40 protein-coding genes and 3 pseudogenes are annotated in these 43379 nt (G+C 43.8%); 33 read left to right on the top strand and 10 right to left on the bottom strand.

The window, feature by feature from the left end; all coding sequences use genetic code 11:
• Window positions 1–54 precede the first annotated feature (54 nt).
• A pseudogene (locus AB6D07_RS16800) lies at window positions 55–267 on the bottom strand (sulfatase-like hydrolase/transferase); the annotation flags it as partial.
• Window positions 268–641: 374 nt separating this feature from the next.
• Here AB6D07_RS16800 and dmeF point away from each other — a divergent pair.
• From dmeF to AB6D07_RS16770, 6 genes are all read left to right on the top strand, one after another.
• Complete coding sequence (dmeF, locus tag AB6D07_RS16795) at window positions 642–1628, top strand: CDF family Co(II)/Ni(II) efflux transporter DmeF (protein WP_017104382.1); 987 nt, start codon at window positions 642–644, stop codon at window positions 1626–1628.
• Window positions 1606–2022, top strand: coding sequence for a MarR family winged helix-turn-helix transcriptional regulator (locus AB6D07_RS16790; RefSeq protein ID WP_017104381.1), 417 nt, complete (start codon window positions 1606–1608; stop codon window positions 2020–2022). Before dmeF ends, AB6D07_RS16790 begins: the two co-directional genes overlap by 23 nt.
• A gap of 613 nt (window positions 2023–2635) precedes the next feature.
• Window positions 2636–4360, top strand: coding sequence for a methyl-accepting chemotaxis protein (locus AB6D07_RS16785; protein ID WP_032500876.1), 1725 nt, complete (start codon window positions 2636–2638; stop codon window positions 4358–4360).
• Between the two features lie 259 nt (window positions 4361–4619).
• The gene (locus AB6D07_RS16780) at window positions 4620–5618 is read left to right on the top strand and encodes a hypothetical protein (protein ID WP_017104379.1); all 999 of its coding nucleotides are present in this window, start codon (window positions 4620–4622) and stop codon (window positions 5616–5618) included.
• 219 nt (window positions 5619–5837) lie between these two features.
• Window positions 5838–6758 (top strand): LysR family transcriptional regulator, encoded by a 921-nt coding sequence (locus tag AB6D07_RS16775; protein WP_029223191.1) that lies wholly within the window; start codon window positions 5838–5840, stop codon window positions 6756–6758.
• 181 nt (window positions 6759–6939) lie between these two features.
• Window positions 6940–8988, top strand: coding sequence for a TonB-dependent receptor domain-containing protein (locus AB6D07_RS16770; protein WP_017104377.1), 2049 nt, complete (start codon window positions 6940–6942; stop codon window positions 8986–8988).
• Between the two features lie 140 nt (window positions 8989–9128).
• Here AB6D07_RS16770 and AB6D07_RS16765 read toward each other — a convergent pair whose 3' ends face one another.
• The gene (locus tag AB6D07_RS16765; RefSeq protein ID WP_017099857.1) at window positions 9129–9872 is read right to left on the bottom strand and encodes a class I SAM-dependent methyltransferase; all 744 of its coding nucleotides are present in this window, start codon (window positions 9870–9872) and stop codon (window positions 9129–9131) included.
• Window positions 9873–9998: 126 nt separating this feature from the next.
• Complete coding sequence (locus AB6D07_RS16760) at window positions 9999–11324, bottom strand: sensor domain-containing diguanylate cyclase (protein WP_017104376.1); 1326 nt, start codon at window positions 11322–11324, stop codon at window positions 9999–10001.
• A 226-nt stretch (window positions 11325–11550) separates the two neighbouring features.
• Between AB6D07_RS16760 and AB6D07_RS16755 the strand changes: the two genes are divergently transcribed.
• The 7 genes from AB6D07_RS16755 (at window position 11551) to AB6D07_RS16725 (ending at window position 20128) form a co-directional block, all read left to right on the top strand.
• A complete protein-coding gene (locus tag AB6D07_RS16755; protein ID WP_012604063.1) occupies window positions 11551–12009 on the top strand; it encodes a GNAT family N-acetyltransferase in 459 nt (152 codons plus the stop codon).
• A gap of 14 nt (window positions 12010–12023) precedes the next feature.
• Window positions 12024–12620: a LysE/ArgO family amino acid transporter gene (locus AB6D07_RS16750; protein WP_017104375.1), complete on the top strand. Its 597-nt coding sequence runs from the start codon at window positions 12024–12026 to the stop codon at window positions 12618–12620.
• A 291-nt stretch (window positions 12621–12911) separates the two neighbouring features.
• Window positions 12912–13568: a glutathione S-transferase family protein gene (locus AB6D07_RS16745; RefSeq protein ID WP_017104374.1), complete on the top strand. Its 657-nt coding sequence runs from the start codon at window positions 12912–12914 to the stop codon at window positions 13566–13568.
• Between the two features lie 213 nt (window positions 13569–13781).
• Entirely contained in the window at window positions 13782–15053 is a 1272-nt protein-coding gene (sbcD, locus tag AB6D07_RS16740) for an exonuclease subunit SbcD (protein ID WP_017099861.1), read from the top strand.
• Between the two features lie 5 nt (window positions 15054–15058).
• The gene (locus AB6D07_RS16735; RefSeq protein WP_372091879.1) at window positions 15059–18775 is read left to right on the top strand and encodes an AAA family ATPase; all 3717 of its coding nucleotides are present in this window, start codon (window positions 15059–15061) and stop codon (window positions 18773–18775) included.
• 235 nt (window positions 18776–19010) lie between these two features.
• Window positions 19011–19154 (top strand): DUF2256 domain-containing protein, encoded by a 144-nt coding sequence (locus AB6D07_RS16730; RefSeq protein WP_017104371.1) that lies wholly within the window; start codon window positions 19011–19013, stop codon window positions 19152–19154.
• 89 nt (window positions 19155–19243) lie between these two features.
• Complete coding sequence (locus tag AB6D07_RS16725; RefSeq protein ID WP_081324630.1) at window positions 19244–20128, top strand: PA4780 family RIO1-like protein kinase; 885 nt, start codon at window positions 19244–19246, stop codon at window positions 20126–20128.
• A 146-nt stretch (window positions 20129–20274) separates the two neighbouring features.
• On the opposite strand, the gene AB6D07_RS16720 is transcribed toward AB6D07_RS16725, so the two are convergent.
• The 4 genes from AB6D07_RS16720 to AB6D07_RS16705 form a co-directional block, all read right to left on the bottom strand.
• Window positions 20275–21015 (bottom strand): SDR family oxidoreductase, encoded by a 741-nt coding sequence (locus tag AB6D07_RS16720; RefSeq protein ID WP_017104369.1) that lies wholly within the window; start codon window positions 21013–21015, stop codon window positions 20275–20277.
• Window positions 21015–22574 (bottom strand): cryptochrome/photolyase family protein, encoded by a 1560-nt coding sequence (locus AB6D07_RS16715; protein WP_017104368.1) that lies wholly within the window; start codon window positions 22572–22574, stop codon window positions 21015–21017. The genes AB6D07_RS16720 and AB6D07_RS16715 overlap by 1 nt, the downstream gene beginning before the upstream one ends.
• Window positions 22571–23965: a DASH family cryptochrome gene (locus AB6D07_RS16710; RefSeq protein WP_372140735.1), complete on the bottom strand. Its 1395-nt coding sequence runs from the start codon at window positions 23963–23965 to the stop codon at window positions 22571–22573. Before AB6D07_RS16710 ends, AB6D07_RS16715 begins: the two co-directional genes overlap by 4 nt.
• 181 nt (window positions 23966–24146) lie before the next feature.
• A complete protein-coding gene (locus AB6D07_RS16705; protein ID WP_012604051.1) occupies window positions 24147–24569 on the bottom strand; it encodes a universal stress protein in 423 nt (140 codons plus the stop codon).
• 235 nt (window positions 24570–24804) lie between these two features.
• On the opposite strand from AB6D07_RS16705, the gene AB6D07_RS16700 reads away from it, so the two are divergent.
• From AB6D07_RS16700 to AB6D07_RS16665, 8 genes are all read left to right on the top strand, one after another.
• Window positions 24805–25935: a PcfJ domain-containing protein gene (locus AB6D07_RS16700; protein WP_017104366.1), complete on the top strand. Its 1131-nt coding sequence runs from the start codon at window positions 24805–24807 to the stop codon at window positions 25933–25935.
• A 24-nt stretch (window positions 25936–25959) separates the two neighbouring features.
• The gene (locus AB6D07_RS16695) at window positions 25960–26094 is read left to right on the top strand and encodes a hypothetical protein (protein WP_017104365.1); all 135 of its coding nucleotides are present in this window, start codon (window positions 25960–25962) and stop codon (window positions 26092–26094) included.
• 67 nt (window positions 26095–26161) lie between these two features.
• The gene (locus tag AB6D07_RS16690) at window positions 26162–26614 is read left to right on the top strand and encodes a GNAT family N-acetyltransferase (protein WP_017104364.1); all 453 of its coding nucleotides are present in this window, start codon (window positions 26162–26164) and stop codon (window positions 26612–26614) included.
• 316 nt (window positions 26615–26930) lie between these two features.
• The gene (locus AB6D07_RS16685) at window positions 26931–27710 is read left to right on the top strand and encodes an ABC transporter ATP-binding protein (RefSeq protein WP_020477224.1); all 780 of its coding nucleotides are present in this window, start codon (window positions 26931–26933) and stop codon (window positions 27708–27710) included.
• Entirely contained in the window at window positions 27707–28645 is a 939-nt protein-coding gene (locus tag AB6D07_RS16680) for an ABC transporter substrate-binding protein (RefSeq protein ID WP_017104362.1), read from the top strand. The genes AB6D07_RS16685 and AB6D07_RS16680 overlap by 4 nt, the downstream gene beginning before the upstream one ends.
• Entirely contained in the window at window positions 28642–30618 is a 1977-nt protein-coding gene (fhuB, locus tag AB6D07_RS16675) for a Fe(3+)-hydroxamate ABC transporter permease FhuB (protein WP_017104361.1), read from the top strand. Before AB6D07_RS16680 ends, fhuB begins: the two co-directional genes overlap by 4 nt.
• Before the next feature lie 400 nt (window positions 30619–31018).
• Window positions 31019–33220, top strand: coding sequence for a TonB-dependent siderophore receptor (locus AB6D07_RS16670; RefSeq protein WP_017104360.1), 2202 nt, complete (start codon window positions 31019–31021; stop codon window positions 33218–33220).
• Between the two features lie 276 nt (window positions 33221–33496).
• The gene (locus AB6D07_RS16665; protein ID WP_029223190.1) at window positions 33497–33751 is read left to right on the top strand and encodes a DUF3297 family protein; all 255 of its coding nucleotides are present in this window, start codon (window positions 33497–33499) and stop codon (window positions 33749–33751) included.
• Between the two features lie 104 nt (window positions 33752–33855).
• Here the strand turns inward: AB6D07_RS16665 and AB6D07_RS16660 are convergent.
• Together AB6D07_RS16660 and AB6D07_RS16655 are read right to left on the bottom strand one after the other, a co-directional pair.
• Window positions 33856–34355: pseudogene (locus AB6D07_RS16660) on the bottom strand (hypothetical protein).
• 177 nt (window positions 34356–34532) lie between these two features.
• Window positions 34533–35248, bottom strand: a pseudogene (locus AB6D07_RS16655) (membrane lipoprotein lipid attachment site-containing protein).
• A gap of 510 nt (window positions 35249–35758) precedes the next feature.
• Between AB6D07_RS16655 and AB6D07_RS16650 the strand changes: the two are divergent.
• From AB6D07_RS16650 to AB6D07_RS16620, 7 genes are all read left to right on the top strand, one after another.
• Window positions 35759–36223 carry an ASCH domain-containing protein gene (locus AB6D07_RS16650; RefSeq protein WP_017104359.1) on the top strand — a complete coding sequence of 155 codons (465 nt, stop codon included), beginning with the start codon at window positions 35759–35761 and terminating at the stop codon, window positions 36221–36223.
• A 95-nt stretch (window positions 36224–36318) separates the two neighbouring features.
• Complete coding sequence (locus tag AB6D07_RS16645; RefSeq protein ID WP_372091873.1) at window positions 36319–37263, top strand: D-2-hydroxyacid dehydrogenase family protein; 945 nt, start codon at window positions 36319–36321, stop codon at window positions 37261–37263.
• Window positions 37264–37291: 28 nt separating this feature from the next.
• Window positions 37292–37798: an HAD family hydrolase gene (locus AB6D07_RS16640; protein WP_029223189.1), complete on the top strand. Its 507-nt coding sequence runs from the start codon at window positions 37292–37294 to the stop codon at window positions 37796–37798.
• Entirely contained in the window at window positions 37791–38387 is a 597-nt protein-coding gene (locus tag AB6D07_RS16635; protein ID WP_017104357.1) for a class I SAM-dependent methyltransferase, read from the top strand. The genes AB6D07_RS16640 and AB6D07_RS16635 overlap by 8 nt, the downstream gene beginning before the upstream one ends.
• Before the next feature lie 113 nt (window positions 38388–38500).
• Window positions 38501–38881 carry an STAS/SEC14 domain-containing protein gene (locus AB6D07_RS16630; protein WP_017099881.1) on the top strand — a complete coding sequence of 127 codons (381 nt, stop codon included), beginning with the start codon at window positions 38501–38503 and terminating at the stop codon, window positions 38879–38881.
• 165 nt (window positions 38882–39046) lie between these two features.
• Window positions 39047–39640 (top strand): hypothetical protein, encoded by a 594-nt coding sequence (locus tag AB6D07_RS16625; RefSeq protein WP_017104356.1) that lies wholly within the window; start codon window positions 39047–39049, stop codon window positions 39638–39640.
• A gap of 165 nt (window positions 39641–39805) precedes the next feature.
• Entirely contained in the window at window positions 39806–40207 is a 402-nt protein-coding gene (locus tag AB6D07_RS16620; protein ID WP_017097423.1) for an NUDIX domain-containing protein, read from the top strand.
• Between the two features lie 53 nt (window positions 40208–40260).
• Here AB6D07_RS16620 and AB6D07_RS16615 read toward each other — a convergent pair whose 3' ends face one another.
• A complete protein-coding gene (locus tag AB6D07_RS16615; protein ID WP_017065706.1) occupies window positions 40261–40662 on the bottom strand; it encodes a YkgJ family cysteine cluster protein in 402 nt (133 codons plus the stop codon).
• 209 nt (window positions 40663–40871) lie between these two features.
• Here AB6D07_RS16615 and AB6D07_RS16610 point away from each other — a divergent pair, with 209 nt between their 5' ends.
• The 5 genes from AB6D07_RS16610 to AB6D07_RS16590 all read left to right on the top strand — a co-directional run.
• Window positions 40872–41033 (top strand): hypothetical protein, encoded by a 162-nt coding sequence (locus tag AB6D07_RS16610; protein ID WP_017059212.1) that lies wholly within the window; start codon window positions 40872–40874, stop codon window positions 41031–41033.
• Window positions 41033–41731, top strand: coding sequence for a pseudouridine synthase (locus AB6D07_RS16605; protein ID WP_029223188.1), 699 nt, complete (start codon window positions 41033–41035; stop codon window positions 41729–41731). Before AB6D07_RS16610 ends, AB6D07_RS16605 begins: the two co-directional genes overlap by 1 nt.
• 78 nt (window positions 41732–41809) lie before the next feature.
• Entirely contained in the window at window positions 41810–42184 is a 375-nt protein-coding gene (locus AB6D07_RS16600; RefSeq protein ID WP_017104355.1) for a VOC family protein, read from the top strand.
• A gap of 306 nt (window positions 42185–42490) precedes the next feature.
• Entirely contained in the window at window positions 42491–42904 is a 414-nt protein-coding gene (locus tag AB6D07_RS16595) for a GFA family protein (RefSeq protein ID WP_017104354.1), read from the top strand.
• Window positions 42905–43132: 228 nt separating this feature from the next.
• Window positions 43133–43379 (top strand): hypothetical protein (locus AB6D07_RS16590; RefSeq protein WP_372140734.1); only part of this gene is annotated, 247 nt, incomplete at its 3' end.

The following is a 43379-nucleotide window of genomic DNA, read 5'->3' as shown; positions in this document are numbered from 1 at the left end:
TCATTAGTGATTGTACTCACTTAACTCAGTGTCCAAAACTGCTGGTGCGGATCACGAAGCACGGCCAGCCGTACAAGATTGTTGTGCGTACATATCCGTAAAAATAGCACCCTCGTTAGCAATACGGTCGATGTTAGGCGTTTCGTAGCCCATCATTCCACGGTTGTATGCACTAGTGTTGTAGTAACCAAGATCATCTGCCCAGATAGCAAGAATGTTCGGTTGGTCTGCCGCAGCGACGCCTTGAGCAACGCTGAGTGCGCTCATTGCTAACACGGTTTTGGTTAATTTAGTCAAGGTAATGTCCTTTCTTTAGTTTCTATTTGTTTAGAAAGAAAATACCAATTTTGTATTAACTCAGAGGACTACTGGGTATGAATTCTAGTTACTTAGAAGAATAGTGGAGCCGTGATCAGGGCTAGTGTTTTACTCAAAATCAGAGACCTGCCCCAGAGTTTATTTCTTGATTAAGTGAGCCTTACTCATTTACGTCCCATTTCGAAAATCAAATTCGCCGTTGACAAACTTTGATAATCAAACTAAATTTCAACTAATTACTTTGATTGTCAAATTACTTGTCAATCAAAGGGCTTTTATTAAAAGCGATAATCTAACCACAAACATCAGCTAAGGACGCCATTTTGAGTTTTCCAACACGTCACCAACACCACTTTTCTTCACATAACAGCCAAGGTGAGAAACGCACGTTCTATGTCCTGTTATTGACCGTCGTTACCATGGTTGTCGAAATCGTTGCGGGTACCATTTATGGTTCAATGGCATTGCTTGCCGATGGTTGGCACATGGGAACGCATGCTGCAGCGTTTGGTATCACCTTATTTGCATACCGATATGCGAAGAAACATGCCGAGAGTGAACGTTTCTCGTTTGGTACTGGCAAAGTCAGCGTGTTAGGGGGCTACACCAGTGCGATTGCATTGGGTATTGTGTCATTATTGATGCTGGTGGAATCAGTGCATCGTTTATTTAACCCACAAGCGATTCAGTTCAATGAAGCGATCATCGTTGCCTGTATTGGTTTAACTGTGAATGTGGTGAGTATGTTTTTACTCGGCGATCACCATCATGATCACGGACACGAGCATGGCCACGATCATAGTAAGAATCACGGTCATTCACATAGCCATGATCACGACAGCGACCAAAATCATAAGCATGGTGAGCACCATCATGACCATAACCTACGCGCAGCCTACATGCATGTGTTGGCGGATACGTTGACTTCACTGTTGGCCATTGTTGCGCTGCTGTTTGGTAAGTTTTACGGTTGGAACTGGTTAGATGCAGCAATGGGAATGGTTGGCGCATTTGTGATTGCTAAGTGGACGATGAACCTTATGAAACAAACCAGTCCAATCCTGCTTGATGAGAATATCCACCAAGATTATCGCGACTCAGTGACCGAAACCTTAACGCCTTATGCGTCGGTCACCGATTTCCATATGTGGAAGGTGAGTGGGCATCACTATTCAGCAGCAATTACTCTTGAATCAAACAGTGATAAAACGGTGTCTGAATATAAACAAATGCTCTCCAAGTTTGATAAGATTAATCATCTTACTCTTGAAGTGCATTCAAACGACCATGCGAAATATAGAACAGCTTAACCAAATACTGACTGAGTTCTACGATAAAATGTCTTCGTGGGAGCAGTCTGTTGTCAAAGAGACGGGTTACTCCCTGGCTCAAGTACACACCATTGAAGTACTTGGTATGCATGGCGCGTTAAGAATGAAAGAGCTCGCTGAAAAGTTGTGCATCACCACGGGTACACTTACTGTTCAAATAGAAAAGCTGGTTAAAGCTGAATTGATTGAGCGCCATGAACACCCAACGGATCGTCGTGCGATTGTGGTTGCCTTGACGGATGAAGGGCAGAAGATACACGTTCACCACAATCAGCTTCACTTGAATTTGGTTAGTGGACTAACACAAGACATCGAAGAAGATGAGAAAGCGGTGTTATTGAAGTGCCTAACCAAGATGGTAAAAGCGTTTTAGTCAGTCTTGAGTTCGCACCCTAACTCTTTAGCTGCAAAGCGATTTACTAGACAATCAAAAAATGGACCTGACTCGAATTGAGTAGGTCCATTTTTTTCGCCGTTTACGCTTTACTGTACAATCATCAATAGACGGATTCACTGTTTAAAAACCAAGTCAAAACCTCCAATGTTGCGCTTCGCTCGTGCTCTTCTGGAGAGCCAAAAAAATGTCACTCACAGCCGTTAGAACAATAATTGCCCAAACTGTTTTAATTTAAAGCCTTAATAGCAAGGCGTTCAGCTATTTATACTCCGTCAAATATCTGTCTCTCAGTTTTATAATTCTATTAATGTACATGTAGCGAAAATGTGTTATTGATTGCTTTGTCGTTAATGAGGTGGGTCTTCTTTGTTTGAATGTATTGATGAGGTCACTACTGGCGGGCAGGGCCGCTGCAAAAACTCAACCCCATTACTGATAAAAAATCATAACAATAACTCGATCGCACTAGCCGTATATCCATGCTTTGATGCGATCAATTAGACACTTATAGTTAATTTAGTAAAGACGAGCCATGTATATGAATATAAAGAAAAAGCTCTATTCGTTGGGGGTGTTCTCCATCTTCGGCATGATTTCATTGTTGTTTACCACCTCTCAATTTGCGGACACCACCGCTAAAATGAGCGAAGCCAAACAAATTACCAAAGAACTTGAAGTGCGACTGCTCAACCTTCGTCGTAACGAGAAAGATTTCTTACTTCGCAGTGATCTGAAATACCTCGACAAGTTCGACGTAAATTACAAAAAATTCTTAGCGTCTGAATCTGAGCTTAATGCTGTGCTGAATGATCTGGGTTTGGCCAACAGTACGCATTTGCGTGAAGATATCGAAACGTACCACACAAGCTTTGTTAACCTTGTTAAAGCCAGCCAAGTGTATGGACTAGCACGAGACAAAGGCTTGTTAGGGGAATTTCATGCTGTACTCGATAACATCAGTGCCACCGCGAGTGCTGAACAAAAAATTGAGCTGTATCTCTTCAATGATCTGATCGAGAAGGGTGAGTTCGACCCAAGTGTTCTGTCTATTACTTCTAATGCGGGTGGCTCAGCTGCTTTGATAGAAGCAGCTCGTCAAGTCGTAGATCAGAAACGAGTGATAGGGTTAAAACATAACGAAGGGTTACTAGGGCAAGCGCGCACAGGTTCGCACGTTATCGAGACTCAATTCAAAGAATTCTCGGCCGTGTTAGATCAACAGGCACAGCAAGAGATGGATAAACTATCGCTGATCAACAACACCCTTTGCGTCACACTGTTAGTGGCGATCATTCTATTCAGCTGGTTAATCGTACGTTCAATCATCGGTAAGATTGAATCTCTACTTACTGTGATCCGTAATATTGTCGACTCGAACGACGTGTCTATTCGTGCGACGGAGAATGGCAAAGACGAACTCGGTAAGCTAGGCGAATACTTCAATCAACTGCTAGACCAGCTTGAAGGGTTGATTGCGACGTCTCAATCTAAGTCACATCAGTTGACACAAAGTACGTCGAGCATGCATGACGAGTTAGAATCGGTCATCAAACAGTTCGAAGTTCAAGCAAACCACACCTCAACAATGACAACTTCAGTGCAAGAGATGGTACTGACTATTGGGGAAATATCAGAAAGTACATCGGTTGCCGCTGAAGGCGTTCATCAAGCGAAAGTGAATGCCGACAAAGGTCGTGAAGTGGTGGTTGATACCATCAATAACATTACCCAGTTGTCTGAACGCCTTTCAAGTAGCCAAGATTCGATTAGTTCTTTGAATCACCATGTCGATCAAATTGGTAGTGCCGTTAACATTATCCAAGGTATTGCGGAACAGACTAATTTATTGGCATTAAACGCAGCCATTGAAGCCGCTCGTGCTGGTGAGCAAGGTCGTGGCTTCGCAGTTGTTGCGGATGAAGTCCGAGCGTTAGCAAGCAGAACGCACCAATCAACCACTGAAATCACCAGTGTAGTCACTGCAATCCAGAGCCAAATGAATGCTTCTATGACAGAGATTGGCGAGTGTAACCAACAAGGCCAGCTGACACTTAAAGATTCAGAAGAATTGGATGCAAGCTTGCAACTGATTTTGAGTGATATGGAAAGCATTCAAGGCAACTCAGAACGTATTGCTTCAGCGATTGAAGAGCAGGGTGCCGTAATGACACAAGTGAGTGACTCAATTACTGAGTTGAATACCATCTCGAATGATAACAACGGTTCGGCGCAGCATTGCTTGGTCGAAGTGGATAAAGTAGCTGAGCAAGCGAACGATATGGATCAAGCGGTAGCGCAGTTCAAGACGTCATAAGATTTCTAGAGTAAGTTAGAAACCAAAGACGTGAGTTCATAGAAAACAAAGGCGTGAATTATTCGCGCCTTTTTTGTGCCTGAAGGATAGGCAAGTTTCTGAATCGATAGAAATAAGAATAAGGCATTACAAAATAGACTTAAGTATCTGTGGAATAAAACTAAAATAATGACAGACTAACGATGAACGAACGCGTTGACGTGAGCCATGTCTTTGGCGCGTTTCGAATAAACGTTAAATCTTACGGAAGAGGAACAGCATGCACTACGACGTATTCAATGGAGACGCAGACGGTATCATCGCGTTGCTACAACTGCGATTAAGTGAACCGAGAAAAAGTGTGCTCGTCACCGGTGTAAAGCGTGATATTAAGTTGGTTTCTCAAGTTGTCAGTCAAATCATAGAGCCGGGCAATCCAAATGATGTCTCTTCCGTTACCGTTCTTGATGTGTCGATGGAGAAGAACCTGCCAGCATTGCACTCACTGTTAGATGCCAACATCGATGTGTTTTACTGCGATCACCATCGAACAGGGGACATGCCAACCTCTGAGTATTTAAACACTCTGATAGACACCTCGCCAGAGAGCTGCACGAGTTTACTGATTAACCAGAAGCTAAATGGTGCACACGTAGCTTGGGCAATCGCGGCGGCCTTTGGTGATAATTTAAAAGTAGTGGCCGCACAGTTAGCTGATGAAAATGGATTCGAACAATCACAAATTGAGTTCTTAGAAGAGCTAGGTACCTTGGTTAATTACAACGGCTACGGCACATCATTGAGCGATTTGCACTTCACGCCAGCTGAACTCTACCAAACCCTTTATCAATATCCGAATCCGTTTGATCTTTTGGATGACACAGACTCGGTGTTTTATCGACTACGAGCTGCTTACCAAAATGACCGCCAGCAACTATCAAACCTTGCCCCTGTTTATGAAAGTAAAGTCGCACGTGTGTTTGAACTGCCCGGTGAGACTTGGGCAAGACGTATCAGCGGTGTATTTGGCAATGAGATCGTGAATCAAGATCCAAACCGAGCGCAAGCAGTATTAACGAAAAACCAAGATGGCGAATCTTATACTGTTAGCCTAAGAGCACCACTATCCAATAGAACAGGCGCAGATGAAATTTGCTCTAGCTTTGTAACTGGCGGAGGAAGAAAAGCAGCGGCTGGCATTAATCAACTTAGCGAACTTGATAGAGGGAATTTCATTTCACTGTTGGACGCTTATTATTCGCCGAGTGTTGAGCGCTAACGAAAATAGTAGCGAGAGTGAATAGGGTAAAGAGAGGCCATTTGGCTTCTTTTTTTGTGTCTAAAGTCACCCAAATAAGCCTTTCAAAAACTTAGTTAGCATCAAATTCGGCACTTCACATTGTATGACATCAAAGTAAGAGTGATTATCAATTGTATTAATTCTGGGGAAATAGCACTATACGCATATTGAATCTTCAGTATTTTGAATATCCTTATAATGAATCTTGCCCAGGTCGACCTTAACCTACTCGTTATTCTTAAACACCTTCTTGAAGAGAAGCACGTATCAAACACAGCCTTGGCGTTGGACATGAGCCAACCGACGGTGAGTCGTTCACTACAAAAACTACGAACGGTATTCAACGATGACTTGTTAGTCCGCGCAGCCTATGGTTATGAGCTAACCCCGAAAGCAGAAGTCATCAAGCAAGACCTCAATTCTGTGCTCACACGCCTTGAGAAATTGGTCCATGGAGACGTATTTGAACCGGAGACGAGTAATAGTAACGTTCGGTTCTTTGGCTTGGTTCCTCAGGTTTCACACCTTTTGCCAAAAGTCGTGGCACAAATCCGCCAACAAGCGCCGAATATGGTTGTCGATATCGACTCGATTCCTAAACGACACTTTGAACCTCTGTTATCAGGTGATGCGCACTTTGTATTGTCGACGCATGAACCATTAAGTTCTGAACAAAACCTGTATCGAATGTTCGTAATCAGTCGCGATTATCGGTTACTAATGAGCAAAGACCACCCTCTGGCGGATAAAGAGATCACCGTTGATGATTTATTGAGTAGCCAACTCGGCCAGATCTCACTGCAAGGGGATAAGAAGCTCTCGATTGAAAGTCGTTTCAAAGATTTGGGCTTGATCGATAAGCAGCGTCAGCTATCGATACCGATTCAACTGTCTAACTTTAACGTCGCTCCAGATATGGCTGAAGCGACCGATATCATCTTTCACCTGCCGACACCTTTTGCTCAACAAGCAGCAAAACAGAGAAACCTTGTTTGTAAACGCGTACCCAAAGCGATCAGGAGCCCATCAGAAGACGTATATCTCTACTGGCATAAACGTTTCCACAATGACCCTATGTGCCGTTGGATTCGTGAACTATTTAAAGAGACATACTCCTAAATTATCTGGCACATGAATGTTACTGGCTTAATGCTAATGAATTGAATATATGTTGCCTGCATTATTTGATAGGTGAATAATCATAATGAATTTTCAGCATGAAACTTTCGTTGATTGGAGTGATAACTGGCTGTTTAATGCAAACCATTATCATTACTAATTACATATAAGAATAAATATCATGTCTGAGAAATCTCTTTTGATTCGCAAGCCTCTTTTAGTTCGCAAACCTCTTATGATTCGTAAACCCCTTTCGGTCGCAGTAGCTATTATTTGCACCTCACTATCGGCTAACGTGTTAGCGCAAAAAGAAGCGCAAGCAACAGATGAGCAAATGGTTGTTACGGCAACTCGTACTGAAATGGCTCTAAAACAAGCGCCAGCTTCAATGTCGGTTATCACCGCTCAAGACATCGAAGACAGCCCTGGAATCACTTTGGCTGACATCGTTGCAGAATCAACGAGTGTGGAATCTGATTTTGATAGCACACGTGCTGGCCGTCAGATGATCTCTATTCGTGGTATGGATTCAGACTATACGCTTATCATGGTGAATGGCCGTCGCTTAAGCTCTGCAAGTGCCATCATTCGTGGTAACGATTTCGATCTCTCGACTATTCCAGCTGAGTCAATCGAACGTGTTGAAATCATCCGCGGCCCAATGTCTGCACTTTACGGTTCAGATGGTATGGGTGGCACAATCAACATCATCACCAAAGCTCCAGAAAACGATTGGAGTTCTACATTAAGTATGGACACTTCATCTCCATTAGACGGAGATGGTGGCGAAGAATATTCTGTTGGTTTTACTACGTCCGGTGCATTGATTGATGATGAGTTGTTTGCGCGTTTTTCTTTAAATCAAACCTCGCGTGACGCATGGCAACCATATACAGGTAATGGTCGTGAAAATATTACCGCTCTAGAGGAACGCGACACTTTAAGTTTGCTTGCCAACCTGACATGGAATATGACAGACAATCAGACGATTGATTTAGACCTTGGCTATAGTGACGATAAACGTGATGGTTTAGCAGAACACGCTACAGGTTCGAACCTAGTGGATAGTAATGTTGTACGTAACAGTCAAGCGATTACACACAGCGGTTTTTGGAACTGGGGTGACACACAAGTTCGTTACTCTCGTGAAAACGTGACAGACAACGATGCCGCTGATCTAGGTAACAATTACAGTAGCGATGTAGAAGAGCTAACTCAAATAGTAGAAGCGTCAGCAACGACTTATCTCGGTGATAGTCACACCGTAACTTTTGGTATGGACTACCAGTTGAGCGAATTAACCAACAAAGAAAACTTGATCAACGGTACATCAGAAGCGTATCAAGGTGCTTTGTTTGTTCAAGACCAGTGGTTGATGACTGAACAACTCACCGCAACCATTGGTGGACGTTTAGATAAGCACGAATTGTACGGTGAAGAATTCAGCCCGCGTGTGTACTTGGTTCACCAAACGACTAATGACCTCATCATCAAAGGCGGCGTGGGTAAGGCGTTTAAAGCGCCTTCGTTAACTCAAAACCAAGCTGACTACACTGTTAATAGCTGTAAGGGAGCGTGCGATTTATATGGCAACGAAAACCTGAAGCCTGAAACGAGCTTGAACTATGAAATTGCAGCAATATACAACCAACCACGTTGGAATGTTGAAGGTGCCTTGTTCCGCAACGAAATCAATGACCTTATTGATCGCGATGAAACGTACTGCGAGAACGGCGGAGTGTTTGAATCGGGTAAAGGGTGCGCGGACAGTTCTAGCTCTACTGGCTATGTAAAGGGGAAGCGTACTTATACCAATGTATCTGAGGCGGTGGTTCAAGGTGCTGAACTTACGGGTCAGTACCAGATTACAGATGAGTGGGGCGTGTCAGGTAACTACACGTTCTTAGACACAGAAGATAAGTCAACGGGTCAAGAGTTGCTAGAGCGTTACAAGCATTCAGGCTTAGTTAAACTGAGCTGGAGCCCGACTTTCGATCTGAATACCTTTATTAGTGCGCGTTACCGTGGTGAGCGTAATATCGAAACTGATTTGACTCAAGATGCATACACTACTTTAAACATTGGTGGCGTATACAACATTAATGATTCAGTTAGAGTACGTGCAGGCATTACTAACTTGACTGATGAAGCTGTATCACAAGAGCTAGAGAGTATGGGTTATGTTGAAGATCCACGTACTTACTACGTAGGTATGACAGCGGACTTCTAATCAATCTGTGTTTGATTTGGTAGGAAGATACATATAGAAACGAAGAACCCACATTGGCTCGATACTCTATAAAGAGAACGGCGAGTGTGGGTTCTTTTTTGTGTGCTTGTATCGGTTTAATTCGTTTGGAATTAGCTTACCTAGATTTTTACACAAGTGACCAAAGCATTACCTGATTTGGTATCCCAAGGCAGCAGCTTGTCATAATCGTGCTCAAAAATATGAACCTCAAAGTAGGGCTTCAATATCTCGATCAATTCCTTAAACGAGAATGCCACCATAGGGTGTTCGTCATTCCATACTTGAGTTTCACCGGCAGTCGTTTTTTCGATGCTTAGCTTTAACGTTTGCTTGCTACCTTCGCCGGAGTAATACCAACCTGAGCGAAAGGTAAAGTCATCATGTTCTTTGTTGGCTGTATGTCGAACAAACAAGTCATTGCTTATCTTCTCTTTATCAACCACGTTGAAGCAGAAGACACCTTCGTGTTTCAAAGCTCGGTGCACGCTTGCAATGCACTCTTTTAGTCTCTCAATACCGTCGTTGTAATGGATGGAATACAAGAAACAAGTGATAAGATCGAGCGGTTCTGAGACCTCAAAGTTACTCATGTTTTGTACTGAAAAGTTAGCTTCAGGGCAACGAACTTGAGCAATGTCGAGCATTGGTTTATTCAGATCAAGGCCACTACTTTGATAGCCGTAATCAATAAAATGGCGAACGTGTGGTCCAGTGCCACATCCAAGGTCGAGGTGTGTTTTTCCTTCATTTCCAAAAATCTGATGTAACCTACGAACGCAGTCACTCTGCGCTTGGTAGTCAATATCGACACACATTAAGTCATAGTAACCGGATAGGTCGGTATAGAGTGCGTTGGCGGACATGTTTGCCTGCAGCATTTGCTGAAAAAATTGGGGTGGCGCATAGTAAACTAGAACTTAAAAATAACAAGAAAATCTTGGGTCAACTTATAGGCTTAAATGACCTTTTCTTGATGCTTAGCAATTGTTTCACGAGCCACACTCTATACATGCACCTTCGTGGTTTACTGAGACTCTATTTTTTCCGTCGGATTTAGCACGATAGAGCGCGTCGTCTGTAACTCGAATCAACGTATCTAGGGAGTTGTTGGTACGAACGATGCAACTGTCGGTAATGCCAATACTGACGCTTGATTGAAACTTGGTGCGATTAAATCCCAAGAATTGATGGGTTCGAAATTCTTCGCAAATACGTTGACCCACAATTTTTGCTTGTGAGTATGCCGTGTTGAGAATGGTTCCATGACTCGTTCGGTTTTTTGGAAAGAAGACGATAAACTCTTCACCTCCCCAGCGGCCAACCACGCCGTTCAAGCCTTTGACGTGCTTCTTAATGGTATTCGCGAGAGTGCGAATCACATCGTCACCAACACTGTGTCCAAATTGGTCATTAATCTTTTTGAAGTCATCAATATCCAACAGTAAACAAGACATCTCAGTTTGTTCTTTTAACGGCTTTTTTAACCAATCGTAAATGGCACTGCGGCTGAATACTTGTGTTAGGTCGTCGTGAAGTGCGCGATGCAAGAGTTCTTGTTCTAATTTCACCTTGTCGGAAACGTCTTCTACCACCACTTGGATCGCTTTTTCGCCTTCCCAATTGATGATGTTGTCGTAGATGTTGAAGTGTTTTTTATTCCCATCAAAGCATTGGTTTTCAACCACAGAACTGAAGCTTGGTGTATCACCGGCAAGAATACTTTGGCTGCGTCTCATGGCATTGATACGATTGTCCGGCGGGATAATTGAAATGATTGAGTCCATGGCGAGCACTTCTTCTATCGATTTGGCGCCTTGCATTTCAACCCAGGCTTGATTAACCATTAGAGGCTTGAAATTTTGGTGGACGAGCACGCCCTGTTTCGAACTATTGAGTAAAGTCCGGTACATACGATCTTTTTCTTGATGTTTACGCTCTGAAGCAACAACTGAGGTAATATCTATGATCATTACACGAAGAGCGGGGCGGTCGTTGACTCTGACCGCTTGAGCAAGGCTAAACAGCGAGAGAAGGCGGTTATTCACCGGAATATCTTTATAGAGCTTTCCCTTTCTCAGTTGGCCTTTAATCGCAGAAAGGTAACGTTCACGGACAGAGCCGTGATAATCTTTGGGTATTAATGAGTAGACAAAATCGACGTTGTTGAGAAGTGCTTCACGGCAACTGTAACCGAAGATTTTTGCAATGTTTTCGTCGACATCGATGACACGGTGGTCTTGCAGCGTAATATAGCCCTGTGCAGAGTCGAAATTCTGCCTAGGGGTGGCTGTGGTTAAATCTAGTTGGATGCTCATATAGATCTGACTACATATCCTCTCACCAAAAACAGGTGCTTTAAATAAATGGTGGTGTCGTAAATAAATTGTGACTGCTGTATATCGACAAAGCTATCAGATACCTAACACGGCAAGCGTCACGAGACTATGTGATTAAAGTGTGCCGTACGCAACTTTTTGAGGGTAGCGTAATTTTACTGTATCTAAAACGGATAAAAAAATTATTAAGGATAATTAAAGAGTTATGGAAATAAAAATTGATGATTTGTCGGGTGGAGAGGTTATTGAGCTACTCGAAGAGCATTTAGCTGATATGTATGCGACATCGCCAGTCGAAAGCGTTCATGCACTGGATCTAGATGGGCTCAAGTCGCCAGAGATTACTTTTTTCAGTGCTTGGAAAGACAGCCAACTGCTTGGGTGTGTCGCCATTAAAGAGCTTGATACACAACACGCTGAACTGAAGTCAATGAGAACCTCGCAGTTTGCAAGAAAGTCCGGTGTCGCAAGCAAGCTATTGCAGCACGTTTTGGATACGGCAACCGCTCGCCAATATCGACGTATTAGCCTAGAAACGGGATCGGAAGACTACTTTAAGCCAGCGCGTAATTTGTATCAAAAATTTGGCTTTGGTTACTGTGAACCTTTTGCTAATTATGTGTTAGACCCGCACAGTCATTTCATGAGTATTGAGTTACGTTAAGAGGCTAGCTTTAGATGACGACTTACTTAGCAGGTTTCTCCCTTGGCCTTTCGTTGATTCTTGCGATTGGCTCTCAAAATGCGTTTGTTTTAAAGCAAGGGCTTAAGAACCAACACGTATTGGCAGTTTGCGCTGTATGTGCCATTTCTGACGCCTTACTCATTAGCTTTGGTGTGACGGGGTTTGGCGCGATCGTTGAGCAGTTCCCTCAAGTTGAGCAGTTTGCTCGTTACGGTGGGGCTATCTTTTTAGGCGTTTACTCATTCTTGAGCTTTCGCTCAGCATTTACCGAAAATCATGCCTTAGAAGCCAGTGTCGAAACCAAAAGCTCTTTAACCAAAGCAGTCACCATGTGTTTAGCGTTTACTTGGCTTAATCCGCATGTGTATCTGGATACTGTGGTATTGCTTGGTTCTATCTCTACACAATATCAACCAAATCAAATGTTGTTTGGTGCAGGTGCAGTATCGGCTTCATTCGTGTTCTTTTTTTTACTTGGCTATGGTGCACGATTCTTAGCTCCAATGTTTAAGAACCCGAAATCATGGAAGATGTTGGAGTTTGTTGTAGGAGTGATCATGGCATCTATTGCACTATCTTTGGTTGTTTAGTTTTACTCTGCTTTCGTTAACTTCTCCTCATCAGTTGAACGCTGGTGGGGAAAGTACGGCTTGTTAGCTTGCTAGCTCGTTAATTAGTAATTAGTACTGTATCCCTCTGTCTTGCCTCCCTAGCTATTAATTATTCTTTGCAAAGATTTCGCATTTCTCTGTTGGTTTTAAACGTCTTGATAACAACAAATTAAATTATTTCGTGAAATAACGAATTATTCTTCGTCTTTTGGATTTTGGGTTCGTCTTAGGGGTGTAACAAGAAATTATTAACCCGATTCGGAGCCAAAAATGATTAAATTGATTAGCTTTAAAAACTGCCCATTTGTTCAACGTGTAATGGGTTCACTAGTAATGAAAAACGTCCCGTTTGAAATTGAGTACATTGAGCTGAATAACAAACCACAGTGGTTTTTGGATATCTCACCGAACGGGCAGGTTCCTGTATTGATTACAGAAAATGACACCGTCCTTTTTGAATCTGATGCAATTGTTGAATATCTAGACGATAAATATACGCCTATTGAAGAGGTTTCACCCGAGCAGAAAGCACTCGACCGTGCTTGGTCTTATCAAGCGAGCAAACATTACATGCCACAGTGCGGCACCATGGCGAGTAAAGACAAAGAGACATTTGAAACACGCTTAGCCAATTTACAAAAGGCGTTCCTAAAGGCAGAGAAAAAACTGGGTGATACTGAGTTCTTTAAAGGGGACTACATCTCTAACGTCGACATCGCTTGGTTACCACTGTTACACCGAGCATTTGTAATTAAAGAGCGTTCAGGCTTCGATATGCTAGAAAGCTTCCCGAAAGTACAGAGGTGGCAAGCGGCTCTGATTGAATCTGGATTGACCGATAAAACCGTTCCAGCGGACTTTATTGACAAGTTCAGCGGCTTTTATTTAACGAATAACTACCTGGCAAGCCTAGCAGAAGCTCGCTAAAAAAAGATTAAGTATTTTATGGCGTTTAGGCCACAGACAACTAAAACCGCTCTAACGTTGAGCGGCTTTTTAATGTCAAAAATAACGATTGGTCACGCTATGGCCAGAGTTGGTCTAGAGTCTGAAATTAGTTGGTTTTCACAAGCTTATAAAAGGGAATTATGTCGACTATTTTGGTAGATTAAAGGGATTACAGACTTCCAGTGAGCAGCAATGAAGATTCTTCACACGTCCGATTGGCATCTTGGCCAAAACTTCTACAATAAAAGCCGTAAGAATGAACATGAACGGTTTTTACAATGGTTACTTGAGCAAGTTACTGAGCACAACATCGACGCGATCATTGTTGCTGGCGATATTTTTGATACCAGCACACCGCCGAGTTACGCTCGTGAGATGTATAACAAGTTTGTGGTCGACTCGAGCAAGATCGGCTGCCAATTGGTGTTGTTAGGTGGAAATCACGATTCGGTGTCTGTGCTTAAAGAGACACAACAGCTGCTCAAATACATGGGTGCCGATGTGATTCCTAATACCAATGAAGATCATGCGACTCAGGTTGTCGAACTAAAAGGCAAGAACGGCGATGTAGAAGCGCTGGTTTGTGCCATTCCCTTTATTCGCCCTCGCGATGTGTTGACCAGCCAGGCGGGTGTTACTGGTGTAGAGCGTCAGAAGCAACTCGGCGATGCAATCAAACAGCACTACCAAAGTGTTTATGATGCCGCTTTAGAAAAACGTGCGACGTTTGAAAACAGCGAGCACATGCCGATTATCGCTACTGGTCATTTAACAGCGATGGGTGTCCAACAATCGGATTCGGTGCGTGATATCTATGTTGGCAACCTTGATGGTTTCGCCGCTGATGGCTTCCCAGATGCAGACTATATCGCACTTGGTCATATCCATCGCCCACAAGTGGTGGCAAAGCGTGAATACATTCGTTATTCAGGCTCTCCAATCCCACTAAGCTTTGATGAACTTAAATCTCAGAAACAAGTGTGTGTTGTTGAGTTTGTTGAAGGTGAGCGCACCATTTCTCAATTGCCTGTTCCTACATTCCAACCTCTAGCTGAAATCAAAGGCGACTTGAGCGAAATCGAATCTCAGCTGAACCAATACATAGGTTTAGATAGCGAACAAAGCGTGTGGTTATCGATAGAAGTGCAAGCGCAAGATTACTTGTCGGATCTACAAGAACGTATGCGTTCATTGACTGACGGTTTGAATGTGGAAGTACTTCAACTGCGCAGAGCAAGAGAGCGTCGCAATCAAGCATTAGAGCAAGAGTCGGCAGAAACCTTATCTGAACTGAGCCCGATGGACGTGTTTACGAAGCGTATTGCCTTAGAAGAGTTTGAAACCGATTCTGAAAAAGCGCGTTTAGAGCGCATGACGGTGAAGTTTAAACAAGTGATGGTTGAAGTCTCTTACGGTGCGGATAGCCAAGAAGAAATAGAAGCGCAAAAAGGGACAGGTGAGTAACGAATATGAAGATTTTAAGCCTAGAATTTGAAAACCTGAACTCTCTGAAAGGTCGTTGGAAGCTCGACTTTACTCAGTCACCGTTTGCAGAAAATGGTCTGTTTGCGATCACCGGCCCAACGGGTGCGGGTAAGACAACGATTCTTGATGCGATTTGTTTGGCACTGTTCCACCGAACACCACGTTTGAAAAGTATCGCTAAAGGCACCAACGAGCTAATGACGCGCGGTACCGGTGAGTGTTTCGCTGAGATTGAATTTGAAGTGAAGGGTAAAACTTACCGTTCTAATTTTCATCATAAGAGAGCGCGCGGAAAACACGACGGTGCGCTGCAGACACCAACCTGTGAATTTGCGGATGCTGATAGTGATGCTGTATTAGAAACGCAGCTCACTAAGAAAATTAAGATGGTTGAGACCGTGACCGGTTTGGACTTTTCACGATTTACTAAATCTATCATGCTGTCGCAAGGTGAGTTTGCTGCTTTCTTGAATGCCAACGCTAACGACCGTGCCGAGTTATTGGAAGAGCTTACGGGTACCGAAATTTATAGCCTGATTTCAGAGCGTATATACGACCACTTCAAATCGAGCGAAGAATCACTCAACCACCTAAAAGCGAAAGCTGAAGGGGTTAGCTTACTGTCTGAAGAGCAAATCCAAGAGCTAACCGCAGAGCGTGAAACGTTAGAAACCGAACAGAAGCGATTAGCTGAGCAGTTAAAAGAGTGGCAAGCGCATCTAAGCTGGTGGAAAGACGTGACCAAAGCTCAGCAAACTATTGCAACCAGTGAGCACGATTGTAAAACCGCTCAAGATGAACTAGGCCGTAACCAACCTTCATTAGAGCGCTTGGCAAACAGTGAGCCGGCTGAAAAGCTGCGCCCAATGCACAAAGATTTAAAGCGTTGCGAACAAGAGGTGAACACTACTCAAGCTCACTTAGATAACAGCACCAAGTTACTTGCCCTTCGTGATGTAGAGAAGCAAGACGCGCAAACTCAACTGACTCAAAGCAGTGCAATTGTCGAACAGGTTAAAGCCGAGCAACAAGATCAAGAGAAGATCATCGATCTCGTACGTCCGCTAGACAACCAAATTACCGTACTCAAAGATAAGCAAACTGCGGCCGTTAATGCAGCAAATACGCTAAACGAGCAACACACGCAACAGCGTAATCAACAGATTGTTTTAGTCCAAAAAATTGATGCACTGAAGCAACAAGATCAACTCAGCACTGAGTACTTAAATACACATCAAGCTGACCAACATCTGGAAAAATACTTAGGTCAGTGGCAAGCCAAAGTTGAGCAAGTTCGTACGCTAGAGCGTCAACATGCAGAACAGTTAAACTCGGCTAAGCAAGCTTTGTCGGCTCTTGATGCTCAGCAAGCGGTTATCAAAAGTGCGCAACAAGCCAAAGCAACGCAAGACAAAACTTTAAGTGAATTGGTTGTGTTAGAGAGTAGTGCAAAGCAACAGTGGGAAGCATTGCAAGGCAACACCAGCGAACAAGTATTGAATGCGCAAAAAGATCTGTTGGAGTTTTGGAATCGCAATACGCACTCATTACTCGAGATCAATCGTGGTTTCCTAAATGCCCAACAACAGCTGCACGCAAAAACACAGGCACATCAGACCAACACCCAATTGGTCGACAAGCTTTCGAAAGAACGTGAAGTGTTAGTCGAGCGATACCAAGAAAAAAAGACCTCACTTGAACGTTTAATTCGCTTAATTGATCAAGAAGGTGACCTTGCGAAATACCGAGCGTCATTGAAGCCAGGTATGGATTGTCCATTGTGTGGTTCAACAGACCATGCGATCGAACAATCACAAAGTTCGAAGGATTTGAATGCCCAGAAAGAGCTTGAGGAACAACAATTAGCAGCGATTCAGAAAGAAGGCCAAGAGCATCGTCAGCAATTAGATTCTCTTGCCCCTATGGTTGCAGCGCTTAACGATGACATTCAACGTGCGCAAGCGGATATTCAACAAGCTCAACTGAATTGGCAAGGCGTTGTCGGCAAGCTTCAACAGAGCTTATCGGATTTCGTTGGCACTGCTCCTGAATTGGCGTTGCTAACGATTAACGATTTAGGCTATGAAGCTATAGTCGCGACCTTTGCTCAGCAGTGTGAAGTTCAACTAAGTCAGAGCTCACAGCAACTCAAAGCGTTGGCTGATGCGAAAGCACACTATGCCGAAGCTGAGAAACAACGCTTGTCTGCAAGTGTTATGGCTGACAAGGCGCAGTCTAATCTCGAGTTGGCCGAGCAACGCTTAGCGGATCTGAATAAGCAAAATCACAGCACGAACGAACAAGTGGCTCAGATAGCTCAAACAAAAGAACAGCAATGGAACGCTCTGAAAGAGAGCATTGTTCAAACGGCTATCGAAGCGCCTGAACTTGAACATATTGATGATTGGTTTACTGCGAAATCGCAAGCATCAAGCACATGGCAGCAAACCAAACAGCAACAGGCCGATATTGAAAAGCAGCTGATTACTCAAAATGCCGAACTGAAAACCTTAGATGACAAGCTAAGCAGTGTTGAGAAAGAGCTCGCGACACTCACGCAACAGAGTGAGTCTCTAGTGTTAGAGTTGACTCGTATTAGTGCTGAAAGAACAGAGTTGTTTGGTGACAAAGACATTCAAGCCACCAGCAATGCGATGAAGAAAAAAGTCACCGAAGCGGTAAATGCATTTGATGCCGCGCAGTTGGTGCTTAACCGCTCCGAGCTGGAACATCGAACTGAGCAAACCAAACACATTAGCTTCTCTGAAGAGTTGACTAGCAAGCAGTCAAGTTACACACAAGCGTCGAATGCTTGGTTAGAAGCACTGAAAACGAGCCCATTCGAAGATGAGGTAAATTTTGAAGCGGCGTTGTTGGATGAGGAGGTTAGAACTCAACTTCAAAGCCTGAAGAAGTCTTTAGACGAAGCGATTGTCAGTGCACAAGCAAGGTTGAATACCGCCAAAGCGACGCAAGTGGAACTACAAAACCACGTAAATGCGAAAGCATGGCAAGAGCAAGACCAACAGCAAGTTGAAGAAGCAACTACTGAATGCCAAAACGCACAACAAAGCCATGCGACAAAGATCGGCGCAATTTCTGCCAATCTTGAAACGGATAGCCAGAACCGCAGTAATCAGCAAGATCTGTTCAAGCAGATCGACGAACAGCAGGTCGAGTTTGATGATATCTCACGTCTGAACTCACTTATCGGTTCTAAGAACGGCGATAAATTTCGTAAGTTTGCCCAAGGTTTAACTCTGGAAAACTTGGTGTATTTGGCGAACAAGCAGCTACAGCGTTTACATGGTCGTTATGAGCTAAAACGTAAAGCCGATGATGGCTTAGAACTTCAAGTGCTCGACACATGGCAGGGCGATGTGATGCGTGATACCAAGACGTTATCCGGTGGCGAAAGCTTCTTGGTGAGCTTGGCGTTGGCATTAGCGCTTTCTGATCTTGTGAGCTACAAAACCAGTATTGATTCTCTGTTCTTGGATGAAGGTTTCGGCACGCTGGATAGCGACACATTGGACATTGCCCTAAACGCGCTCGATAACCTGAATGCGTCAGGCAAGATGATTGGCGTCATCAGTCACGTTGAAGCACTGAAAGAGCGAGTGCCTGTTCAGCTTAAAGTAACAAAACACTCTGGCTTAGGTGTCAGTGAGATGGAGAAGCAGTATAAGGTTGTGACTTAGATTTAGCTGTATTCATTATCGTCATTCCCTAAAGTGAGGTACGAACCCAATAGGGAATCTAGCTTTGCCATTGATACAGCAGATCCCCGACTCAGTCGTCCCTCCTTCTCGAGGATGACGAAGTCGGGAGTTGCCATAAATCACTTCGCCATCACTCCTTAAAGTCAGGAACGAGCGTAATAGGGAATCTCTCTTCAACGAATAGGTTAATGGATTCATCGACAAGGAAGCGGTCATGCACAAGAAACAACTTCTACCCACCAAGACATGTCCCGTTTGCCTCAAACCATTCTCATGGCGTAAAAAGTGGCAACGCTGTTGGGAAGAGGTGATTTATTGCTCTGAACGTTGTCGTCGCCATAAGACAAAACCCACATAATCTCCCTTCATTTAAGAATCTATTGAGAATAACCACTCATTTAACGAGTTAATATTTTATCTGTCAGGTAACTCATGTATAAAGACGACATGAAGATACCTAAAAGAATACAGCCTTTAGTTGACGATGGTTTAGTCGACGAGGTGAAAAGCCAACTCATGAGTGGCAAAGAAGCGTCAGTGTACATAGTACGCTGTGGTGATACGATCCGTTGTGCCAAGGTGTACAAGGAAATAAGCCAACGTAGCTTTAAAAAAGCAACGGCATATCGAGAAGGGCGAAAAGTCCGCAATAGCCGCCGCGCTAGAGCGATGGAAAAAGGCTCTGGTTTCGGTCGCGAGCAACAAGAAAAGGTTTGGCAAAGTGCTGAAGTGGATGCCTTATATAAATTGGCAGAAGCGGGCGTACGTGTGCCTGTCCCTTACGGTTGTTTTGATGGCGTGCTGCTTATGGAACTGGTCACTGACGATGATGGTTATGTTGCACCACGTTTGAACGATGTCGTCATGTCAGCAGAGCAGGCGATCGAAGACCACGCTGTGATGATGACTTACGTAGTTAAAATGTTGTGTGTCGGTTTGATCCATGGTGACTTGTCTGAGTTCAACGTATTGGTGGATGAATATGGCCCGGTGATTATCGATTTACCACAAGCGGTTGATGCTTCTGCGAACAACAACGCTGAGTGGATGCTGGCTCGTGACATCAATAACATCCGTGACTACTACGCTCAGTTTGCTCCTGAATTGGCGAAAACCGAGTATGCCAAGGAAATGTGGGCGCTGTACGAGAAAGGCGACTTGAAGCCAGACAGCAAACTGACGGGTGAGTTTACGGAAACCGACGACTTGGCTGATATCGAAGCCATCATGCAAGAGATAGACGCTGCGCGAATTGAAGAACAACATCGACGCGAGCGAGCGAAAGAAGAGAAAGAAGGTGTTGACGATACTAAGTTCAATTGGGCTGAGTAATCGAGATGATCAGTTTTGGTCTTTAGCTAGATATCAACCAAACGCCTTTTAAAACAGAGGCGTTCTTTCTAAATAAAAACCCAATGGAGCCTCAACTCTGTTGGGTTTTCTTTTTTTCACTAATGAAAGACGGCCACTCGTATTAACTACCAATTTAACTGCTCGCCATCGTAAGCGTGGAAGTGCCCACTTTTGTCCGGTGTCGCAGTGCGAATGATATCGACTAATTGATGGGCGACATAGCTAGACTCAAACAACTTGCCTTCAGGAACATTGGTCTGGAAAGGCTTCGACAGAGCCGTATCTGTTGTGCCCGGGTGCAGAGCCAACACGGTGCCTTTCTTAATGGTTCGTTGCCATTCGATCGACATGGTTTTGATGAACATGTTGAGGGCTGCTTTCGATGAACGATAGCTATACCAGCCGCCTAATCTGTTGTCTGAAATGCTACCTACCTTTGCGGATACCACAGCAAATTTTGGATTGTCACTCGTTCTAAGTATCGGCGTGAAGTGCTTTGCCAATAACAAGCTGGGTAGAGTATTTACAGAGATGTTTTTCAGAAAAAATTCAGGGTCGATGGACGACAAGTTCTTTTCCGGTCCAAGATCTGGAGTGTGGAGCATACCCACGCAGTTGATCAGCCAATCAAGTTGTTCAAACTCAGAACTCAAGCGCTTAATATCAGCTTCGTCGGTGGCATCGACTTTGTGCCAGCTCAAGCGATTGTTTTCTAGTTCCGGCTGTTGAGAGTGGTAAGTCGCGTCTACATGCACATCAAGAAAATCAAACCGAGAGAGCTCAGATAATAGGTGTTTAACCACAGCGAAACCAATACCGCCGCTCCCACCGACCACCAATATGTGTAATCTGAGTTGCTCCACCATTATAAGTTCTCCAAGTTTGTGATTCGTTGTTCAGCGGTATCGAGAATCGCTTGTTGTGACTGCTCGTCCATGTTGTCCCAAGAGCGATATAACATGCCCATGCGTGGGTTGCGGTTTAACGCATCGCGGTGCTGGTTCATAAAGCGCCAATACAAGCTATTGAAAGGGCAAGATTGTTCGCCGCTGCGTTCTTTTATCTTGTAGTGACAACCTTTGCAGTAGTCGCTCATGCGGTTGATATAGGAACCGCTGGCAGAGTATGGTTTGGTTCCGACGATCCCGCCATCCGCAAACAGTGCCATACCTCGCGTATTTGGCATTTCAACCCACTCAATTGCGTCGACGTAAATACCAAGGTACCAACTGTCGACTTGGTCAGGTTTTATGCCTGTGATTAAACAGAAGTTGCCAGTGATCATTAACCTTTGGATGTGGTGCGCGTAAGCAAACTCAAGAGACTGGTCAATCGCATGCTTCATGCAGTTCATCTTGGTTTGTCCGTCCCAAAAGTAATGGGGCAGGTTATTGTTTGCTGAGTAATGGTTTTTGCTGGCGTAAGCAGGCATATTCGCCCAATAGACGGCGCGTATGTACTCACGCCACCCCAGTATTTGGCGTACAAACCCTTCGACTTGTGCAATGTCGATAGTGGGTGTGTTTATCTTAGAAGAGGCTTGATAAGCCGACAGCGCAGCATCAATCACTTCTTGGGGGCTTAGCAGTTTACTGTTCACCGAAAAGGAGAGGCGGCTATGATACAAGCTCCATTTTGAATCGTGTTCTGTCGTCATCGCATCTTGAAACTGCCCAAATAACGGTAAGCAGACTTGGCAGAAATGAGCGAGCAGAGACAAGCTTTGTGCGCGGTTAACTGGCCATAATAATTGGTCGCCAACTTCACCAATGGTTTGAACTTGATGACGCTCGATGCGTTCTAAAATCGCGGAAATGTCGTTGGCAAACATCAGAGGTTGAGGCAGGCTTTCAATGTCTTGTTTCTTGAGTTTCTTTCGATTGCTCGCATCGTAATTCCATTTTCCACCAACGGGCTTTCCGTCTTCTAGCAAAATGTCGAAGCGCTTTCTCATTCGGCGATAGAAATGTTCCATCATGATGTGTTTGTTTTTCGGAAACTGTTGTTCTATCTCTTCGAATGGAAAGAGGAAGTGTTCCGTATCACAACAACCTTTGGTCGCATTAGTGAGCTTTAGCTTGTTCATCTGCTCTAAAAGGCGATATTCATCTGGCCTTTGATATTCGAATTTCTCAGCGCCGAATTCGTGGACATAGTGCTGCAATAGCGCATCGAGATTTTCAAATTGAGTCGTGTCATCAAGAGTTAAGTGGAGTACCTGATGACCTTGTTGTTTGAGTTCATCGGCAAAATAGCCCATTGCCAAGAAAAAAGCGGCCACCTTTTGGATGTGCGATGCAACGTAGTCAGTCTCTTGCTTGAGTTCAGCGATGATGTAAATGACCTCGTCATCAACCTGTTGAAACCAAGAGTGTTGGATATTGAGTTGGTCACCTAAGACAAGGCGCACGGTTTTGAAATTCATAACACATCCTGATTGTTGGTTAAGACAAGTTCTTTGCTGCTCGCATTCCACTTATTGATAAATATATGGTCTGGATCATACATATCGGTCTGCCTAGCCAAGTCGAAATGGTGTGATTTGGGTTGTGCTTGGTTGGCATTCTTTTGTTTGTTGGTTTGGGTGTTTACCTGAGAGTTCAGGGCTCCGGCTATGTAAGCCCAATTGCCCCAGTTTGATGCCACGTCATAGTCGATAAGTTGGCTCTCAAAATAGGCTGCGCCGTGACGCCAATCGATCCCTAGTTCATAGGTCAAACAGCTTGCGGCTAACTGCCTTCCGCGATTGGACATGTAGCCAGTCGCGTTAAGCTGGCGCATGCATGCATCGACAATCGGGTAGTTGGTGTTACCGCTCTTCCACTTGGAAAAATTAAGGCTTGCTGAATGAGTGCTATTTTCTGTTGTAACGGGGTTTGTGGATGAGCCTGTAAATAACGATCCCTTCAACGACATGCTCTTCCAATAAAAATACTCTCGCCACAACAGCTCGAAATAGATCCAGTAGGTTGAGTCATTGGAACCGTGATGAGACTCAAAGCGCGTTAGGTGTCGGCAGATTGTTTTTGGTGAAATGCAACCTAAAGCGAGCCACGGTGAAAACTTGGTCGAGTTCTCGATGCCGTCAAATGCGTTTCGAGTCTGCTTGTAGTTAAGGGCGTAATCATGTGAGAAGTAGTTATCTAAATGCGCTAGTCCTGCGTCTTCGCCACCCAAGTAATCGTTTGTTACTGCTCTTTCTACATTTGGAGAACTGAATATTGGGATAGCCGTTGTTTGTGCTGGTGTCAATGTTGGTGTCACTGGCGGTGGAAGGTGTGCAATACCCGTCTCACCGCCATTAACGTCCAAGTGTTCGACTAGCTTTCTAAATTTGGTAAACGAGCTCGGGACTTTTGATAATTCAAACGGCATCTCATGTGAGTCAAACAAGGTCGAGTGGTGTGGCAAACATGTTATTAAGTCAGGGTGACGACTTTGTATTGATCGAATCAATAGTCGCTCATCGTAACCGCAATGTGCATTGGCGAAAAAATGGGTGACGTGTTGTGTAGCAATGATTTGGCTGAGTGTTTGCTCAGCTGCGTCTGGTTCTAAATGATTACTGTGAATCACGACAAGTTGCTGACCAAACTTAACTAAATTCGATTCTAGGTGAGTTATCGATTGTGAAACAAAGGTCTGGCGATGCGCGCCATAACTTTGTTCTTTCGCGAAATCAGCAGAGAAACGAACCAAAGTGGGTTCGACAATCACAAAAATGAGTTTATCGACGCTCTGCGCAGCGCAATGGAGCAATTGATTGTCGTTGATTCTTAAGTCGTTTGTAAAAAGATAGAGACCAATCTTTTTCATTACTTACACTCGTAATTTTTTAATTATTAGACGCTTACGAGTTGATAAGCCGACAAGATCACAAATGAAATTAGCAAGTGGGTGATAGTTGGATTGGGGTAAATAAGAGGGGATGTAAGCCAACCAATAATACCGATAGAGGCTGGCAATGCAGGAAGTTTTAAAGTTCGAACGGTAGTATCTAATCCATTGGAACGATTAGAATGTCCACTGGAGATGTGTCGATGATCTGTTTCGAATGGGAAATAATTTTATGCCAAAAATCATGGTGATGACCACATAGCAGTAGGTCAACGCCATTTACCTCGATGGTATTTTTGAGCTTGTCATTCAAATCTCCCGTTCCCACGAATATGTGCTTGATTGGGTGTTTAGCGTAGGCCTCAAACTCTTTCAAATGTTTAACGGAATCTTCATTGATGGGTAGATCGCCTTCATTTCCCTGAATATCAACGAGTTCAGGGTAAATCTCTCCATGCGTGCCGTCGATATAAACAAACGAAATGCCAGCCTCTAGTTTGTTTGCGAAGAAGGTCGCTCGATCAATCAGAATCTTAGTGTCGTCGGACATTTCAACAGCGACCAGAATATGTCGGTATTCCATAATTAAAGCCTCGTGTTATCAGTTATATAACAAGCATAGTTTTTGTTAGCACAAATGATATCGAAGAGATCTCATATTGCATAAAATCATCATTCAATGTTCTTCTAAGCACTATCGTATTTATATCGCTTTGATTGATAAGAAATTTACAAAAGGTTGTTATAGTGGTTGAAGCGCTAGCTTATTCTGTTAGATAGGCTTTACGGTTTAATGCGCCAATAACGAAGAGGCATCAATGACAGCACTACTCACCATTCCCACTAGGACGTTAGGTTTCGACTACGATATTGAGATCCGAGATTGGTCACAAAAGCTCGTGGGCTTTCATGTGTTTGAAGATGGTCGACGCCCGCTCGATGGTGGTATTGGTTTAAGTCTCAACCTCGTTGAACAATTTGATGTAAATGGTCGTTGGTTAGATTCGTTACCTGCTCGTTATCGTGAAATCACTGATGATTTTCCCGAGTATCAATATCAAATGCTTTGGTTAGCTGCGAACACTTATGAGGCGGCTCAACTGCTCGAATTACGACCGGTTATCTTGGCGTTAATCTGCATGAAACACAGTGTCGATAACAAGAAAGCATTGGAACTGAGTCGCCTAGGACAAAAGAGAATCTTAGCCAAATTGGGCTTAGACAGTAGTAAAGCGACCCTTAAATTTATCGATAAGCTAGAGCTGCATTACGACATCGGTGATGAGCTTGACCACATTGTTCGCATTCTCGAGCCGCTGCAAAGACGTGTGCTCAAATTCAAACATTACTCTAAAGTAGGCTACACAGCGCTGCGTTTGGATCAGGTTCATCCGTTTTTAACCGGCAGTCGATTAGGTATTGCAATGATTGAAGAGGGAAGGCTCAATGCGCCTTCAAAGATGGCCATGTTCCAAGACGCGATTTTACTGGGTCAAGATTTGGAGATGGACGATCCATTGCGTACCATCACCAGTCAAAATTCCTTTGCTATGTTTGAGCAACTGCATGATAGATGGACAGAACAGCGTCAGTTACGCCGTCTAGAAGGGAATCGCCCTGTGGACATGGACATCCCTTATCCAATTCCTTTACTCGGTAATGACAATATTCATCCGCTTACTGATTATTACGACCTTGAAAAAGAAGGCATGGAACAAAAACATTGTATTGGCGTTTATCACAATCGAATCATGAGCGACCGCTATGTGGTATTTCGAATGCTTAAGCCTCAGCGCTTAACCATTGGCCTACGTCGTGTTACAAGCAAAGCCTTTCCGTTTGAAATTGACCAGATTTGTGGGAAACGAAATGCACCGCCATCGGAGTCGGCTCGCCAAGTCATCCATGACTGGTTAGAAGCGAGTAAGCAAAAGTATCCGAAGCAATAGCTGTGACGTAGAAGGAATAACAGAATGTTTCAACAAGGTGATTTATGCCCGCATTGTGGTTTGATTATTGTGATGCCTACCGATCTACAAGGTGAATGCCTAGGATGCGGCGAAGAAATCAATCAAGACCCAGCAGGCGATTACGACGAAGAAGAGTAGCTTTACCTACACTTAAATTAAAAAAGGCTAGGATAGCCGAATCACACCCTTTCAAAGGACGGAAAAAATGCAGAAAGTAATCTTTAGAAATTGCGATGAAAGTTCACCTTGTTGGAGTGAATTAGAAGGCTTATTTCAAAGCGAATGGTCTGATTTCAAGTTTAAAGATACGTATAAAGACAGCGTACAACTACCCCAAGTAATAACAGTACTTCGCGAGAATGTGGTCATTGGTGGCTTGGCATATTCCCATTTTCAGGAACCTCATCAAGTGCGGGATGTGGTGTGGATCAACGCCGTGTTTGTTGACCCTGTATGGCGCGGCCAAGGTATTGCGAGTGAATTGATTAAACGAGCTGTTGAACAAATGCCAGACTATTATCAATCCCAACCCTCGAAAGATTCAACGTCTAAGTTGTACGCCTACACCAATATTGCATCTTTGTACCTTTCTCTTGGTTGGTCAATCGTCGAGATTGAAACCGAACCCAATCATCACGTCGTGAGCGTTTCGTTTTAGGCTGAATATTCGGAAACAGCCTAACAGCCACGAAACTCTCTGCCTTCCTCATCTATCGATTTATGAGCACATTTTATAATTGCTTAAACTTCGTTGCGACAAGATCTTGAATCAACGTCAGATTACCTTCTCTAAATTAAGCTTCTAACTCTCTAAAATATAGGGATAAATTAGTACGACATTCAGTTTAATCTAAATGAAAATCGTTTGCGTTAGCGTTTTTGCAAGTGTATAAAAGCGTGTCTGTTAATGATTTTATGAATATGTTCGTATTTCATTAATTCTTTAGTGAATGATGTGTTTTAAGGTTGAAGATATGCTCGAAGCAAAGGGACTCGGTTTTAGCGTAGGGGATAAGCAATTGCTCAAGACATTTGATGTGTCGTTTGAGCAAGGAAAAATTTACGCTTTGGTTGGGCATAACGGCTCGGGGAAATCGACCTTATTAAAGTTGCTAGCGAAGCAACAGCACGCCACTTCAGGCGATATTTTCCTGAAAGATAAAGCGGTCGCTAAATGGTCTGATAAGGACTTCGCACAGCAAATTGCTTACTTACCTCAACATTTACCTGCAACCGACAGTTTATCCGGCAAAGACCTGGTGAGCTTTGGTCGCTACCCTTGGCACGGCTTATTAGGTCGACTTTCAAGTAAAGATAAGCAATACGTTGAAGAGGCGATGCAACTTACCGACACAACGCAATACGCTGATCGTTTGGTGGATACCTTATCGGGTGGTGAACGCCAGCGTGTGTGGCTTGCGATGCTGTTGGCTCAACGCACCAAATACCTTTTGTTGGATGAGCCTTTAGCAGCGCTCGATATTGGTCATCAGATTGAAATGCTGACATTGATTAAGCGCCTGAGTGAAACCTTAGAGATTGGCGTGATCATTGTTATTCACGACATCAACATGGCTGCACGTTTCTGCGATCATATTATTGCCTTACATAGTGGCGAGCTATTAGTTGAAGGCGAGGTTGATGAGGTGTTCAAAGAGTCGATATTGAAAGATATCTATGGTGTGCCTATGCACATTACTCAACACTCTGCGGGCTACCCAGTCGCGATGCCCGGTGATTTGGAGCCAGCATGATGTTCAAACAGTGTTTCCAATCAATATTACATCGCTCGCACGTCACACGTACTCTTATCTCAAGTGTTGTTATCTCTAGCTTACTGGTGTTTTCTCCATTTTCGTCAGCCAATCAAGATACGTCTGAGATGAATGATGACGATCGACCTCGATTGGTTTCTATCGATTGGACTCACACTGAAACGCTTTTGGCGTTGGGCGTTACTCCTATTGCGGTAGCGCAAATTCCCGATTACAACTCGTGGGTAAAGTCTCCTCACATCCCGTCAACTGTTGCGGATGTCGGCTTACGAACACAGCCAAACCTCGAACGCATTCATGAGCTCAAACCGGACAAGATATTACTCTCTCCAATGTTTTCAACGTTGGAGACTCAACTTAGCAAAATTGCCCCTGTCACGACCATTGGTTTGTACCGAAGTGGTGATGTTGATTGGTCAGCGCTAGAAACGGTTACTCGAAAGTTAGCAAAGGTCTCTGAAAAACAATCTCAAGCTGAAGTTTTGATTCAGAAAGCGAATGCTGAAATGGGTCGTTTAGGTACTCAGCTACCAAACAATGTGCCTGCAATGTTGATGGTGCAATTCATGGACACTAATCACGTTCGCGTTTTTGGGGATAACAGCCTATACAAAGCTTCAGCAAACAAGATTGGCCTTGAATCAGCATGGAAGGCGCAAACCAACGCTTGGGGTTACAGCTTGGTTGGTGTCGATCAGCTTATTGGCGTTAAAGGTCAAATCGTGATTATTTCGCCAATGCCAGCAGGGACTGAAGAGAGCCTTAAAGCAAATCAGTTTTGGCAATACATTGTGAAAGAGTCGGGCTACCCCGCGTTACAGGTTCCAGCGGTGTGGAGCTTCGGTGCGATACCTTCTGCAACAAGGTTTGCGCGCTTCATTGTCTCTGAATTGAACCAAGGAGAAGTGCTATGAGAGCTCTCTCGTTAGGTGTTTTGACTCTTTTAATGGTTTCTACATTGGTGTTAATAGAGCAACACTTATCTGTCTCTCATTTCGGATTGAGCCGACTTTCTAGCTTGTGGACCGCTGATTTCACTTCACCTGATTCAGTGAAACTGCATTTGGCTTGGTGGCCGAGGTTATTCACGACATTGTTATCTGGCGCAGCGTTGGCAGTGGCGGGTGTCTTGATGCAACAGGTGCTCAGAAACCCTTTGGCTTCACCGTCTACGTTAGGTGTCGCGAGTGGCTCAAGCTTTGCTCTGATGCTAGCGACGCTTTACGCACCATGGTTATTAGAGTGGTCTTATTCGCTAGTGGCGCTTGTTGGTGGCGTAACTACGATTGGTTTGGTGTTTGTTTTGTCTTGGCGACGTGCTTTATCTCCAACCGTCGTGATTGTCTCTGGCTTAGTCGTGAACCTCTATTTTGGCGCTGTGAGTACTGTCTTGTTAATGATGAACCAAGACAAACTGAATGGCTTAATGATTTGGGGCGCAGGTTCATTGGTTCAAACCGGGTGGGAAGATATTCAGTACTTGGCTCCACGCTTAGCGATTGCGACTCTCATGGCGTTTCTGTTCGTAAAACCACTGAGCTTGCTTCAGTTATCAGAACAGGGCGCTAAGAGCTTAGGTGTTTCGTTACCAAAATTAAGAGTCGCTTGTCTCGGTTTGGCGGTTTTGCTGACGGCTTGGGTTGTGAGTGCTGTTGGTGTTATTGGATTCGTTGGTTTAGCAGCTCCTGCGTTAGCACGCTTGATGGGTGTGCACCGTTTAGTGCCTAAGTTATTGGTATCTATGCTGTTAGGTGGCTTGTTGTTAAGCCTTACCGATCTGCTTATTCAACAGTTGCCGGGCATCATGTCTATGTTTGTCCCGACAGGGGCTGCAACGGCTGCGTTAGGTGCTCCACTGTTGTTGTGGTTGCTGCCCAAGTTGTCCATGAAAAGTCAGTCACAAACACAAACTGTATTAACGCGTCATAAGGAAGTAGCTTCTCGCTTAAACAAGCATTCAGTGGTATTGGCCAGCTTGTTTATTGCGATGTCGCTGGTCGTGTTTAGTTTGTTCTCTGTACAAACTGAAGGTTGGCGTTGGTTATTTCAAACTCAAGACTGGGCAATGCTCGAATGGCGTTTACCTCGATTAACGGCAGCGGCATTAGCGGGCAGCATGTTGGCAGTCGCTGGTACGATCGTTCAGCGTTTGAGTGGCAACCCAATGGCCAGCCCAGAAGTGATTGGTATCAGTTCTGGTACTGCATTAGGTTTGATCATCGCAATCTTTGCGGGCTTTGGAAGCAGCGTGGTTGGACTTTATGTCGGTGGCTTTATTGGCGCGGTCTGCACTTTGGGCATCATTGTCGTGCTTAATCAAAAGTCGGGCTTCCAACCGGAAAGAGTATTACTAACAGGCGTTGCGATAACGGCACTGATGAACGCTGTGCAAAGTTTTGTATTGGCAGGGGGCGACCCAAGAAGTTATCAAGTTCTGGCTTGGTTGGCAGGGTCAACGTATTACGTCACCGAGGCAACACTCGTTCCGTTACTGGTATCTTCAGTTGTATTTATCTCGTTAGGTTTCCTCTGTGCGCGATGGTTGGATGTGTTGCCATTAGGGCAGGCGAGTGCGCAATCTCTCGGTATCAATGTATCAAGATCTCGAATTCTATTGTTGGTGCTGGTGGCATGTTTAACCGTGAGCGCAACACTGGTGGTGGGTCCATTAAGCTTTATTGGTTTGATGGCTCCACATATGGCGAGACTGTTTGGTTATAGCCGTGCTAAAGAGCACCTGATCTGTTCTTCGTTAATTGGTATGGCACTGATGTTGTTCTCTGATTGGCTTGGTAGACAGTGGCTGTACCCGCAAGAGATCCCGGCAGGCTTGGTGGCTTCGATTATCGGTGGCATGTATCTGATGTGGGGTTTGAGAAAGCTATAGCTTAGTTACTTACAGCCATTAGCAATAGCTCATTAACGAGTATTAGCCGAATGAGTTTCTAGAGAATAGGCTCAAGAGTAAAACATAGTAATCAGGTTGCTGCGTTGGGTTTATACGGGATTATTTTACTCTTTTAGTGATAATAATAATCACAATAATAACTAGTTGGTTATTTCAACGAAGAAGTTGAACGTATTCTAAAAATGGATACCGGCAATCTTATTGAGTTGAGTAAAGGGAATTTGGCTCAAGCGCACCAAGCACTAGAAAGTGTTGTCGCTTGAGTTTTTAAGAGCCTAGTTAGGTTCAAGAACAAATGATTTAAAAGTAAAAATCATTTGTTCTTTTTTGCAATTGGTTCATAGCCGTATTGAAGGAGAAATATATGAATCGGCACTTTATGCGCACCCCAACAGCACTTGCGGTCGCTTTAGTTATATCGTCAGGATTGGTTCAGGCAAAAGAGGATGAAACCGTTGTTGTTATTGGACAGCAACTTGAAGACAGCTCAGTAGGTCCTGATTTTAGTTACGTAGGATCAAGCAGTCGAACAGCAACAAAAACAGATGTTGCGATAGGTGAGACACCACGTGCAATTTCGATTGTGACTCGCGAACAGATGGACGATCGAGCATCGATCAGTATTGCCGATGCATTACAGTACACGCCAAGTATTCAAGCGAACTACTTCGGTGAAGACAACAAGCAAGATTGGTTTGTTATCCGAGGCTTTAAGCAAGCTAACAGTGGCTTGTATCAAGACGGAACGCGTTTGTATTCATCTGGTTTTTACAGTTGGCAAATCGACCCGTTTGGCTTGGAGCGAGTAGAAATCTTGCGTGGTCCAGGATCAGCGCTATACGGCCAAACTCCTCCGGGTGGTGTTATTAACGTAATCAGTAAGCGTCCACAGTTTGATGGTGGCTCGGGTAAGTTTGCTATCGAATACGGTACTGATGATCGAAAGCAAATTAGCTTAGATGTGAACTCTGAAGTTAACGATAAAATGGCGTTTCGCCTGCAAGCGCTTGGTCGTAAAAATGGTAGCCGTGTCGATGGTGTAGAAGCTGAACGCATTTTTATCGCTCCTTCTCTGGCTTACAAATTTACAGACGACACAAAAATCACACTACTAACTAGCTACCAGAAAGATGATTCCGACCCGTACCTGCAGTTCCTACCAATGGAAGGAACGTTAACGTCCAATCCAAATGGCACTATTAGTGACAGCACAGCGTTAGGTAATACGGATTGGGAAACGTTTGAGCGTGAACAAATCTCAGTAGGTTACGAATTTGAACATCATTTCAATGATCGCACTTATTTCATGCAAAACACACGCTACAGCCAAATGGACATTAACTTACGTCAAATGTATTACTCGCAGTATGTTGGTGATACGGCTCTAGCACCTTACGATCCAACACGTTCTTCTATTATCCGCCAAGCATCAACTGAAGAAGGAACATCCGACGCATTTAACATCGATAATCGTTTGATCCATAAATTTACGACAGGTTCCGTCGAGCACACCTTGCTGACTGGTATTGATTACCAGATCATCGATATTGATAGTAAAGATTACGCTGCTGATCCAATCATTGGTGACGGAAACAGTCTTTTGCCTGTGCCGGGTGTAGGAAATATACCGAACCCAATCTTTAACGTGTTTGACCCGTCATACAGCACAAATGTAACTTTGTTGAATCCAACAACATTTGCGCCACTTGATGAATCAGATCGTCAAACCACTAAAACGAAAAATAATCAATTAGGCCTTTACTTACAAGACCAAATGATGATTGCGGATAAGTGGGCGGTACAAATCGGTGTTCGTTACGATGATTCCCAAAACAAGACACATAACACGACTACTGGTGCTAAAACGAAGGTCGATAACGAAGAGTGGACAACCAACTTCGGTGTTGCTTACCTGATGGATAGTGGTTTTACACCTTATGCGAGCTATGCTCAGTCGTTCAACCCAATCATTCAGCTTGATCAAAATGGTGACCCGGCGAAACCAGAACGTGGCGAGCAATACGAAGTGGGATTGAAATACCAACCGCGTAGTTTTGATGGCTACTTCAATATTGCCGCATTCGAAGTCTCGAAAGAAAACTTAGCGCGTCAAGTTGCAGGTCAACTAACACAAATTGGTGAAGTTCGTAACCGCGGCCTTGAGTTAGAAGCTGTCGCAAACGTAACCGAAGCATTAACCTTGATTGGTAACGTTTCATTCATCGATTCTGAAATAACTGAAGATGCGACAAGCAGCAATGTAGGCAATACGCCGTCACAAATTGCTGACCAATTGGCTTCAGCTTGGGCAAACTACCGTTTCCTAAATGGTCCACTAGATGGGTTAACTATTGGTGCGGGTGCTCGTTATGTTGGTGATTCTTACGCTGACAATACCGAGACAAACAAAGTGTCTTCTTACACGTTGTTTGACGCAACATTGAGCTACCGTATTGAAGATTATAAGTTCCAAGTTGCAGCGAAGAACTTAGCAGACAAAGAGTACGTTGCGACGTGTGATTACTACTGCTTTTACGGTGACCGCCGTAACGTAATTGCGAGCGTAACTTATGACTGGTAACGTAACTTTATAATCATTGATTACTCGTTTATGAGCACTCAGTCCAACGGGCTGGGTGCTTTTATTTTATATTAGGGTAATCATTCTTAACTTCGTTAGAAATGTTGAAATCTGTGAAAGTTTTGTGTTGAAACGCTGCAACGACCGCTGCTAAATCAAACAACTAGGCGCTGATTAAAACGATCTCTACGATTTATTGCACCAGTTGTTGAGCACCAAGCCTATATTGACTAGAATGACGCACTTTTTTTATTTACGTACATACAGGTAATGAACATGAGCGATACTAATTCAAGACCAGCTTTACCAGATCATCTTGCAGGTAACCCACGCAGCCCACACCACGTGGCTGAGTGTTTCGAATACCCAATCGGCATTCGTCTAAATGGTAAAGAGCGTACTGATGTTGAAGAATACTGCATCAGCGAAGGTTGGGTTAAGATCCCTTCTCCTAAAGCGCTAGACCGTTTTGGTCAGCCAATGCTTATTACTCTAAAAGGCACAGTAGAAGCTTTCTACATCGAAGATTAATCATTTCGTGTAACTCGATAATGTCGAGTACAAAACGCTGTTATATAGAAGGGTCTAGAGAAATCTAGGCCCTTTTTGTTTGCGTATGCTTCCTTAAGTCGACTTTACCATGCGATACCTGCACCAATCGAAAACTCGACGTCTTCACCTTCTGCTTTATCAAAACCTGCGGTTACAACAAAGCCACTGTCCATAATATAGGTTGCATCTAAGCCACCGACTTGTTTGGTTGAGCTATCAGAGAACTCGCGGCTATCTAAAGTGACGTCCGTGTGGGTACGCTTGATCCCGTAACCTGGGGTGATGTACAAGTTTTCGGTGATACCAATAGGGGCGTGAAACTGATATTCGTTGTCGCGTTGTTTGTATTCGTATGATTCTTCATCTCGTTATAAGCCGAGCGAGTAAACTCGATGCCATAACCGATGCTTCCCGGACCACGATATTTGATGTAAGAAGCAGACCAATCTCTCCACCCTCGTTCAGCTGATAGGCCAAATGTTATCGCAGTTTCTTCTTGGTTTTGTTCATTGGCTTGTGCGTTAGACATAGTGAACAGCAAGACAGCGGCTAATGTCAGAAGGGGGAACTTTTTGATGGTCATTGGATCTCTCGCTTATGTATACAAAATATCGGCGAATTCAAAGTACTGAATGCCAGTAAATTAGTAACCTAGTCCGGATCTTCCTTGAGCTTTTTAGTTATGTATTCTTGGTTGATGCTTGATCGGCATCCTCTTGGATTTGAGGATGCCTTTTTGATATGGGATTGGTGATAAGTATTACTTCAAAGTACGTAGCTTATTAACCTGCATTTTTGCTCGCACTTTGGTGGCTTGTGCTTGCGACGGCAAGTTGTCTTTAACCTTGTTTTTAATGTCTGCGACAGGGATGAAGTTCCACTGACCATCGTGATACTTAACCACAAATGTTTCACGGTTCATTTCTTCACGGAACACCCAAACACCATCGTCGAGACGCTTAAAGTCACCAACTACATTGCCGTTCGTACCTCGAATAGTCCAAAAGGTATGTTCAGTATCAAGATAAGACTTCTGCTCACCTGAGATCATCTTGTCTCCAGAGCTAACCTTGACATAGTTATCACGAATGATGATTTCACCAACACGTTTATCATCTACGTAGATGCTGTATAGCGTTTCGTGATCATCAGAACGTTGTTTTACGGCGCTTATATGAGCTTCAGTGTCTTTATTAAAAAATGATACATCACCGATATCTGGGATGTAGACGAAGCCTAGATCAGCTTGTTCAATGGTATCAGCAATGTTTTTTGAATCATCTTTGCCATATCCAGGGTCGATATTATCAAACCCATTGTCGACATCACTATCAGAGTCGCCGTTTCCAAAACCTGGGTCAATGTTTTCGAAACCATAGTCACCATCAAATTGAGGTTGTGCCGGTTCAGACCACTGCCAGATGAACAACCTGCTAAAACAGCAGTAAGAACGAGTGCGATAAGTGATTTGTTCATGATATTTCCTATCGTTATTTAATTTCGTAAAGGCAATGTGTGGCTAACCAATCCCACTAGTCGCTGGCCTAACGTACTTAACGCTGTAGGGCTGCTGCATTGCTTGAGGTTGTACGATACGTAAACATCGATGTTGGATAAATAAACTGAACAATAGATTTAATATCACGGTTGGTTATGTGTTGTGACTTCGAAAGAATGCTGGTGGGTATGGATAGTGGGCGAAAACTGAGCGTGTAATCGTCTTGCAATGTGGACTTGAGTGGCTTCAATAGTTCATTAACTGGACAACGTCATACTAATAAACAACAGAGGCTGGTATATCCTGCTTCTGTTTTATTTGGTATCTATTCACAAACATTCCCATGCATATTCTTCTTTCTCAGCCCACATTTTGATATTCACTCGGTTTACAGCAATAACCTGGCTTGATAGGTTACTCCCAATGCAGCCAGATGCTTAATCTATGAGTATTTATCGGCTCAACCTAATATTGAATTTGGAAAGATCATGGAAGAAAGAAGCAAAGCTTATCTCGATAGCTACCTCAACACATTGCCAGCAGAGGTTGCCTCGCAATACACCTCCTTTAGTGCCGACTATTACTGTGCTGATGAATACAACGCCAACCTCTGCGCGCAGTTGATTCTCAAGGGTGAAAAACAGGCGTCCTGCGGCCTTGAATACTGGTATACCCATGAAGGCGAGACGAGACCAGTAGTTGGTCACTTGCAAGTTGTCACCGATTGGGATGGCAAGCCCGTCTGCATTGTAGAGATTACCTCGGTGTCGTCGTGCAAATACAACGAAGTGACCGCTGAGTTTGCTGCTGCCGAAGGCGAGGGCGATAAAACACTCGAATGGTGGCGAGAAGCTCACTGGAACTTCTTCTCTCGCGAATGTGAAGAACTCAATATAAACCCAAGTGAAGACATGATGTTGGTACTTGAGCGTTTCAAAGTGGTTCATCAATAGTGAAGTCCCAGCGAGTGATGTGTTGATTCGTTAGGCATGGCACTTAGGCTACTTTTGACTAACGCCAGAAGATTAACATTCACAAGGATAGTGATGTGAAAATAGCGATATTGGATGACTACCAGAACGTCGTTAAAGACCTCGATTGCTTCAACAAACTCGAACAACACGATGTCACGGTATTTACCCAGACTTATTCAGAGCAAGAGCTCGCCATTAAGTTAGTCTCGTTTGAAGCAATTGTGCTCATTCGTGAAAGAACCGAGATCACCGAATCTTTGTTATCGCAGCTCCCAAACCTCAAGCTGATTAGCCAGACGGGCAAAGTAAGTAACCATATCGACCCGCAAATGTGCGAACGATTTGGTGTTACCGTGTTAGAAGGCCGAGGCTCGCCAGTCGCACCCTCTGAATTATGCTGGGCGTTGATTATGGCTGCATCGCGCCACATTCTTACTTACGCGTCAAACCTTAAGCAAAACCAGTGGCAAGATTCAGGCTCGTTAGGGTTAGGTCGAACTTTGAAGGGCTTGAAGCTTGGTATTTGGGGTTACGGAAAAATCGGAAAATGCATTGCACAATATGCCCAAGTATTTGGGATGTCTGTCGTAGTGTGGGGCAGCCAAGCTTCACGTGATCAAGCACAAGCGGATGGATTAGAAGCAGCAACAACCAAACAAGACTTCTTCCGAGAAGTTGATGTGCTTTCTTTGCATTTGCGTTTGAATGATGTGACCAGAGGATGTGTTACGGCACACGACCTCAGCTTGATGAAGCCGAACTCACTGCTTGTGAACATCAGCCGCGCGGAGTTAGTCGAACCGATGGCTCTGTATCATGAACTACGCGAGGTACCGACCAAAACAGCCGCTATTGATGTGTTTGATTGTGAGCCCGTAACAACAGACACCGAACCGCTACTGTCCTTAACAAACGTCACAGCGACTCCACATTTGGGCTATGTTGAACAAAATAGCTACGAACTCTACTTCGATATCGCTTTCGACAACATTCTGTCCTATCAAAGAGATGGCCTATAAAGGTGCGATGACTAATGCAGGAGGCAAGATGACAAAGCTAATCGAATTAACAGAAATAGTCTTATTCGACTGGGGCAATACGCTGATGGTCGATTTCCCAGACGCACAAGGGAAGATGTGTGACTGGGAAACCGTACAAGAAGTGAGTGGTGCTCGCGCATTACTTGCTGATCTATCGAAAACTCAACAAGTTTATGTTGCCACCAACGCTGGTGATTCCAGTAAAGACGACATCATTCGAGCCTTTGAGCGTGTTGGCCTTTCTCAATATATATTGGGTTACTTTTGTAAGGCGAGCATTGGCTTTTCTAAGTTCGATTCGGGCTTTTATCCTGCCATCATTTCCAAACTCGGTGTAGCACCACAAGATATCACCATGGTGGGTGACACCTTAGACAAAGACATTTACCCAGCACTTGAAGCGGGTTTGAAAGCGGTGTGGTTGAACACGGAGGGCGCTGATCTTAAGTCAGGGCATCCGAATGTCATGCAAGTTCAATCCCTAAGCGAACTGTTGGAGAAGTACCATGGATGATCACTCTGAGATCTGGCGTCAGTATTACCAAAAGGCACTAAGCAAACCTCATTTAAAGAGAACTGAGTACGCAATTAAACTGAATGAGTCAGGCTTAAATGTTGCGATTGATTGTGGTTGTGGAACAGGTAGTGACATCGCCTTTTTAGAACAGCAAGCGTATCAAGTGTATGGCTTCGACGTTAATCCTGATTCGATTGCACTATGTCGGGATCGTTTTGGTCGCAAATCTTTGGTCGAGATATCTGAAAGTGGATTTGAACACTATGATTACCCGAAATCTGGCGTAGTGATTGCCAATTCGAGTCTGTTTTTTGCTGAGCCAACCCGTTTTGACGAGGTTTGGCACAATATTGAAAACTGTCTTGAAGTGGGAGGCGTGTTCGCGGGCGATTTCATGGGCGTCGATGACAGTTGGGCACATGGCTATCGAACCCCAACAACGCCGTTAACAAAAGCCAAAGTACTTAGCTTATTCAACGACTTTGAGATAGTACGATTCCATGAGCGAGACGAACAAGCACTCACGTCGCTGGGTAGGATGAAGCATTGGCACACTTATTCGGTTGTTGCGATTAAGCGCTGTTAAAATATCAGTATTTAAAACTCGTTTGGATGCATGTCTGTTTTGACGCCAACCTCTCATCTCTTTGCTGTTTAATCTTCTAAGCTAACTCTAGTTTCTACTATGAGGGCTAGGTTATGAGTATCGAACGTCATGGAATATCGGTTGGCATTGAACGTGTTAGCGGTGAAACCATTGTTGTGTTTAAAGCGAAAGGCAAACTCACACACGATGACTATCAAGCGATGATGCCAATTCTAAATACCACGCTAGAAGAACTCGATTCATCTGAACTCAAGATGCTGGTCGACATCTCCACCTTAACGGGTTGGGAGTTGCGTGCTGCTTGGGATGATTTCAAACTTGGATTAGAGCTCAATTCTAAGATAGACAAAATCGCGATTTATGGTGATAAAAGCTGGCAAGAATTCGCTTCAAAAGTAGGGAGCTGGTTTGTGTCTGGTGAGATTAAGTCATTCGAAGACCATGACTCAGCGCTTAAGTGGCTAGTCGATTAGCGGTTTGATTATTACGAGTGATTAACGTGATGGTTGAGATGTTGTGGTTAACCGTCACGGTTCTATAGCTTATGATTGGCTATTTTAGTCGTAACGATACAAATATATTGTTTCAAAGCAACAGTTTACGTTTGTACTATGCGTTCTTTTTTTGAATAAATTAATATGAATAAAGTTGTTGTAGCTCTTATTGCTTTAGTTGCGTTGAATGCTTGTGTAACGCGAAAAATTCCTGTTATGAAAGAAGCCATGTCTGTCGGTCAGATATCTGAAATTGCTGTACATAACTTAAATTGTACAATGATCGATACTTATACACTTGAAGATTCCCATCCAAATAACGTGATTCCGGCTCTCAAAAACCAAGCATATATGTCCGGCGGAAATCGTTATCGAATAGCGGATGTGCTTGATACTCGCCGTGGACGACCAAGCAGTGTAGTTGCAGAATTTTATCTTTGTCCGACGACTTCATATCAAGTGAAGCCATCGGGAGTAGTTCAATTGTTGCCAGGCGCTCATGAAGTTAAGCCTATTGCTTTTGCTGAGATTGAAAACACAGTTTGTAACGTTATTGGCAGCCACGTAGTGCAAGAAACTAATCCTAAGTCAGTGTACACAGAGCTAGCCAATGAAGTATTTATGCGAGGTGGAAATCGCTACCATATTACGAATATTATAGCGACAGACGGGTCAAATCCGACTTCAATTTCCGCTGATGTCTACCGATGTAAGCATCGTTCAGTTGCATTTAACTAAGTTAGCGTTAAGCGACTAGTTGTGCCGTTTGGAATTCCACTTATAGCAACTTCAATCGGCACTTTTGTTTTCTTTGCTACTTGTTCACATTCGTTATTGTTTAACGGTTTAAAGTTCGTTAGTGTTCGGAAATAACAAATTGTTTAAATAACAAGGTCTAAGAACATGAATAAGGTAATTGATAAGCTGGCTTGGATATTCATCAAAGACGGCAAGTTGTTGATGGTGAGATCAAAAGGCAAAGAACTGTTCTACCTACCGGGTGGTAAGCGTGAAGCTGGCGAAAGTGACGAGCAAGCACTGGTTCGCGAAATAAAAGAAGAGATCTCCGTAGATTTAGTGCCTGATTCAATCAAATACGTTGAAACGTTTACAGGCCAAGCTGATGGCAAAGCGGAAGGCGTATCAGTGCAATTGACTTGTTACCTTGCTGATTATACTGGCGAACTGTCTCCAGATGCCGAAATCGAAGAGCTTAAGTTTGTTGATGGCAACGACAGAGCGGTATGTTCATTGGCAGCACTGGTTGCGCTTGATTGGTTAGAAGCGAACCAGTATTTGGCTTAAGGTTTTAGCGGCTATTGGCTAACGCTGAAGATTGATCTTCAAAAGATCATCGCTTACGAATAGCTTGAAGGGCGGCTGTCTTTCATCAACAGGTCGAGTTTCCTTTGAGCTTTCTTCGTGTCTTGTAAATCCACCACCTCAATCATTTCACACTCATCTCGTACCATCTCATTAATCAGGCTTGGATAGTGTCTGCAATCTTCTGGTCGGTCTAAGTAGATGCTGCATGTGTACTTGGCTTGAGCCTTGGTGTCTTTCGTCGGAACTAGCTCCAGAAAAGGGCAGCGAGTTAAACGTTCACCAGATTCAGGGTCGAACCAGATCTCGCTTCCTCGAACATACTCAAAGATGTCTGGGTTGAACAACTCCCACAAATCAATCTCTTCTTGCGTTGCGGCAAGGTCACCATCTCCGTATTTGATACAGCATTTTCCGCATTGATTACAATCTTTCATTATCGACTTCATAAGTTGGTGAGCTTTTATCATTTTACCACTGATAGGCGTGGCACGTTGATTTTGTTGTTCATGGTTAAGCCGTTACGGGGCGGGAACTTGGAATAGCGGTACTTAAAATCAATTTATCTATGAACCACCACTCCAATCCAAGATGTAAACAGTGATACAATTTGCGCCTCTCACGTTATTCAAGCAAAGGCATCAAAATGAGAACCGTATACACCACCGAAGGCAACATTAACGCAAAGAAACAAAAAGAGGCTTACCCAAAGCTCGCTTTATGTGACAAGTGCGTTGGTGACTATGTGGTTATCGAGCAAGGTGAACGAACTTACAAGCCTTGTGCTAAATGTGGTGCCGACGATTAATGCGCCTTGATAAATACCTATGTAAAAGCACTGACCTAACCAAGCCTGAAGCGATTGAACGCATCCACAATGGCGAGGTGAACGTAAACAGTGAAACAGTTACTGATGAGTCAGCCCAGGTTCATGAAAGCAACACCATCTTGTTAAATGGCACGCCGCTTAAGTTGCGTGAATTTCGTTACCTCCTAATGCACAAGCCTGCGGGTACTATCTGCTCTAATATCGATGAAGTTTATCCTTCATTGTTTAACTACATCGAGATAGAAAAAGCATCAGAACTGCACATCGCAGGGCGCTTAGATGCCGACACCACAGGTTTAGTCTTAATTACCGATGATGGGCGATGGTCATTCAACATCACGCTGCCAACCAAGTCATGTAAGAAGGTTTATCGCGTGACATTGTCACGAGGTATCAAAGAAGATGTCGCTGACAAGTTCAAAGCGGGCATTCAATTGCAGGGCGAGCAAAAACTGACGCGTCCGGCAGAGCTTGAAGTGATTACCAGTAAAGAAGTGCTGTTGACCATTACAGAAGGTAAGTTTCATCAAGTAAAACGAATGTTTGCTGCGGTAGGTAACCGAGTTGTTGGCCTTCACCGTGAGCAGATTGGTGATGTTCGTTTAGATGTTGAAGCAGGCCAGTGGCGTTATCTAACTAAAGCCGAAGTCGACTCATTTCAGCAAGACTCTGATTAAGAGCTCTGAATAAACGCCGTAACCACTTAAAGCGTTAAGCGTGTCAGGACCAGAATATCAGCACTATAAGGATCTAGGATGGAAAACCTCAAAGTCTCAGAAATTAAGTCTTTCGTGCCCGCGAAAGACTTCGATTTATCTAAGCGTTTTTACCAGTCAATCGGCTTCGAAGTGATGTCTGAATTTCACGATATCGCCTATCTACGACACGGAAGTTGCGCCTTCCTTTTGCAAAACTTTTATGAACCTGCGCACTGTCACAATTACATGATGCACTTGCTGGTTGAAGACGTAAAAAGTTGGTATCGACACATCCAGAACTCTAATGTAGTGTCGGAATTTGAAGTTACCGTTTCCGAGGTTGTTGAACAGCCTTGGGGAATGCTTGAGTTTTGTATCACTGACCCAAGTGGTGTGCTGTGGCGTGTGGCTGAAAACATCAGGTCGCGCTGATTCATCCAACTTGCATTGATAGTATGTCTAGGTTCACGGTGCTTTTCTGTCCTATTTGCTAGAGTGACAATTCAATGAGCATGGAGGTTTTATAATGGGAACTGTAATCGGTTTGGTGATTTTAGTTGCTATAGATTGGTATCTTGTTCGTAAAACAGGGCTTCATATTCATAACTGGATCTCTAAAAAGTATGCCGTGTATTTGTCGGAGAAGGGAAACAAAAAATAGCCTTTCTTATTAAGTCATCGGTATAAAAAGCGTTATCTGCTATTCATTTTACACACATTGCAAAGATTGGAGGATTCATGAAAGGTAAAGGAAAGTGCCTATGTGGCTCGGTTAAGTTGGAAGTAGAGTACGCCAGTAATGAATTGGGGGCTTGTCATTGTAGTATGTGTAGAAATTGGTCGGGCGGTCCGATGTTAGCCATTGATTGCGCTGATTCAGTTAAAATATCAGGTGAATCAAATGTAGTGAGATATAAGTCATCCGATTGGGCAGAAAGAGGTTTCTGCAGTAAATGTGGTACTCATTTGTTTTACTTTTTAGTGCCAAATAATCAGTATCACCTTCCTGTCGGATTATTGATGTCTGGGGATGACTACAAGCTAACTCATCAGATATTTATTGATGAAAAGCCCGAATACTACGAATTTAAAAATGAAACACAAAATATGACTGGTGCAGAAGTATTTGCCCACTTTGAAAGTGGAGAGTAGCACTTAGTTTTTGTTGGCTTAAGACTAATTCCCAACACTCGGTATTTTCAGTTGCGTCGAGTTTTGTGTTTGCAGTGTAATGGTTTCGGTTAGGTGTTGCTCACGCTTAACGTCCCAGCATCAACCCCCAATTTGAAGTGACTCGAAACTCGATTGTGTGAACTGCTAATAGTTGAATGGTTACTCTAAAGTACACTGAGTTTTCTAACGGCTCTTAGGGGGGCAGAAATGACAGATATGGCAATATCAAGCTACCTTGGCTGGTTGTTACTTCTTATAGGTTGTTATCCTTTCTGCCTTGTTGGTGTCAGTATGTTTTTCTATGATGCAGAGCGTAAACAAGCATTAAGGTGGTTGAACGGCGTTAGTTTTCTATTGGCTGTATTCCTTCTTTATATGCATATGCAAACAGAAGTTATCTATGTGATCTGCTCCAGTCAGACTGGACACTTAGCTAAGCGACATTTCGCTTTTC

Origin of the sequence: Vibrio sp. 10N.239.312.C11, assembly GCF_041466065.1 — a bacterium.
Taxonomy (GTDB): Bacteria; Pseudomonadota; Gammaproteobacteria; order Enterobacterales; family Vibrionaceae; genus Vibrio; species Vibrio tasmaniensis_A.
Note: the sequence above shows the minus strand (reverse complement) of the source record. Positions and strands in the feature narration are given on the sequence as shown.

Excerpts from the sequence above, each read along its gene's own strand:
- AB6D07_RS16595 (WP_017104354.1), top strand. The coding sequence starts at position 42,491 with ATGAAAGGTAAAGGAAAGTGCCTATGTGGCTCGGTTAAGTTGGAAGTA.
- AB6D07_RS16630 (WP_017099881.1), top strand. The coding sequence starts at position 38,501 with ATGAGTATCGAACGTCATGGAATATCGGTTGGCATTGAACGTGTTAGC.
- AB6D07_RS16700 (WP_017104366.1), top strand. The coding sequence starts at position 24,805 with ATGACAGCACTACTCACCATTCCCACTAGGACGTTAGGTTTCGACTAC.
- AB6D07_RS16625 (WP_017104356.1), top strand. The coding sequence starts at position 39,047 with ATGAATAAAGTTGTTGTAGCTCTTATTGCTTTAGTTGCGTTGAATGCT.
- AB6D07_RS16725 (WP_081324630.1), top strand. The coding sequence starts at position 19,244 with ATGAAGATACCTAAAAGAATACAGCCTTTAGTTGACGATGGTTTAGTC.
- AB6D07_RS16750 (WP_017104375.1), top strand. The coding sequence starts at position 12,024 with ATGACGACTTACTTAGCAGGTTTCTCCCTTGGCCTTTCGTTGATTCTT.
- AB6D07_RS16755 (WP_012604063.1), top strand. The coding sequence starts at position 11,551 with ATGGAAATAAAAATTGATGATTTGTCGGGTGGAGAGGTTATTGAGCTA.
- AB6D07_RS16650 (WP_017104359.1), top strand. The coding sequence starts at position 35,759 with ATGGAAGAAAGAAGCAAAGCTTATCTCGATAGCTACCTCAACACATTG.
- AB6D07_RS16760 (WP_017104376.1), bottom strand. The coding sequence starts at position 11,324 with ATGAGCATCCAACTAGATTTAACCACAGCCACCCCTAGGCAGAATTTC.
- AB6D07_RS16730 (WP_017104371.1), top strand. The coding sequence starts at position 19,011 with ATGCACAAGAAACAACTTCTACCCACCAAGACATGTCCCGTTTGCCTC.
- AB6D07_RS16640 (WP_029223189.1), top strand. The coding sequence starts at position 37,292 with ATGACAAAGCTAATCGAATTAACAGAAATAGTCTTATTCGACTGGGGC.
- AB6D07_RS16695 (WP_017104365.1), top strand. The coding sequence starts at position 25,960 with ATGTTTCAACAAGGTGATTTATGCCCGCATTGTGGTTTGATTATTGTG.
- AB6D07_RS16610 (WP_017059212.1), top strand. The coding sequence starts at position 40,872 with ATGAGAACCGTATACACCACCGAAGGCAACATTAACGCAAAGAAACAA.
- AB6D07_RS16620 (WP_017097423.1), top strand. The coding sequence starts at position 39,806 with ATGAATAAGGTAATTGATAAGCTGGCTTGGATATTCATCAAAGACGGC.
- AB6D07_RS16665 (WP_029223190.1), top strand. The coding sequence starts at position 33,497 with ATGAGCGATACTAATTCAAGACCAGCTTTACCAGATCATCTTGCAGGT.
- AB6D07_RS16605 (WP_029223188.1), top strand. The coding sequence starts at position 41,033 with ATGCGCCTTGATAAATACCTATGTAAAAGCACTGACCTAACCAAGCCT.
- AB6D07_RS16735 (WP_372091879.1), top strand. The coding sequence starts at position 15,059 with ATGAAGATTTTAAGCCTAGAATTTGAAAACCTGAACTCTCTGAAAGGT.
- AB6D07_RS16770 (WP_017104377.1), top strand. The coding sequence starts at position 6,940 with ATGTCTGAGAAATCTCTTTTGATTCGCAAGCCTCTTTTAGTTCGCAAA.
- AB6D07_RS16710 (WP_372140735.1), bottom strand. The coding sequence starts at position 23,965 with ATGAAAAAGATTGGTCTCTATCTTTTTACAAACGACTTAAGAATCAAC.
- AB6D07_RS16720 (WP_017104369.1), bottom strand. The coding sequence starts at position 21,015 with ATGGTGGAGCAACTCAGATTACACATATTGGTGGTCGGTGGGAGCGGC.
- AB6D07_RS16685 (WP_020477224.1), top strand. The coding sequence starts at position 26,931 with ATGCTCGAAGCAAAGGGACTCGGTTTTAGCGTAGGGGATAAGCAATTG.
- AB6D07_RS16790 (WP_017104381.1), top strand. The coding sequence starts at position 1,606 with ATGCGAAATATAGAACAGCTTAACCAAATACTGACTGAGTTCTACGAT.
- AB6D07_RS16615 (WP_017065706.1), bottom strand. The coding sequence starts at position 40,662 with ATGAAAGATTGTAATCAATGCGGAAAATGCTGTATCAAATACGGAGAT.
- AB6D07_RS16670 (WP_017104360.1), top strand. The coding sequence starts at position 31,019 with ATGCGCACCCCAACAGCACTTGCGGTCGCTTTAGTTATATCGTCAGGA.
- AB6D07_RS16705 (WP_012604051.1), bottom strand. The coding sequence starts at position 24,569 with ATGGAATACCGACATATTCTGGTCGCTGTTGAAATGTCCGACGACACT.
- AB6D07_RS16715 (WP_017104368.1), bottom strand. The coding sequence starts at position 22,574 with ATGAATTTCAAAACCGTGCGCCTTGTCTTAGGTGACCAACTCAATATC.
- AB6D07_RS16785 (WP_032500876.1), top strand. The coding sequence starts at position 2,636 with ATGATTTCATTGTTGTTTACCACCTCTCAATTTGCGGACACCACCGCT.
- AB6D07_RS16690 (WP_017104364.1), top strand. The coding sequence starts at position 26,162 with ATGCAGAAAGTAATCTTTAGAAATTGCGATGAAAGTTCACCTTGTTGG.
- AB6D07_RS16680 (WP_017104362.1), top strand. The coding sequence starts at position 27,707 with ATGATGTTCAAACAGTGTTTCCAATCAATATTACATCGCTCGCACGTC.
- AB6D07_RS16745 (WP_017104374.1), top strand. The coding sequence starts at position 12,912 with ATGATTAAATTGATTAGCTTTAAAAACTGCCCATTTGTTCAACGTGTA.
- fhuB (WP_017104361.1), top strand. The coding sequence starts at position 28,642 with ATGAGAGCTCTCTCGTTAGGTGTTTTGACTCTTTTAATGGTTTCTACA.
- AB6D07_RS16775 (WP_029223191.1), top strand. The coding sequence starts at position 5,838 with ATGAATCTTGCCCAGGTCGACCTTAACCTACTCGTTATTCTTAAACAC.
- AB6D07_RS16635 (WP_017104357.1), top strand. The coding sequence starts at position 37,791 with ATGGATGATCACTCTGAGATCTGGCGTCAGTATTACCAAAAGGCACTA.
- AB6D07_RS16780 (WP_017104379.1), top strand. The coding sequence starts at position 4,620 with ATGCACTACGACGTATTCAATGGAGACGCAGACGGTATCATCGCGTTG.
- AB6D07_RS16765 (WP_017099857.1), bottom strand. The coding sequence starts at position 9,872 with ATGTCCGCCAACGCACTCTATACCGACCTATCCGGTTACTATGACTTA.
- sbcD (WP_017099861.1), top strand. The coding sequence starts at position 13,782 with ATGAAGATTCTTCACACGTCCGATTGGCATCTTGGCCAAAACTTCTAC.
- AB6D07_RS16600 (WP_017104355.1), top strand. The coding sequence starts at position 41,810 with ATGGAAAACCTCAAAGTCTCAGAAATTAAGTCTTTCGTGCCCGCGAAA.